The organism is Aeromonas sp. QDB31, from assembly GCF_027707605.1.
Classification (GTDB): Bacteria; Pseudomonadota; Gammaproteobacteria; order Enterobacterales; family Aeromonadaceae; genus Aeromonas; species Aeromonas media.
The window spans coordinates 1-56,931 of record NZ_JAPCIX010000011.1 but is presented as its reverse complement, the minus strand read 5'-3'; the positions used below and the strand labels follow the sequence as shown (position 1 = coordinate 56,931).

The 56,931-nt window shown below is 62.6% G+C and carries 49 protein-coding genes, 2 tRNA genes, 1 pseudogene and 1 riboswitch; of the genes and pseudogenes, 30 read left to right on the top strand and 22 right to left on the bottom strand.

Annotated features, from left to right (window positions below; translation table 11 throughout):
* Positions 1-54: 54 nt before the first annotated feature.
* From PG898_RS12915 to rsgA, 5 genes are read right to left on the bottom strand one after another with little or no spacing between them, the layout of a single operon-like run.
* On the bottom strand, positions 55-459 hold the full coding sequence (locus PG898_RS12915; RefSeq protein WP_043133697.1) for a hypothetical protein: 405 nt from the start codon (positions 457-459) through the stop codon (positions 55-57).
* Positions 460-461: 2 nt separating this feature from the next.
* Positions 462-725, bottom strand: a complete 264-nt coding sequence (locus tag PG898_RS12910; protein WP_005327324.1) for a DUF2960 domain-containing protein — start codon at positions 723-725, stop codon at positions 462-464.
* On the bottom strand, positions 715-987 hold the full coding sequence (locus PG898_RS12905; protein WP_005327326.1) for a VF530 family DNA-binding protein: 273 nt from the start codon (positions 985-987) through the stop codon (positions 715-717). The genes PG898_RS12910 and PG898_RS12905 overlap by 11 nt, the downstream gene beginning before the upstream one ends.
* Positions 984-1,856: an archaetidylserine decarboxylase gene (gene asd / locus PG898_RS12900; RefSeq protein ID WP_270824720.1), complete on the bottom strand. Its 873-nt coding sequence runs from the start codon at positions 1,854-1,856 to the stop codon at positions 984-986. Before asd ends, PG898_RS12905 begins: the two co-directional genes overlap by 4 nt.
* A gap of 42 nt (positions 1,857-1,898) precedes the next feature.
* Positions 1,899-2,933 (bottom strand): small ribosomal subunit biogenesis GTPase RsgA, encoded by a 1,035-nt coding sequence (gene rsgA / locus PG898_RS12895; protein ID WP_270824721.1) that lies wholly within the window; start codon positions 2,931-2,933, stop codon positions 1,899-1,901.
* Positions 2,934-3,024: 91 nt separating this feature from the next.
* Between rsgA and orn the strand changes: the two genes are divergently transcribed.
* Together orn and PG898_RS12885 are read left to right on the top strand one after the other, a co-directional pair.
* A complete protein-coding gene (gene orn / locus PG898_RS12890; protein ID WP_041205122.1) occupies positions 3,025-3,570 on the top strand; it encodes an oligoribonuclease in 546 nt (181 codons plus the stop codon).
* 177 nt (positions 3,571-3,747) lie between these two features.
* Positions 3,748-3,823 (top strand) — tRNA-Gly (locus PG898_RS12885).
* 238 nt (positions 3,824-4,061) lie between these two features.
* On the opposite strand, the gene PG898_RS12880 is transcribed toward PG898_RS12885, so the two are convergent.
* The 3 genes from PG898_RS12880 to PG898_RS12870 form a co-directional block, all read right to left on the bottom strand.
* Positions 4,062-4,271 carry a cold-shock protein gene (locus tag PG898_RS12880; RefSeq protein ID WP_005327092.1) on the bottom strand — a complete coding sequence of 70 codons (210 nt, stop codon included), beginning with the start codon at positions 4,269-4,271 and terminating at the stop codon, positions 4,062-4,064.
* 271 nt (positions 4,272-4,542) lie between these two features.
* Positions 4,543-5,211 carry a LysM-like peptidoglycan-binding domain-containing protein gene (locus PG898_RS12875; protein WP_041205123.1) on the bottom strand — a complete coding sequence of 223 codons (669 nt, stop codon included), beginning with the start codon at positions 5,209-5,211 and terminating at the stop codon, positions 4,543-4,545.
* Between the two features lie 99 nt (positions 5,212-5,310).
* A complete protein-coding gene (locus tag PG898_RS12870) occupies positions 5,311-7,413 on the bottom strand; it encodes a methyl-accepting chemotaxis protein (RefSeq protein WP_270824733.1) in 2,103 nt (700 codons plus the stop codon).
* A gap of 250 nt (positions 7,414-7,663) precedes the next feature.
* Here PG898_RS12870 and gltX point away from each other — a divergent pair, with 250 nt between their 5' ends.
* The 3 genes from gltX (at position 7,664) to PG898_RS12855 (ending at position 13,093) form a co-directional block, all read left to right on the top strand.
* On the top strand, positions 7,664-9,079 hold the full coding sequence (gene gltX, locus PG898_RS12865; protein WP_182787790.1) for a glutamate--tRNA ligase: 1,416 nt from the start codon (positions 7,664-7,666) through the stop codon (positions 9,077-9,079).
* Positions 9,080-9,315: 236 nt separating this feature from the next.
* Positions 9,316-9,391, top strand: a tRNA-Ala gene (locus PG898_RS12860).
* 467 nt (positions 9,392-9,858) lie between these two features.
* A riboswitch (cyclic di-GMP riboswitch) is annotated at positions 9,859-9,942 on the top strand.
* A gap of 112 nt (positions 9,943-10,054) precedes the next feature.
* Complete coding sequence (locus PG898_RS12855; protein ID WP_420885091.1) at positions 10,055-13,093, top strand: glycosyl hydrolase family 18 protein; 3,039 nt, start codon at positions 10,055-10,057, stop codon at positions 13,091-13,093.
* Positions 13,094-13,299: 206 nt separating this feature from the next.
* Here PG898_RS12855 and PG898_RS12850 read toward each other — a convergent pair whose 3' ends face one another.
* From PG898_RS12850 to PG898_RS12820, 7 genes are all read right to left on the bottom strand, one after another.
* Entirely contained in the window at positions 13,300-14,535 is a 1,236-nt protein-coding gene (locus PG898_RS12850; protein ID WP_270824732.1) for a tetratricopeptide repeat protein, read from the bottom strand.
* A gap of 11 nt (positions 14,536-14,546) precedes the next feature.
* Positions 14,547-15,182, bottom strand: coding sequence for an energy transducer TonB (locus tag PG898_RS12845; RefSeq protein WP_041205125.1), 636 nt, complete (start codon positions 15,180-15,182; stop codon positions 14,547-14,549).
* A gap of 16 nt (positions 15,183-15,198) precedes the next feature.
* Positions 15,199-15,606, bottom strand: coding sequence for an ExbD/TolR family protein (locus PG898_RS12840; protein ID WP_005327075.1), 408 nt, complete (start codon positions 15,604-15,606; stop codon positions 15,199-15,201).
* Positions 15,607-15,672: 66 nt separating this feature from the next.
* A complete protein-coding gene (locus PG898_RS12835; protein WP_005327072.1) occupies positions 15,673-16,200 on the bottom strand; it encodes a MotA/TolQ/ExbB proton channel family protein in 528 nt (175 codons plus the stop codon).
* Positions 16,201-16,210: 10 nt separating this feature from the next.
* The gene (locus PG898_RS12830; RefSeq protein ID WP_005327070.1) at positions 16,211-17,584 is read right to left on the bottom strand and encodes a MotA/TolQ/ExbB proton channel family protein; all 1,374 of its coding nucleotides are present in this window, start codon (positions 17,582-17,584) and stop codon (positions 16,211-16,213) included.
* Complete coding sequence (locus PG898_RS12825) at positions 17,581-18,345, bottom strand: DUF3450 domain-containing protein (RefSeq protein WP_005327067.1); 765 nt, start codon at positions 18,343-18,345, stop codon at positions 17,581-17,583. The genes PG898_RS12830 and PG898_RS12825 overlap by 4 nt, the downstream gene beginning before the upstream one ends.
* A gap of 103 nt (positions 18,346-18,448) precedes the next feature.
* On the bottom strand, positions 18,449-21,055 hold the full coding sequence (locus tag PG898_RS12820; protein ID WP_042649864.1) for a TonB-dependent receptor plug domain-containing protein: 2,607 nt from the start codon (positions 21,053-21,055) through the stop codon (positions 18,449-18,451).
* Between the two features lie 738 nt (positions 21,056-21,793).
* Here PG898_RS12820 and PG898_RS12815 point away from each other — a divergent pair.
* The 5 genes from PG898_RS12815 (at position 21,794) to PG898_RS12795 (ending at position 27,933) form a co-directional block, all read left to right on the top strand.
* Positions 21,794-22,819 (top strand): ABC transporter permease subunit, encoded by a 1,026-nt coding sequence (locus PG898_RS12815; protein WP_041205130.1) that lies wholly within the window; start codon positions 21,794-21,796, stop codon positions 22,817-22,819.
* Positions 22,820-22,821: 2 nt separating this feature from the next.
* Positions 22,822-23,865, top strand: a complete 1,044-nt coding sequence (locus tag PG898_RS12810) for an ABC transporter permease (protein WP_042649866.1) — start codon at positions 22,822-22,824, stop codon at positions 23,863-23,865.
* Between the two features lie 82 nt (positions 23,866-23,947).
* Positions 23,948-25,765 carry an extracellular solute-binding protein gene (locus tag PG898_RS12805; RefSeq protein ID WP_270824731.1) on the top strand — a complete coding sequence of 606 codons (1,818 nt, stop codon included), beginning with the start codon at positions 23,948-23,950 and terminating at the stop codon, positions 25,763-25,765.
* A 13-nt stretch (positions 25,766-25,778) separates the two neighbouring features.
* On the top strand, positions 25,779-26,837 hold the full coding sequence (locus PG898_RS12800) for an ABC transporter ATP-binding protein (RefSeq protein WP_171274330.1): 1,059 nt from the start codon (positions 25,779-25,781) through the stop codon (positions 26,835-26,837).
* A 94-nt stretch (positions 26,838-26,931) separates the two neighbouring features.
* Positions 26,932-27,933 carry an ABC transporter ATP-binding protein gene (locus tag PG898_RS12795; protein ID WP_226171675.1) on the top strand — a complete coding sequence of 334 codons (1,002 nt, stop codon included), beginning with the start codon at positions 26,932-26,934 and terminating at the stop codon, positions 27,931-27,933.
* 611 nt (positions 27,934-28,544) lie between these two features.
* On the opposite strand, the gene PG898_RS12790 is transcribed toward PG898_RS12795, so the two are convergent.
* Complete coding sequence (locus PG898_RS12790) at positions 28,545-29,996, bottom strand: aminoacyl-histidine dipeptidase (RefSeq protein WP_043130004.1); 1,452 nt, start codon at positions 29,994-29,996, stop codon at positions 28,545-28,547.
* Positions 29,997-30,934: 938 nt separating this feature from the next.
* Here PG898_RS12790 and gpt point away from each other — a divergent pair.
* The 6 genes from gpt (at position 30,935) to PG898_RS12760 (ending at position 36,667) form a co-directional block, all read left to right on the top strand.
* Positions 30,935-31,402, top strand: a complete 468-nt coding sequence (gene gpt / locus PG898_RS12785; protein ID WP_005325980.1) for a xanthine phosphoribosyltransferase — start codon at positions 30,935-30,937, stop codon at positions 31,400-31,402.
* Between the two features lie 172 nt (positions 31,403-31,574).
* On the top strand, positions 31,575-32,843 hold the full coding sequence (frsA, locus tag PG898_RS12780; RefSeq protein ID WP_043130003.1) for an esterase FrsA: 1,269 nt from the start codon (positions 31,575-31,577) through the stop codon (positions 32,841-32,843).
* Positions 32,844-32,905: 62 nt separating this feature from the next.
* On the top strand, positions 32,906-33,298 hold the full coding sequence (gene crl, locus PG898_RS12775) for a sigma factor-binding protein Crl (RefSeq protein ID WP_218409555.1): 393 nt from the start codon (positions 32,906-32,908) through the stop codon (positions 33,296-33,298).
* 133 nt (positions 33,299-33,431) lie between these two features.
* Entirely contained in the window at positions 33,432-34,535 is a 1,104-nt protein-coding gene (gene proB, locus PG898_RS12770; protein WP_005325991.1) for a glutamate 5-kinase, read from the top strand.
* 95 nt (positions 34,536-34,630) lie between these two features.
* Positions 34,631-35,884: a glutamate-5-semialdehyde dehydrogenase gene (locus PG898_RS12765; RefSeq protein WP_270824730.1), complete on the top strand. Its 1,254-nt coding sequence runs from the start codon at positions 34,631-34,633 to the stop codon at positions 35,882-35,884.
* 150 nt (positions 35,885-36,034) lie between these two features.
* The gene (locus PG898_RS12760) at positions 36,035-36,667 is read left to right on the top strand and encodes a murein L,D-transpeptidase catalytic domain family protein (protein ID WP_270824729.1); all 633 of its coding nucleotides are present in this window, start codon (positions 36,035-36,037) and stop codon (positions 36,665-36,667) included.
* Positions 36,668-36,740: 73 nt separating this feature from the next.
* Here the strand turns inward: PG898_RS12760 and PG898_RS12755 are convergent, their stop codons facing one another.
* Positions 36,741-37,172, bottom strand: a complete 432-nt coding sequence (locus PG898_RS12755) for a universal stress protein (protein WP_005325997.1) — start codon at positions 37,170-37,172, stop codon at positions 36,741-36,743.
* 202 nt (positions 37,173-37,374) lie between these two features.
* On the opposite strand from PG898_RS12755, the gene PG898_RS12750 reads away from it, so the two are divergent.
* Entirely contained in the window at positions 37,375-38,127 is a 753-nt protein-coding gene (locus tag PG898_RS12750; RefSeq protein WP_041205143.1) for a substrate-binding periplasmic protein, read from the top strand.
* A 101-nt stretch (positions 38,128-38,228) separates the two neighbouring features.
* Here the strand turns inward: PG898_RS12750 and PG898_RS12745 are convergent, their stop codons facing one another.
* On the bottom strand, positions 38,229-38,732 hold the full coding sequence (locus PG898_RS12745) for an RNA methyltransferase (RefSeq protein WP_005325999.1): 504 nt from the start codon (positions 38,730-38,732) through the stop codon (positions 38,229-38,231).
* Between the two features lie 317 nt (positions 38,733-39,049).
* Between PG898_RS12745 and PG898_RS12740 the strand changes: the two genes are divergently transcribed.
* The 10 genes from PG898_RS12740 to PG898_RS12695 all read left to right on the top strand — a co-directional run bounded on the left by PG898_RS12740 (position 39,050) and on the right by PG898_RS12695 (position 51,787).
* Positions 39,050-41,674, top strand: a complete 2,625-nt coding sequence (locus tag PG898_RS12740; protein ID WP_270824728.1) for a nitrate reductase — start codon at positions 39,050-39,052, stop codon at positions 41,672-41,674.
* A 29-nt stretch (positions 41,675-41,703) separates the two neighbouring features.
* Complete coding sequence (cobA, locus tag PG898_RS12735; RefSeq protein ID WP_081934461.1) at positions 41,704-42,462, top strand: uroporphyrinogen-III C-methyltransferase; 759 nt, start codon at positions 41,704-41,706, stop codon at positions 42,460-42,462.
* Between the two features lie 125 nt (positions 42,463-42,587).
* The gene (locus PG898_RS12730; protein ID WP_171273335.1) at positions 42,588-43,169 is read left to right on the top strand and encodes an ANTAR domain-containing response regulator; all 582 of its coding nucleotides are present in this window, start codon (positions 42,588-42,590) and stop codon (positions 43,167-43,169) included.
* A gap of 288 nt (positions 43,170-43,457) precedes the next feature.
* Complete coding sequence (locus PG898_RS12725; RefSeq protein WP_270824727.1) at positions 43,458-44,816, top strand: CmpA/NrtA family ABC transporter substrate-binding protein; 1,359 nt, start codon at positions 43,458-43,460, stop codon at positions 44,814-44,816.
* Between the two features lie 14 nt (positions 44,817-44,830).
* Positions 44,831-45,790: an ABC transporter permease gene (locus PG898_RS12720; protein ID WP_111912860.1), complete on the top strand. Its 960-nt coding sequence runs from the start codon at positions 44,831-44,833 to the stop codon at positions 45,788-45,790.
* A gap of 31 nt (positions 45,791-45,821) precedes the next feature.
* Positions 45,822-46,643: an ABC transporter ATP-binding protein gene (locus tag PG898_RS12715; RefSeq protein ID WP_171273337.1), complete on the top strand. Its 822-nt coding sequence runs from the start codon at positions 45,822-45,824 to the stop codon at positions 46,641-46,643.
* A gap of 26 nt (positions 46,644-46,669) precedes the next feature.
* Positions 46,670-49,243 (top strand): nitrite reductase large subunit NirB, encoded by a 2,574-nt coding sequence (nirB, locus tag PG898_RS12710; RefSeq protein WP_182787890.1) that lies wholly within the window; start codon positions 46,670-46,672, stop codon positions 49,241-49,243.
* A 47-nt stretch (positions 49,244-49,290) separates the two neighbouring features.
* The gene (nirD, locus tag PG898_RS12705; protein WP_182787892.1) at positions 49,291-49,650 is read left to right on the top strand and encodes a nitrite reductase small subunit NirD; all 360 of its coding nucleotides are present in this window, start codon (positions 49,291-49,293) and stop codon (positions 49,648-49,650) included.
* 143 nt (positions 49,651-49,793) lie between these two features.
* A complete protein-coding gene (locus tag PG898_RS12700; protein ID WP_111912854.1) occupies positions 49,794-50,885 on the top strand; it encodes a PfkB family carbohydrate kinase in 1,092 nt (363 codons plus the stop codon).
* Positions 50,879-51,787, top strand: a complete 909-nt coding sequence (locus tag PG898_RS12695) for a pseudouridine-5'-phosphate glycosidase (RefSeq protein WP_270824726.1) — start codon at positions 50,879-50,881, stop codon at positions 51,785-51,787. The genes PG898_RS12700 and PG898_RS12695 overlap by 7 nt, the downstream gene beginning before the upstream one ends.
* Before the next feature lie 72 nt (positions 51,788-51,859).
* Here PG898_RS12695 and PG898_RS12690 read toward each other — a convergent pair whose 3' ends face one another.
* The 4 genes from PG898_RS12690 to PG898_RS12675 all read right to left on the bottom strand — a co-directional run bounded on the left by PG898_RS12690 (position 51,860) and on the right by PG898_RS12675 (position 55,141).
* Positions 51,860-52,585 carry a carbonic anhydrase gene (locus PG898_RS12690; RefSeq protein ID WP_270824725.1) on the bottom strand — a complete coding sequence of 242 codons (726 nt, stop codon included), beginning with the start codon at positions 52,583-52,585 and terminating at the stop codon, positions 51,860-51,862.
* A gap of 733 nt (positions 52,586-53,318) precedes the next feature.
* On the bottom strand, positions 53,319-53,534 hold the full coding sequence (locus PG898_RS12685; RefSeq protein WP_042649423.1) for a hypothetical protein: 216 nt from the start codon (positions 53,532-53,534) through the stop codon (positions 53,319-53,321).
* 47 nt (positions 53,535-53,581) lie between these two features.
* Positions 53,582-54,658, bottom strand: a complete 1,077-nt coding sequence (locus PG898_RS12680) for a methyltransferase (protein WP_270824724.1) — start codon at positions 54,656-54,658, stop codon at positions 53,582-53,584.
* Between the two features lie 18 nt (positions 54,659-54,676).
* A complete protein-coding gene (locus PG898_RS12675) occupies positions 54,677-55,141 on the bottom strand; it encodes a hypothetical protein (RefSeq protein ID WP_111912846.1) in 465 nt (154 codons plus the stop codon).
* Positions 55,142-55,318: 177 nt separating this feature from the next.
* Between PG898_RS12675 and PG898_RS12670 the strand changes: the two genes are divergently transcribed.
* The 3 genes and pseudogenes from PG898_RS12670 to PG898_RS21250 form a co-directional block, all read left to right on the top strand.
* Positions 55,319-56,032 carry a beta-ketoacyl synthase chain length factor gene (locus tag PG898_RS12670; RefSeq protein WP_270824723.1) on the top strand — a complete coding sequence of 238 codons (714 nt, stop codon included), beginning with the start codon at positions 55,319-55,321 and terminating at the stop codon, positions 56,030-56,032.
* Complete coding sequence (locus tag PG898_RS12665; protein WP_111912842.1) at positions 56,017-56,775, top strand: lysophospholipid acyltransferase family protein; 759 nt, start codon at positions 56,017-56,019, stop codon at positions 56,773-56,775. Before PG898_RS12670 ends, PG898_RS12665 begins: the two co-directional genes overlap by 16 nt.
* Before the next feature lie 17 nt (positions 56,776-56,792).
* Positions 56,793-56,855, top strand: a pseudogene (locus PG898_RS21250) (acyl carrier protein); the annotation flags it as partial.
* Positions 56,856-56,931 lie beyond the last annotated feature (76 nt).

Here is a 56,931-nt window from a genome sequence, read left to right as displayed (position 1 = left end):
TTCCAAAAACAAAACCCCCGGCTGGGCCGGGGGTTGGATGCTTATCTCAGGGGATCAGGGCTGGAGTGCGCTGTCACCGTGAAACAGCGCCCGATCACCGGACTTGAGCACATAGCCCTTCCAGGGGAAGAGCTGGTAGGCCCCTCCCTGCCAGGACCAGTTTCCTTCCTCACCCTGGCGGTCAAGGGGGATCAGCTCGCCGCTTGGCAGGGTCAGCTCGGCCTTGCTCTGATCAGCGTTGAACAGCACGAAGGCGCTGCCGGTCTCGGTGGCCTCGAGGGATTGCAGGCGCACCGCCTGTTCGAACAGCCGCACACACTGGTTGGTCAATGCCGACCACTGGTAACCGGCGCTGGCACGGCAGCCGTGGGCATCCTGATCGTTGCCGACCAGCTGGGGAGTCTGGGTGCTGCAGGCCGCCAGCAGCAGGGAGGCGGCCATCAGAGTCAGGGTTCGCATCCTCACTCCTGCTTGTCTTCGAGATTGTCCCGTTCGATCACGACGTTGGAGAAGCCCAGCTCCTTGAAGTAGTTCTCTCTGTAGTCCTTCACGCTCTTCTTGTCGCGGCGGCACACCTGGGCCAACTGGGCCTCCATGGCGTGGAAGCTGGAGAGATCCAGCCCCTCGGCCGCGGCGATGGCGTCATAGATGCTGTTGAACTTGTCGTTGGCGTAGCCTATCTCTTTGGCCTGCTTCTTGTAGGTGTAGGTAATCTTAAACGCCACTGGGGTCTTCCTTCTGTTTGGCCTGTTTGCGCTGAACGTAGAGATAGAGGCTCTCTACCTTCTCTCGCGCCCAGGGGGTCTTGCGCAGGAACTTCAGGCTGGACTTGACGCTGGGATCGTCGGTGAAGCAGCGGATGTTGATCTGCTGCCCCAGTTGTTCCCAGCCGTAATGCTCGACCAGGGCGGTGACGATCGCCTCTAGGGTCAGCCCGTGCAGCGGGTTGTTTTTCTGCGAGGTAGCAGGCTTGGACTGGTCACTCATGCCTGCTCCGCCAGCTTGGCAAAGGGCTGACCCATGCGGGTGGTGACGCCGTTGGCCAGATGGGGTTCGAAACCGGTCAGCATGCCGGGGCCAAACAGGCAGACTACGGTGCTGCCGAGCTTGAACAGGCCCATCTCGGCGCCTTTTTGCAGGGTGATGGCCTCGTCGCCGGTGTAATCCCAGCGCACCACTTCCTTCTGTTTGGTCGGCGCTATGTTGCCGGCCCAGATGGTCTCAATGCTGGCGACGATAGTGGCGCCAACCAGTACCAGCGCCATGGGGCCGTGGGGGGTGCGGAAGGTGGCAACCACCCGCTCGTTGCGGGCAAAGAGGTTGGGCACCTTCTCGGCGGTGAGCGGGTTGACGGAGAAGAGATCCCCCGGCACGAACACCATGCTCTCCAGCACGCCGTCCAGCGGCATGTGGATGCGATGGTAATCCTTGGGCGCCAGATAGATGGTGGCAAAGTCCCCATCCTTGAACGGCGCCACCAGATCCTCGAAGCCGCCCAGCAGCTCGCGGGCACTGTAGTCGTGGCCCTTGGCCTGGATGATGCGGCCTTGGCTAATGGGGCCGAGCTGGCTGACGGTGCCGTCTACCGGCAGGGCCAGGGTCATGGCATCCTCGACCAACGGACGGGTCCCCGGCTTGAGCTCGCGGGTGAAGAAGGCGTTGAAGCTTGCGTAGTGGGCCGGATCTTCGTGCAGCGCTTCGCTCATGTCGACGCCGTACTGCTTGATAAAGGCCTCGATCACCCGGGTGGTGAGGTTGCCAGCCTCGGCGGCGGCAAGCTTGCCGACCAGGCGGGAGAGGGCGTGTTTGGGCAGGCAGTATTGACCGGCAATTTTCAGGTTGTCAGTGATGCTCATGATCTTCATCTGCTCTTTCTAAAAAGAGGGAGGTTGATTGGGTCACAGCCGGGCTTGTTGCCGACCGTGGCGGGCTTCCTGCATGGTTTCCAGGATGCGGTGATAGTTGTGGAAGCGGTCAGGGCTGATGGCGCCACTGCTGACCGCCGCCCGCAGAGCGCAGCCGGGATCATCCTTGTGGGTGCAGTCGCGGAACTTGCAACTGCCGAGGTAGTCGCGAAACTCCACGAAACACCAGGTGATGCGATCGGCTTCCAGGTGCCAGAGGGCGAACTCGCGGATCCCGGGGGAATCGATGAGATCGCCGCCGCTCGGGAAGTGATAGAGCCGCGCCGTGGTGGTGGTGTGGGTGCCCAGCCCCGAGTTTTCGGAGATCTCGCCGGTGAGCACGCCGAGCCCCGGCATCAGGGCGTTGGTCAGGGACGACTTGCCCACCCCGGACTGGCCGACGAAGATGCTGATCTTGTCGGTCAGGGCGGCCTTGAGCGCATCGAGCCCCTCGCCGCTCTCGCAGCTTACCAGGATCACCGGGTAGCCGAGCTTGCGGTAGGCGGCGAGCTGGCCTTCGACCCGGATGCGGGCCGCCTCGTCCAGCATGTCGACCTTGTTCAGCACGATGAGGGGGGCGATTTCCACATCCTCGGCGGCCACCAAGTAGCGGTCGACTATGTTGGTGGAGAACTCGGGCATCACCGCCGAGACGATGACTATCTGGTCGATGTTGGCGGCGATGGGTTTGACCCCGTCGTAGAAGTCCGGCCGGGTCAGCACGGAGTGACGGGGATGTACCGCCTCGATGACCCCGGCGGTCGCGGCATTGAGGCCGGGACGCCACACCACCTTGTCACCGCACACCAGGCTGTTGATGCTGCTGCGCCTCAGGTTGCTGCGGTGTATGGTGCCGTCGACGGCTTCCACGTCCGCATGCTGGCCGAAGCGGCTGATCACCACCCCTTCGATGGCCGGGCCAAACAGGGTGTCATCCACCACAGTGGTGTGATCTTTTTGCAGCCGCCGTTCGCGGTTGGCCTGAACGCGCCTCTGTTGACCCAGATTGAGTTTTGCTTTCTTTGCCACTCGATTCGCCAGTTTATGAACAGATCTAAAGCCAGTATGATACATGCAAATTGGCAAAATTCCGCCATTCCTCCCAATAGAGAGAGCAATCATGACAGTCAGCGCGCAGAACCTGGTATGGATCGACATGGAGATGACGGGCCTGGATCCCGAACAGAACGTGGTTCTGGAGATCGCTACCATCATCACCGACAAGGATCTGAACGTGCTGGCGCAAGGGCCCGTCATCGCCATTCACCAGAGCGATGAAGAGCTGGCCAAGATGGACGAGTGGAACGTCAACACCCACACCAAGAGCGGACTGGTGGCCCGGGTCAAGGCGAGCGAGCACGACGAGGCCCGCGCCGTGGCCGAGACCCTCGAGTTCATCCGCCAGTGGGTGCCGGAGCGCACCAGCCCTCTGTGTGGTAACAGCATCGGCCAGGATCGCCGCTTCATGGTCAAGCACATGGGCGAGCTGGAAGCCTTCTTCCACTACCGCAACGTCGACGTCAGCACCATCAAGGAGCTGGTGCGCCGTTGGCAGCCGGAGTTGCTGGAAAAGTTCACCAAGAGCGGTTCCCATCAGGCGCTGGACGACATTCGCGAGTCCATCGCCGAACTGCAGTTCTACCGCAGCCACGTCTTCAAAATCTGAGTCCCCGGCAAGGGGTTGCCGTCGTCCGGTTGCTAAAATCGGCAGTTCGGCCAGCTTTTGAGCGAACGGCTGCACAGTGACAAAAAAGCCCTTGCAATTGGAATGACTGCTCTTATAATTCGGCTCCCGTACAGTAGCGCAAGCAACCAAATGCTGTACGGCCGTTTTAAGGTAGTTGCGGGAATAGCTCAGTTGGTAGAGCACGACCTTGCCAAGGTCGGGGTCGCGAGTTCGAGTCTCGTTTCCCGCTCCAATCTCTCTTCGAAGTCCTCATCATCCATTTGAATTGTCCATCACATCGCGCAGCGATGATTTGTCGTATCCGGCATTCAGCCAGATCAGACCCATGTCTTCTGTAGCCGCTTTGTGCACAGGTTTGGGGGAGGGTTGTGGTTGCTGCGGACAGGCTTATGAGCGTGGCGGGGAAGGGGAAACGGCGGGCAAAAAAATAGGAGGGGCCTTGGCTCCTCCTGCGAGTTCACTAGTGCGGCTTAGAGCAGAGTCACGTTCTCAGCCTGGGGGCCTTTCTTGCCCTGGGTCACGGTGAACTGGACTTTTTGACCTTCAGCCAGGGTCTTGAAACCAGTGCTCTGGATGGAGGAGAAGTGAACGAAAACGTCCGGTCCCTGGGATTGCTCGATGAAGCCAAAACCCTTGGTTTCGTTGAACCATTTTACTTGGCCGGTGCGAATGTCAGACATGTGGTAAGTCCTATCTATAACAAAATGAAACTAACGCCTTGTTGGGCAGCATTTGCCTAGAATGCAGGGGCCTACCCATGACTGACTACGTCAATTTGTTCCAGTGGCATGCAGTACAATCCCTGTCTAAAGCACAATCGATTGTACTGGAGCCCGATCCCTTGTCAATTTGGCACTTTTCATTTTTTGAGCGAGCTAAAAGTATTGGGAAGTCAGCGGCTTGTTTCATGCTTCTGGTCAAAAAAACGGGAGGCCATGGCCTCCCGTTTTTTTATTCCTTGAGGGCGAACCCTTCACCCTGTCGGTCGTAGCGGTAGTTTGCCTGACCGAAGGAGCGGATCTCGACCCGCTGGATCCGGCGTCCTGTGTCCACCAGGATGAACACCGACTTGCCCGATTGCAGCCGGGTCAGCGGCCTGTCCGGCCCCTCGATGGCGATCAGGCGGCTCAGCTCGGCCCCGGGCAATTCAAACTTGCGCCAGATGGAGTAGAGGGTCTCGCCAGCCTGCACCTCGTGCTGCAGCCAGGTGCCGTCTACCTTCTCTTCGACCGGTTTGGCCGCGGCCGGCGCACTGCTTGCGGCTCCGTTGCCCACGGTCAGCGCTTGGGTGGGCACGGCCAATGGCACGGCGAGTGAACCGGAAGGCGCCGCCTTGGGGGCGGCGGGGGCGGGTTCCCAGGCGAGCAGCAACAGCCAGAGAGGCACCAGCACCAGCAGACCAATGGTGTGCTTGCGTGGCAGCGGGCTCGCCAGCTTGAATGAACTGGTTCTGGGTTCCTTGTTGCGTTGACCAAGGCCACTCATGCCCTGACCGAGGCGTTGACGCAGGGGCAGGGTCGCTGCATTGATACGATGGAGCAGGGTTCCTTGTGATTCGTCTTGGCGACGCTGCTGGGCTCGTCTGTTATGGCCACGTGGGCGACGGTCCGGGGTGGGCACGGCATTTACCTCTCACTACATTGCCTGCCATCAGGCAAATATAGCGCCTATGGTAAACGGACTCGCCCCCGAGGGGGAGAGCCCTGAGCATGAAAATTATCAGCTGAGACGAAATTGCCCCAGCAACTGCTGCAAACGCTCGGCCGCCTGGCGCAAGGCCTGGCTGGCTTTCGCCGTATTGGTCGCATCCTGGGCGATGTCGTTGGCCAGTGCGTTGGTTTTTGACAGGTTGCCTGAGACTGTCTCGGAAACCGAGCTCTGCTCCTCGGCGGCGGAGGCTATCTGATAGGTCATGTCGTTGATGGTGGCAATGGCCTGGAAGATGCTGTCGAGGGCCGCCTCTGCCAGATCGGCCTCGCCCACCGCCTGATGGGTCAACTGCTGGCTCTGCTGGATGGCGTTGACCGCATTGGCCGAGCTGTGGCGGATCTTCTCGATCAGCTCCTGAGTGTTCTGCACCGCCTGCTGGGTGTTGCCCGCCAGCTTGCGCACCTCGTCGGCCACCACCGCAAAGCCGCGTCCCTGCTCGCCAGCCCGGGCCGCTTCGATGGCGGCGTTGAGCGCCAGCAGGTTGGTCTGATCGGCGATGCCCTGAATGACGGTGAGTATGCTGGTGATCTGCTCGCTGTCGTGGGCCAGCCCCTCGACTACCTCGGCCCCCTTGCCCGCCTCGGCCGCCACCTTGTGCATGGACTGGATCACCTGCTGGAAGCGCACCTTGCCCTGATCCGCCGCGCCCTGTGCCTGCTTGGCGGAGTCGGCGGTGTTGTTGGCGTGGGTGGCCACCTCCTGGCTGACATAGGACATCTCTTGCACCGCAGTCAGCATCTGCTCCATCTCAGCCTGATGGTGCTGCAGGTTGGTGTCGGTCTGGCCGGCGATGCGGTCGGTATCCCCTGCGTGGCGATGGACCTCGCTTGCGGTTTTCTGCACATCCCCGAGCAGCACCTGCAACTTGTCGATGAAGCGGTTGATGCCGCGTGCCAGAGCTCCCAGCTCGTCCTGGGCTCGGGTGTTCAGGCGCTTGGTGAGATCCCCCTCTCCATCGGCGATGTCATCCACCAGGCTGACCATCTGGCGGATGGGGCCGGTGATGCTGCGGGCGATCGCCAGCATGGTAGCCAGGGCCAGCACCAGTACGATGAGGGCACCGATAAGCTGCTGGGTCATGGCGGCCCGGTTCATCTCGGTGAGCTGGCTCTCCAGCTGATCGGCACCTGCCAGCACCACCTGGTAGGGAAGGGTGACGATGATGGCCCAGTTGCGGGCCATGCCCGGCACCGCGATGGGCACAGAGATGCGAAACGCCTCGTCGAGCTCCTGGCGTTGCAGCTCGGGTTTGAGGTATTGCTGCCAGCCGTCGCCAAGCAGCTTGTCGGCGCGGCTGCCGAGCAGGCTGGGGTCCCCGCTGGTACCAGTGATGACGCCGGCGGCGCTGACGATCAGGGTCTCGCCCTTGCCGTCATAGATGTTGCTGTTGAGAGACTGGGCCTGGCGGCTGATGGAGTCTACCGCCAGATCCAGCGCGGCTATGCCCTTGAACTGGCCATTTACCATGATGGGGGTGGTGATGGTGCTCACCAGCACCTGCTGGCCGTTGATGTCCACCTTGAAGGGATCGACGAGGCAGGAGCGCCCCTCCCGTTTCGGGCAGGCGTAGTAGTCGTTGGCCGGATTGCCGAATTCGTCCGGGTCGCTCTTCTCGATGGAGAGCAGCAGATCCGAGCCAATGTTCTCCTTGTCGCGATAGAAGTAGGGGACGAAGCGTCCCTTGTCATTGCTGCCAAGGGCACTCTGGCCTGCGAAGGCGCTGTCCTGGCCGTCGAAGCCGTTCGGTTCGAAGCCCGCGAAGGCGCCGTAGAGTTGCGGCTCCAGGCCGAGCTGCGCCTTGAGCAAGTCCGTGGCCTGCTGGCGATCCAGCGGCAGCTTGCCCGCCTGTTGTTGGGCGAAGACGCTGGCCATCTGCTGGGTATAGGAGAGCCCCTTTTGCAGCAACTGGGTAATGGTGGCGGCCTCGGCGCGGGCGTTGGCACTCACCTTCTGCCACGCCTCCTGCTGCAGGGCCGCGCGGCTGGAACTGATGGTCAGCTGCTGGGTCTGCTTGCTCGAGTATTGGTTGAGCAGGATCAGGATGACCAGGGCCGTGGTCATGGCGACTCCCGCCAGTACCAGGATGCGATTCTGGATAGAGCGAAACTGCATCTCGTGTTCCTTGTGCGTAGAAAGTTGTATGAATTATCGGCATGGCGGGAGATTCCTCCAGCAATGTTGCCCAGCAAAGCGGAAAATGAGGGGAGGTTTTGCGATCCCTCTCAAAGAACGGTGCCACGACCGAATCAAGACCTGTTTAGGCCCCGGCTATTGCATGGTTTTCCCATCCGTGATTCTGAGTGCTAAAATGCGACGGTTTTTTTAACGCATTGGCCCAAGGCCCTCTACACAAGGCTTAAAGATGAAAGTCAAAACCCGTTTTGCTCCCAGCCCGACCGGCTTCTTGCATGTTGGCGGTGCCCGTACCGCACTCTATTCCTGGTTGTTTGCGAAGAGCCAGGGCGGTGAGTTCGTGCTGCGTATCGAGGATACCGATCTGGAACGTTCCACTCAGGAGGCGATCGACGCCATCATTGAGGGCATGGAATGGCTGGAGCTGAACTGGGATGAGGGCCCCTACTACCAGACCAAGCGTTTCGATCGCTATAACGGCATCATCGACGAGATGCTGGCCGACGGTCGTGCCTACAAGTGCTTCTGCTCCAAGGAGCGGCTGGAGGCGCTGCGCGAAGGCCAGATGGCCAATGGCGAGAAGCCCCGCTATGACGGCAAGTGCCGTGACCACGCCCACGATCACCCGGCCGATGCGCCCCACGTGATCCGCTTCCGCAACCCGACCGAAGGCTCCGTGGTGTTCGATGACCACGTGCGCGGTCGCATCGAGTTCGCCAACACCGAGCTCGACGATCTCATCATCCGCCGTACCGACGGCGCCCCCACCTACAACTTCTGCGTGGTGGTCGATGACTGGGACATGGAGATCACCCACGTGGTGCGTGGTGAAGACCACATCAACAACACCCCACGCCAGATCAACATCTACAAGGCGCTGAACGCGCCGGTGCCGGAGTTTGCCCACGTCTCCATGATCCTGGGTGACGACGGCGCCAAGCTCTCCAAGCGCCACGGTGCGGTCTCCGTGATGCAGTACCGCGACGACGGCTACCTGCCGGAAGCGCTGCTGAACTATCTGGTGCGTCTGGGCTGGTCCCACGGCGATCAGGAGATCTTCAGCCTGGATGAGATGATCAAGCTGTTCAGCCTGGATGCCATCTCCAAGTCTGCCTCCGCCTTCAACACCGACAAGCTGCTGTGGCTGAACAACCACTACATGCGTAGCCTGGATCCGGCCTATGTGGCCAAGCATCTGGCCTGGCACATGGCCGATCAGAAGATCGACACCAGCAAGGGCCCGTCATTGCCAGAGGTTGTGACTCTGCTGGCCGAGCGCTGCAACACCCTGGTGGAAGTGGCCGCCCAGAGCCGCTACCTGTTCGAAGAGTACGAGGCCATCGACGAAGCGGCTGCCAAGAAGCACCTGCGCGGCGTCGCTGCCGAGCCGCTGACCCTGGCCAAGGCCAAGCTGGCGGCGCTGGAGACCTGGACCACCGAAGCGCTGCACGAGCTGATTGAAGCCACTGCCGCCGAGCTGGGTCAGGGCATGGGCAAGGTCGGCATGCCGCTGCGCGTGGCCGTCACCGGTCTGGGCCAATCTCCTGCCATCGACGCCGTGATGGCGCTGGTGGGCAAGGAGCGGGTGCTCGCCCGCATCGATCGTGCCCTGGCCTATATCGAAGCGCGGATGGCAGCCGAGTAAGCCTCTGCCATTGCTTGAAAAGGGCTCCCGCAAGGGGGCCCTTTGCTTTTGTGCAGCGCTCAGATTCATGACATAAAACAGCGACATAGCGATGCAGTTGGCGGTAAAAACAGCTAACTGTCTGAATTTTGACTAAACGCTCGAGCCGGTGTTATTTTTGGGTTGACAGCAAAGCGGGTGATGCCTATCATGCGCCTCCGTTGCCAGAGATAACTTTGGTAGCGCCGAGGTGAGTTGGGGTTATAGCTCAGCTGGGAGAGCGCTTGCATGGCATGCAAGAGGTCCGCGGTTCGATCCCGCGTAGCTCCACCAAACATTAAAAGGCCACCGTTATCGCGGTGGCCTTTTTGTTTTTGCCTATTTTTCTCTCTGCCTTCTATGCACGACTGTCAAAAAGCCCGCATTGGCTGCGAGCTTGGGTGTTGTGGCAAGTCATCAACCGTGGCGACGGCGCCAGGCCAGCGGCAGCAGGGTAGGTCTTCCTTTCATGGTTTTTTTTTTATTTTTGGCCAGTGTTGCCATAGCCTTGGCGCGTTGGTCAAGGGCGCGCATTGTCACATTTCTGGCAGCTCTGACCAGTGAGGCAACGCACATTATGAGGAGACAAAGGAGCCCATTTGCCATTTTTTGACGTGGCTAACAGTTTGATATTGATGATCTATTTGTCATCAGGTGGGAGCGAAAAGTGTGAGGCGGCCAGCATTCACATATTTTCCTTCGAGAATAAAGATTGAGCAGTGGTCACTTGCTTCCTATACTCGAGCCGTTCCTCACGGAACCCAGGCAAAGGGCAAACCGGCAGTGATGCCGGGACGCAAAGCCTCCGATCTGTCCCATCCGGGCCAGACAGCGGGGTTACCCAGGGTGACTTGAGGGTTTGTGGCCCGTCCATGGCCTGTTGTCGCTCCCTTGTTCCCTGTTGCGATTGCGCTTTTCCCGGTATTGAAGCCAAGACAAAACAAGGAAGATAACAATATGCAACAGATCTTGAGGCCCAGCAGGCTTGCCATGCTGGTCGCCCTTGCGGCCGTCCCTGCCTGGGCGCAGGCCGCTTACCCCGCCTATCAGGCCGGTACCGCCTACAAGGCTGGCGACATCGTCAGCAACGCAGGCGCCCTCTATGAATGCAAGGAATTCCCTTACTCCGGTTGGTGCGGGGCTTCCCCCTACCACTACGAACCCGGGGTTGGTGCCGTCTGGGCCGATGCCTGGAAACTCTATGGCGGTGAGGTGCCGCCACCGGCCCTGGTGGTTGCCATCGGTTCCCCCGCCGTGGGCAGCAGCGTCAGCGAGGGGGCCAGCCTGGCCCTGGCGGTGACCCTGAGCGGCCCGGCCACGGCGCTGGCCAAGGTGGAATACCTGGTCGATGGCACCCTGGTCGCCACGGCCACGGCTTCCCCCTGGAGCGCCAGCTGGTCTGCCGCCGGTGTGGGCAATCACGCTCTCAAGGCACGGGCACTGGATAAAGACGGAAAGGTGCTGAGTGAGGCGGATTCCAGCTTCAAGGTTGCCGCCGTGGTGGCGCCAGAGGCGCCCAAGGTGAGCATCGCCAGCCCCGCAGCCGGTGCCAGGGTGACCCTGGGCCGCGCCCTCACCGTGACCGGCAATGTGACCGACGCCAATGACGACGTCGCCAAGCTCGAGCTCTTCGTGAATGGCCAGAAGGTGGGCGAAGACAGCAGCGCCCCCTGGCAACTGAGCTGGACGCCCCAGAACAAGGGGCTGACCGGCCTCAAGCTGGTGGCGACCGACAAGGCAAATCTCTCTGGCGAGTCCACCCAGGTGGATGTGCAGGTGGAAGAGGCGGCCCTGCCCCCCACCGGCGGCAACCTCTCCTGCGACGTGCGCCAGATCTACCGCGCCGATGGCAGCGAGTGCATGGGGGATGACCACGGTCGCCGCGTCATCGGGTATTTCACCTCCTGGCGCACCGGCAAGAACGGCCTGCCCTCCTACCTGGTGGGCGACATCCCCTGGGACAAGATCACCCACATCAACTACGCCTTCGCGGCGGTGGATGAACAGAGCCACCTGATCAAGGTGGATGACGCCGCCACCAAGATGACCTGGGACGGGGTGCCGGGCGCCGAGATGGATCCCGAGTTCGCCTATCAGGGTCACTTCAACCTGCTGTCGAAATACAAGAAGCAGTACCCGGACGTGAAGACCCTCATCTCGGTGGGGGGCTGGGCCGATACCCGCGGCTTCTACGCCGCCACCACCAAGGGCGACTGCTCGGTCAACACCGCTGGCATCAACGCCTTCGCCGACTCGGCGGTGGGCTTCATCCGCCAGTACGGTTTCGACGGGGTGGATGTGGATTACGAGTACCCCACCTCCATGAAGGATGCGGGCAACCCCAACGATTTCCCGCTCTCCAACCAGTGTCGCGGCAAGCTGTTTGCGAACTATGAAGTGCTGATGAAGACCCTGCGCAACAAGCTCGACAACGCCGGGACCGAGGACGGTCGCAAGTACATGCTGACCATAGCCTCGCCGGCCTCGGCCTACCTGCTGCGCGGCATGGAAAACTTCCAGGTCACCCAGTACCTCGACTACGTCAACCTGATGACCTATGACTTCCACGGTGCCTGGAACCACTTCGTCGGCCACAACTCCGCCCTGTTCGACAACAAGGCGGATCCCGAGCTGTCCCAGTGGGGTGTCTACACCCAGGCCCAGTTTGGCGGCATCGGTTATCTCAACTCCGCCTGGGCGGCCCACTACTTCCGTGGTGCCCTGGCGGCGGGCAAGATCAACATAGGGGTGCCTTACTACACCCGTGGCTGGCAGGGGGTCACCGGTGGCACCAACGGCCTGGGGGGCAAGGCGGCGCTGCCGAGCCAGAGCGATTGCCAGCCGGGGACCGGTGGCAGCACCATTCCGTGCGGCAACGGGGCGGTCGGCATCGACAACATCTGGCATGACCTTGACAAGAACGGTAAGGAGATTGGCGGTGGTGCCGTGCCCATGTGGCATGCCAAGAACCTGGAGCATGCGGCCAGCCTCGGCATCACCACACTGCCGAGCTACGGCCAGGCCTGGGGTCTGGATCCCAACAACCCGGCCCACGTGATGCAAGGCCAGTACGTGCGTTACTACGACGACAAGGCCCACGCGCCCTGGCTGTGGAACGAGCAGAAGAAGGTGTTCCTCTCCACCGAAGATGAAGAGTCCATGGGCCACAAGCTCGACTACATCGTCAGTCGCGGTCTGGGGGGCGTGATGTTCTGGGAGATGGCGGGGGACTATGACTTCGACGCCGCGAAGAACGAGTACGTGATGGGCAGCACCCTCACCAGCCTCGCCTACGACAAGTTCAGCAAGGCCGACAAGGCGGCCCTGAAGCAGAACGATCTGCCGGCACCGGCCGCCCAGCTCGACATAGGTGTGAGCCTCTCCGGCTTCAAGGAAGGGGACTCCAACTACCCGATCAACCCGACCCTTAAACTGACGAACAAGTCGACCCAGACCATACCGGGCGGCACCCGCATCGAGTTCCTGATGCCTACTTCCACCTCCGACACCATCACCGACCAGAGCGGGATGGGGTTGACCGTGGTGGAGAGCGGCGGCAACCAGAACTCCGACGGCATCGCCAATGAGAAAGACTTCCACAAGGTGGCCCTGACGCTGCCGGCCTGGAAGGCCTGGGCGCCGGGCACCGAGGTGGAAGTGGCCATGACCTACTATCTACCGGCGGCCGGTGTGCCGAGCGGCATGCGCCTGATTGCCGGCAGCCAGACCATAGGGCTGAAAGTCGACTTCCCGGCCCTGGCCGAGGCGGTGCTGGGGGGCAGCAGTGGGGGGGACGGCGGTAGCGGTGGCACCAGCTGCACCAGCCAGAACGTCAACCCGGCGGAGTACAATGCCTATCCGACCTGGCCACGCGGGGATCACGCCAACGGCAACGATCGCATGACCCACAACAAGGGGGTCTGGCAGGCGAACTGGTGGACCAGCAGCGAACCCAAGGCGGGCGATGGCAGCTGGAAGCTGGTATGCAATTACTGATGACAGGTTGAGGGGCCAACCCCGCCTCAACGCAATGACCCAATCCGGAGCCCAGGCTCCGGATTTTTTTGCTGCCTATATAAAGGAAGGGGATCATAAAAAAGACCGCTCCGAAGAGCGGCCAATTGCCACCAGGCAAGCTGCGGGGCTGACCCCCTGTGAATGGGCAGTCGCCATGGGCGGATTCTTGCCCATGGCGTGCCGGTTTATTGAGTGACGGCACCGCCCTGTTGCTCCTTCAGGAAGCTGATCCAGGGGGAGGCGCGGCCACTGACGTTGCCATTCTGGGCGGCCTGGGTGAAGGCGCTGAGCGCCTCCTTGGGTTTCTGCTGCTCGAAGTAGGCGACCCCGGTCAGGAACTTGAGATCGGCGCGCTGTTCGCCGCTGGCATTGGCGGCAGGCTTGGCGGCGAAGGCCACCAGATCCTGGTAGCGCTTGCTCTGGATCATCATGCGCGCCATCTTCAGTTGCAGATCGGCACTGGGGGCCAGCTTGTAGGACTTGGCCAGGGTATCGATGGCCGGGTCCAGCTCCTTGGCCTGGTGCCAGTAGTTGGCGAGCGTCTTGTAGTTGGCCGCATTGCTCTCGATGGTCCCTTCCTTCATCGCCTTTTCCATCACGCGGGCGGCGCGGTGGGGTATGCCGGCGAAGGCCAGGTAGTTGGCGAGCCGCAGCAACTCGGTCGACTCGGTCAGCATGCCGAGGTTGTAGGCACCTTCCAGCGCCGCCAGGGCCTTGGCATCGTTGCCCGCCTGCATGTGCATGGCCGAGAGCTGGGTCCAGTACTTCTTCTTCTCCGGGTACTTGTCCACCAGGGCGGTCAGCACCTCGGTGGCCGGCTTGTACTGTTTCAGCTCGTAGTGGGCCGCCATTTTCAGCAGATACCAGGACTCCGGCGCCTTGCCTGCCGAGAGCTTGATGGCCTGATCCACCGCCGGAATGGCCTCCCGATACTGCTTGAGCTGCACGTGGGCGTTGGCCAGGGTGATGTAGGCGTGCGGGGTCGGTTTCTCGTCCTTGCCCAGGCTCGCAAACCACTGGTTCATGGTGCTGATGGAGCCCTTGAAGTTCCCCTCCGCCATATAGAGCTGGGCCAGGTTGTAGCGCACCTGCTGGGCCACCGGCTGCGGCAGGCCGCCGGTGGCGATGGCATCGGCGAAGTATTTGGTCGCCTGGCCATATTTCTCCTGCTGGGCCGCCACGAAGCCCAGGGTCTGCAGGATGACCCCCTTGTCGTAGACCCGCTCGCCTGCGCCGGACAGCGCCTCCTGCAGCTTGGCATTCGCCTCGCCGTATTTCTTCTCGGTGATCAACGCCTGGGCCTTGTTGACCGCGCGGTAGGCGCGGTCAGACAGGGCGGGTTGCTCGGCGGCCCAGCCGGCGGTACTGAGCAGTACCGCCATGGCCACCGGGGCGAGGATCAGGGTATGTAACTTTTTCATCGCCACCTTCCTTAGTTGACCGCGAACTCGATCTCTTGCTGCATGCGGCTTGCCTGGGGCTTGCCGTCCACCATGGCCGGCTTGAAGGTCCACTTGGCAATCGTCTTGCGTGCCTCCTTGCCGAGGTCATAGCTGCGTGGCTCTTCCTTGACGATGCGGATGTTGCTGACGGTGCCGCGTTCGGTCACGGTGAACTCCACCAGTACCTTGCCTGTGGCGAGGCCAGCCAGCGCCGCCTTGCGGGGCATCATGGGCTCGAAGGTCGCCATGGGAATGGCGCCGTTGTTGCCCCCCATGCCGCCACCACCGCCGCCGGTGCTGTAGGCGCCGAGGGCGTTGCCACCGCCGATGTTGACCGGGATGTCGAGCTTGGGCATGTCCATGGGGGCGCTCTCCATCTTCGGCCTGTCGGTGCTCGCCACTTCCATCTCGGGTGGGGGAGGCGGGCGGTTCGGGGGGGGCGGCTTGGGCAGTTCCCGTTGTTTCTCTTGCAGGGTCTCCTGGGGCTTGAGGCGAATGAAGTCGGTCATGGTGACGTCTTCTCTCTCCGTCAGCTCCCGGTGATCCGGTGTGATGAGCTTGTTCATTCCCAGAAACAGGAAGAACACCACCACACAGGAGACCGCTATCGCTATCAGGTATCTCATGGTGCTCGCTCCGGCATCAGCTGCTCTTGCTCGCCGCGATGGAGATGTTCTGGACACCGGCCATGCGGATCTGATCCATGACCTGGACCACCAGACCGGAACGGGACTCGGTGTCGGCCTGGATCACCACGGCGCTCTCCGGATTCTCCGCTCGCAGCCGCTCGATGTTGGCACGCACGGCGCCCACTTCGACGACCCGTTTGTCGACCCAGACCTGGCCGTTTTCGCGGACCGCGACCATGATGTTCCCCTTCTTCACCGTCTCGGCCGTGCTGGCGCTCGGGCGGTTGATCTCCACGCCGGACTCCTTGACGAACGAGGTGGTGACGATGAAGAAGATCAGCATGATGAACACTATGTCCAGCATGGGGGTCAGATCGATGGCCGCCTCATCGGCACCGCTGTCGCTGTGACGTTTTCTCATGGCAAAAACTCCTTGCTTGTTCTGTGCCCCGGCGGGCAGTACCCGGCCGGGGGAGTGCATCCTGCATCAGCCGTGTTTCAGGTTGTCTTCCAGCTTCTGCACCGCCAACTTGGCCTTGTGATCGAGCTGGTTGACAAAAAACAGGCCGGAAAGGGCGGCAATCATGCCCGCCATGGTCGGTACCGTCGCCTTGGAGATCCCCGAGGCCATCGCCCTGGGGGAACCCGTGCCGGTGATGGCCAGGGTGTCAAACACCTGCACCATGCCCACTACGGTGCCGAGCAGCCCCATCAGCGGACAGAGGGCGATCAGCACCTTGATGACCGGCATCCCCTTGTCCACCGCCATGGCGACCCGGGAGACCAGCTCGCGCCGGATCTGCTTGGCAGACCAGGAGAGGTGATCGCTGCGGGCCATCCAGGTCGCCTTGGTCTGCTTCACCTGTTTGGGATAGACCGCCATGAAGTAGAACCAGCGCTCCAGCAGCAGGGCCCACATCATCAGGGTCAGGAAGAACAGGGCGACCAGCACGTCGCCCCCCAATCCCAGAAACCGGCGGACCGACTCGACTTCTTCAATCAACCAGAACCACATGGGTGACTCCTTAGGCTGCGGCTTTGGCGGCGTGCAGACGTTCCTGATAACGGGCGACGAAACCGGCGCTCTGCTCTTCCAGGACCTGGATGAGACGACGGCTCTGTGTCTGCACTATGGTGTAGAGGAACAGCATAGGCACGGCGACCACCAGGCCTTGCATGGTGGTGACCAGGGCCTCGGAGATGCCGCCCGCCATCAGCTTGGGATCCCCGGTACCGAACAGGGTGATGGCCTGGAAGGTGGCGATCATCCCGACCACTGTCCCCAGCAGACCCAGCAGCGGTGCGACCGAGGCGATCAGCTTGATGAGGCTGATGCCCTTCTCGAACTTGGGTACGTTGCGCAAGATGATCTCGTCGAGCTTGGATTCCAGATCCTCGATGTTGTCACCGCGGTGGGACTGATAAGCCCCCAGCATCTCGCCGATGGGGTTGCCCTTGATAACCTGATCTGATTTCAGCTGCTTGCGCATGGAGGTGCCGATCATCGACAGACGCAGGCCGCAGAAGATGGCCAGCAGGGTACCGATGACCCCCAGTGCCAGGATCACGTAACCCACGGAACCACCCTGATCGATACGCTCCTTCAGAGTTGGCGACTGCACCAGCAGGGAGAGGATCACCCCGCGGGACGGGTCGATGAAGATGGGCTCGACGGCGCCGTTGCCCTGTTCAAACTTGGCGACGGGCTCCAACACGGCATTCTCGGGCTGGCGGGAGAGCTGCTCGAACTTGCCGGTCTCCGGCACGAAGGTGAGGTACTTGCCCTCGGAAACGGTGTTGAACTCGCCGATCTGGGTCACCGTCTTCTCGGCCTGGTTGCCTTCTCCGTAGACCACGGTGGCCGGGATCTGGCTCACCTTGCCACCATCGACCATGCGGCTGAGGGTGGTGGTCCAGAAGGCGGTCAGGTCGTCGCTGGAGGGGAGTTCCTTGCTCTCCGCCAGGCGGGTCAGCAGGGCTGTCTGCTCCGGATGCTCGACCCGGCGGGCGGAGGCGTTGAAGATCCCCTTGAACTCGCCGGCGAACTGGCGCAACACGCCAAACATCTCACCCATGTTGCCGGCACGCTGGCGCAGGGTCTCGGTCAGCTCGGTGAGCTGCTTGTCGTTGGCATCGAAGGTGGCCTTGAGTGTTTCACCCTTGGCTATTTCGGCGGCGAGTTCCGCCTTGGCCTTGGCCAGCAGGGCCCCTTGTTCGTTCTTGTCAGCCAGGAAGCGGGCCTCCCGCTCCTTGTTGAGCTGGGATTCGCTGGTGCTGGCGGCCTTGACCTGGCTCAGCAGGGCGTTGAGATCCACTGGCTTCTCGGCGGCGGTCACCGGCAGGGTGATCAGGGTGGCTCCCGCGATCAGGGAGGCAATGGCAAGTTTGATTCCTTTCATGATGCTTTCTCCGCAGTTTGAACCGGCAGCTTGATGAGGGCGGGAGGCGCCTGCTTCTTGGCGATGCGAAGGCCCTGTTCCACTGCACTGCGATACTCCTGGGGCAGCTCTTCCCACTGGCGGGTCTGCTTGTTCCACATGCCTGTCTCGTTGCCGTCCGGGGACTGATAGAGCAGGGCAATGCGACCGACGCGCAGGAACTCGTAGGTCTTCTCGCCGCCGTCCTTGTCCAGGCTCGCCTTGTAGGACTCGATGGTGCGGCTGAAGCCCTCCTCGATCTGGTAGGCCTCGAGGATCTTGCGGTACTTCTCGGAGATGGTGACGTCGGCCCGGTTCATGAGGTCGGTCAGGGCCGCCACGCGGTCCTCCCGCTCGACCTTCTGGAACGGCAGATCCAGGGAGACGAACTGATCGAGGGAGTCGATCATCTTGAGCATCAAGGGCACCACTTCGGTGCTGGTCTGATCGATCTGGGCGATCTGGCGCTGCATCGAGGCCAGCTCGGTGGCCTGGGAGTCGACCATCTTGCCCACTTGCTCGTTGTAGGTGCGCAGGCTGTCGACCTGACGCAGGGCGGCCTTGTACTGCGCCAGGGCAGACTCGGCAGACTCGGCGTAGCTGTCGATCTTCTGCTGGGATACTTTGGAGGCATTGTCGGTGGCGGCTTGAGCGTCCACTGCCTGACCGGCAGAGGCGGCACTCAGATTGAAGCTGGTCAGCAGGGCAGCCGAAACCAGGCTGCCGAGGAGCGCTTTCTTCATTGTAATAGTCCTTGTTTTCATAGGATTACCCTATCTCCGTGACTTCCTTGGAACCTTGGGCAAAGCCGGCCCGAGTGGGCCGGCTTGTCACTTACTTGGTGGATTAGAACTTCTGGGCGTAGTCGAGGTAGTAGATGCGACCGTCGATGCTGTAGAGCTCGTCGTCATAGGTGAAGCCATCGCTCTCGAGGGACGGGCCCGCGTTGAACATGTTCTTCACCCCGACCTGGATCTTGCCGTTCCAGGGCGCATCCACCCCGACGTTCAGGTTCCAGGTGGTCTGGGACGCGATGTGGCCCACTTCCTCACCGGTGTCGGCGATGTAGTCCTGGCTCTGGGAGTCGATGTAGTTCGCGCTCAGATAGGTATCCATGTTCCACCATTGGGGCACGTTGACACCCACGCCGGAGCTGAAGCGCATCTGTGGCAGACCGTTCTGGCCGATCTTGTCGATGACGGGGCCACCGGCGTACAGGCCTTCCTTGTACTCCAGGATGTAGGTGCCGCCCAGGTCATAGCGGATGGTGGCGGAGTTCAGGTCGTAGCGGTAATCCAGCTTGAGATCCAGGCCGCTGGTGTTCAGGGTACCCAGGTTGACCATAGGTGCGATGGCACCGCTGATCTTGCCCTGGCTGTTGCGGGTGATGTTGCTGGAGCCGCCGTTGTTCAGCTCGTCATAGATGACGGACTGCAGGGAGTTCAGCTGGATCACGTCCTTGATCTTGATGGTGTAGTAGTCCAGGGAGAGGTTCAGGTCATCCACCGGGCTGTAGGCCACCCCGAAGTTCCAGGTGTCCGCGGTCTCTTCCTTCAGATCCTCGTTGGCGGTGCGGGTGGTGTCGTACTGGCGGTTCGGGCAGTCTGCTGCCGAGATGCCGTTGGCCTCGCAGTAGACATAGTCCTTGGCCCAGTCGGCCGAGAAGGAGTCAGCCGCATAGAGATCGCTCAGGCTGGGGGCGCGGAACGAGCGGGACCAGGAGGTACGCAGCATCAGGTTGTCGAGCGGCTGGTAACGCAGGCTCGCCTTGGGGGAGAAGGCGCTGCCGAAGTCGCTGTAATCATCGAAGCGACCGGCCAGGTTCAGCTCGACCTGCTCGGTGATGGGCACCAGTGACTCGACGTAGGCGGCGGTGACGTCGCGCACCCCGCCGGAGGAGTTGCCGGCGGAGCCGATGATGTTGCCAGCCTCGGACTGGGCATCGTACTTGTCGGTATAGACCCAGTCGTTGTACTCGGCACCGGCGTACCAGCTGACCGGACCGGCCGGCAGCTCACCCATGTCCCACTGGACACCGGCGTACCACTGGTAGAAGTCCATGGTGGAGCGGCGGCTGGTGTCGGCGGCCATGGCGGCCGTGCTCTTGGGATCGAATTCGCCACCGACGAACTTGCCGTCGGCGATGGCCTGTTGGGCGGCGGATTTGAGCACGTAACCGGTGCCGTTCTCCTTGTTGTCGGTCTTGGAATACATGTAACCGGCGTTCCACTGCATGTCACCGACGCTTTCGGTGGTGACGGTGCCCTCGAAGCCGAGGTTCAGGCTGCCGGTCATGTCGGTGACGTAGTTGTCACGGGGGCCGACGTTGCTGAAGCGGTAGTAGGCGTAAGCGGCTTCACCCAGACCCTGGGTGGCGGCGGCATCCAGGCCGTTGTCAGCGAAGAATTGCGCGTTTTTCGGGTTGGCCGGGTCTATGGCGAAGGCGCCGGCGGCGGGGGCGAAGCGACCGAAGCTCTCGACCCGGGAGCCGATGATTTGCGGCACGAAGTCCACGGTGTCGTTGATGTGGTAGCGACCGTTCACATACAGGGTGTCACGGCTGCGGGAGGCCGTGGTGGCCGCGACCTGGCCGTAGTTGAAGTTACAGCCGCCCTCGAACCCGACGAAGGGCTCCTTGCATGAGCCGTCTGCATTGGTGGCGCCGGCCAGGGGGCCGTATTTCCAGATGGGGTCGCCGTTGCCGTCCAGGCCGGTGATCCCTTCCACGTTGCGGCCATAGGGACTGGGAGCATCGTTGCCCTGCTTGGCAAGATAATCACGATCACGGCTGTAGATGACGTCCTTCTTGTCGTGCTCGTAGACCGCCATCAGCGAACCCTTCTCGCCGTTGACGCCTGCCACGACGGAGCCGCTCTTCTCGTCACCGCCCTCTTCGGTCGGGGAACCGAGGCGACCCTGGAAGGTCAGGCCTTCGTAGCCCTCTTTGAGCACCACGTTGATGACACCGCCGATGGCGTCGGAACCATAGATGGCCGAGCCGCCGTCCAGGTTGACTTCGACCCGCTCAACGGCGGCCATGGGGATGGTGTTCAGGTTGATGGAGGTGCCACCCATGGTGGGGGAACCCGCGACCCGCTTGCCGTTCAGCAAGACCAGGGTGCGCTCTGAACCCAGGCCGCGCAGGCCGACGGTGGATTGGGACTGGAAGGAGCTGCCGGAAGCCGGGGAGACGCCACCAAAGGAGTTGTAGGAGGCCTGTTTGAGGTAATCGGCGACGGTCTGTTGACCGGATTGCTCGATTTTTGCCTTGGTCACGGAGACGACCGGGGTGGAGCCTTCCACATCGACTCGGGAGATCCGCGAGCCGGTGACCTTGATTTTCTGCAGTTTTTCGACGTTCTGGCCCTCTTCGGCCAGGACAGGGGTGGCCACAACTGCCGCGCTCGCCAAGGCAAACGCTACGGCAGCAGAGAGTCTGCTTTTCCTAAGCATCGCTAGTATCCTTCCTGATTGTTTATTGTTTGCTTCCTTTACCGCCCTCGTTGGAGCGGTGCGTAAGGCTTATCAAGGTTTGATGATTGACGTCAAATGGAGCGGCCAGGATGGGGAAGAGATAGGGGATTAGAATACTATGTAGGATTTCGGCATATTTTTTGGCGTTTTATTCCGCAAGAAATGCGAACAATAATGTAAAGATGTTGTTAATTTTGTCTTTTGCCATTTTATTGATTATTTTTGAACTTATCGATAAGTCGCCTGTCGCAATGTTCTTCATATCGCGTAATGACATTTTCTCAGTATTTAAATCTGTATTTGGGTGTGAGGCAGTTTCTGTTCAGGTTTCGTTCTTGGGATATTTCCCTCTTCTTTTATGGATAAAATGAAAACAGGGTGTGATTGATTTTATCTTTTTGTTTTTATTGGTTTTTTGTGTTTTTGATGTGGGTGTTCAATTAATTTTTCAATAATTAAAAACAAGTTAAATGAGAATGCGTAGCAGTTTTTTATATGGAAGTTGGATTTTTTGGAAAAAAACATCAGTGAGTTATGCTGTTGACGTCACTGACCGTTGACCGGGTTAGTTCTACTTGATTTTTGTTGCAGAGCTTTTACAGTGACCGAGCGGGATTGACTGCCAATACCAGTCAATTCAGTGAGTAATGCCAGGAAGGACAGGTCGGTCACCGGATGTGACTGACCATAAAAGAACAACAAGGACGAGGTTCCACCATGCTGTCGTATTTCCTACGTCGGATGCTTTTGATCATCCCGACGTTTCTCGGTATCACCCTGCTCGTCTTCACCATCACCCGCTTCGTGCCGGGCGGCCCGGTCGAGCGCATGTTGTTGCAGGCGCAGGTATCACAGAACGAGACCGGCCGCTCCAGTGGCAGCAAGGGGGCGCAGGCGCTCTCCGATGAGCAGATCGAGGAGCTCAAGGCCTTTTACGGCCTCGACAAGCCCATGCTGATCGCCTACTGGGAGTGGCTGCAGAAGCTGGCGGTGCTGGATCTCGGGGAGTCGACCCGTTACTACGAGCCGGTGTGGGATCTCATCAAGGACAGGCTACCGGTGACCGCCTTCTTCGGGCTGGCGACTTTCCTGCTGAGTTATGCCGTCTCCATCCCGCTCGGGGTGGCCAAGGCCCTCAGGCACAACAGCCGCTTCGATTCCTTGAGCTCCATGCTCATCTACATGGCCTATGCGCTGCCCGCCTACGTGGTGGGGATCTTCCTCATTACCGTCTTCGCGTTTCATCTGGAGTGGCTGCCCATGGGGGGCTTCCCGGGGGACGACTTCGACTCGATGGAGAGCAGTTGGGATCAGATCCGTACCGTCTTCGCTCACGCCCTGCTGCCACTCATCGCCTATGCCATCGGGGATTTCGCCATCCTCACCATGACCATGAAGAACAGCCTGATGGAGAACCTGTCGGCGGATTACGTGCGTACCGCCGTGGCCAAGGGGCTGCCGTTTCGCAAGGCGGTCACCGACCACGCCATGCGCAACAGCCTGATCCCCATCGCGAGCCACCTGGGATCGGTGCTCACCGTCTTCTTCGGGGGCTCCTTCCTCATCGAGACCATCTTCAACATCGACGGCATCGGCCTGCTCGGCTATGAGGCCATCGTCGAGCGGGATTACCCCACCGTCATGGGCATCCTGGCCATCACCTCCATGCTGATGCTGGTGGGCAATATCGTCTCCGACATCTGCGTTGCCCTGGTCGATCCCCGCGTGCGGTTTGGAGACTGAGCATGAACCTGAATCCGGTAACCCTGAAAAAACTCAAGCGCTTCAAGTCGATCAAGCGCGGCTACTACTCCTTTGTCATCTTTTCGGTCCTGGTGGTCATCTCCCTGCTGGCGGAACTCCTGGTCAACAGCCGGGCCCTGGCGGTGAGCTATCAGGGAGAGATCTACTTTCCCACCTATGGCGACGTGATCCCGGGCCAGCACTTCGGGCTCGATTACGAGTACGAGACCAACTACCGCCAGTTGCAAGCCAAGCTTGCGCAAGAGGCCAAGGGGGACTGGGTGCTGCTGCCCCTGGTGCCCTGGAACCCCTATGAGCAGGACTTCAAGGAGGAGGCCTACCCGCCCTACGCCCCCAACCTGGCGGAGCGCCACTTCCTCGGCACCGACACCAGCGGTCGCGACGTGCTGGCGCGCCTGGTCTACGGCTTTCGCATCGCCATCGGCTTTGCCTTCATCACCCTGGTGGCGAGCTATGTCATCGGGGTCAGCATCGGTTGCATGATGGGCTTTCTCGGCGGCCGGTTTGACCTTGTGTTGCAGCGTTTTATCGAGATCTGGTCTCAGGTGCCGTTTCTCTACGTCATCATGATCCTGGTGTCGCTGGCCAAGCCGAACTTCGGCCTGTTCGTGGGCATCAACGTGCTGTTCGGCTGGATGGGGATCACCTGGTACATGCGCACCCTCACCTACAAGGAGCGGGCGCGGGACTATGTGATGGCGGCGCGGGCGCAAGGGGCGACCACCCGGCGCATCATCTTCAACCATATCCTGCCCAACACCCTGATGATGATCGTCACCCTGGCGCCGTTCGCCGTGGTGGGCAATATCTCCACCCTGACGGCGCTGGACTATCTGGGCTTCGGTCTGGCGCCGCCAACCCCGAGCTGGGGGGAATTGCTCTCCCAGGGGATCAACAACCTGGATGCCATCTGGATCGTGAGCTCCGTGGTGGTGGCGGTGAGCCTGGTGCTGATCATGGTCTCCTTCATCGGCGAGGCGATCCGCGAGGCGTTCGATCCGCGCAAATTTACCCGTTATCAGTGACCCTGGGCACGCCTCATTGCCCTGGGTATCCAACCCTTAATTGAGACGCCCCCGGTGCAGGGGCTAGACCTGGAAGTCAAACATGAAAAATAAAATCAAATGGATAGGTGCGCTTTTTCTGCTGGTGAACGGATCCTGGGTGTGGGCCGCCAGCCTGCCTGCGGATCTCAAGTGGGAGACCAACGACACCGACCCCACCTTCGCCTCCCCCAAGGCGCTGCCCGGTGGCACTCTCAACCTCTTCATCGACAGCTTTCCGCTGACGTTTCGCACCGTGGGGCCCGATTCCAACGGTTCGTTCCGCTCCTTCATCCAGGACAACCAGCTGAGGCTCATCAGTTTCCATCCCAACACCGGCAACCCGATCCCCTCGCTGGCGAGCGCCTGGGCTATCGCGCCGGACAGCCAGACCGTCTACTTCAAGCTGGACCCCCGTGCCAAATGGTCTGACGGCAAGCCGGTCACCGCCGACGACTACACCTTCGGCTACGAGATGATGCGCTCCAAGGACATCAAGGGCCCCTGGTTCAACAACTACTACACCACAGAGGTGGTGGCGGTGGAGAAGGTTGACGATCACACCATCCTGGTGAAGGCAGGCAGTCGCAAGGCCAGGCTGGACCTGCTCAACACCACGGAGCTGTGGCCCCAGCCGAAGCACTACTACAAGATGGGACCGAACTGGGTGAAGCAGTACAACTGGGCTATAGTCCCGACCACGGGCCCCTATGTGATGAGCGAGGTGAAGAAGGGCAAGTCCATCACCTTCAGCAAGCAGCAGAACTGGTGGGCCCAGAACGATCGTTACAACCAGCACAGATTCAATATCGACCGCATCAAGGTGCAGGTGATCCGCGACCACAACATCGCGTTTCGCCACTTCCTGAAAGGGGAGCTGGACACTTTCGAGATGATCCTGCCCAACTGGTGGCATGAAAAAGCGGTCACCCCGGAATACAAGAAGGGGTACGTGCAGAAGGTGATGGCGATGACCGACACCAAGCAGGGGGGGCAGGGGGTGCACCTCAATGTGGCCAATCACAAGCTGGCGGACGTGAATGTGCGCCTCGGCATCCAGCACGCCATGAACCTGGACAAGATGATAGCGACCGTGCTTCACGGCGACTACGACAGGGCCACCACCTTTGGTTCGGGCTTTGGCGAATTCACCGACATCAAGCTGCCGGAGCGGGCCTATGACATCACCAAGGCGCGGGAGTACTTCGCCAAGGGCGGCTACAACAAGCCGGGGCCGGACGGCATCTTGCAAAACGACAAGGGGGAGCGGTTGACCCTTGCCCTCACCTACACCAGCCAGGAGCACTCCAAGCGGCTGACCGTACTCAAGGAAGAGGCCAAGAAGGCGGGCCTGGATCTGGAGCTCAACCTGGTGGATGGCGCCACCGGCTTCAAGGTGATGCTGGAGAAGAAGCACGAGGCTGCCTGGCTCGGCTGGGGTGGCGGTGGTCTCTACCCGCAATATTGGGAGTCGTTCCACTCGGCCAACGCCAACAAGCCGCAGACCAACAATCTGTTCAATGTGGCCGACAAGGAGCTGGATGCCCTGATCGACGCCTACAACGTCGAGTTCGACATGACCAAGCGTGCCGAGATCTCCCGTCAGGTCCAGCAGCGCATCTATGATCTCGCCATCTTCGTGCCCGGGGTGCAGCTCAACTACGTGCGGGCCAGCAGCTGGCGTCATGTGATGCTGCCGGAGGTGCCCGCCACCCGTAACACACCGGATCTGCTCTATTGGCCCATGGATGGCTACCCCCACAGCAGTGGCGGCCTGCTCTGGCTCGATCCCAAGGTGCAGGAAGAGACCCGTAAGGCCAAGGACGCGGGTGAAGCGCTTGCGCCCATCACCCTGATCGACAAGACCTATGCGCATCATTGAGAAGGGGGAGGCGATGGCAGAGACACAGGCTCCCATCCTCGACGTTCGAGAGAATGGGGGGAAGTTCACCGCTGATGGCGGCCAGGGCATGGCCCCCATCCTGGAGGTCAGCGATCTCGAGGTGGAGTTCGCGGTCGATGACGGCAAGATAAAGGTGCTCGACGGGGTCAGCTTCAAGGTAGCCCCGGGCCAGACCCTGGGGATAGTCGGCGAGTCCGGCTGCGGCAAGAGCGTCACCTCGCTGGCCATCATGGGGCTGTTGCCGAGGCCCCACGGTCAGGTGGTGGCGGGTTCCATCCGCTTTCAGGGGGAGGAGCTGCTCACTCTGGCACCGGATCAGATGTACAAGGTGCGCGGCAACCGCATCTCGATGATCTTCCAGGAGCCGATGACGGCGCTCAACCCGGTGCAGACCGTGGGGGATCAGCTGATGGAGGTGTTCAGCCTGCACAGGCCCGATTTCAGCAAGGCCCAGCGCAAGGAGGCCGCCATCGCCATGCTGCAGAAGGTGGGGATCCCGGAGCCGGCCCAGCGTTTTGCCGTCTATCCCCACAACCTCTCCGGCGGCATGCGCCAGCGGGTGATGATCGCCATGGCGCTCGCCTGCGAGCCGGATTTGCTCATCTGCGACGAGCCGACCACGGCGCTGGATGTCACCATCCAGGCCCAGATCCTGGATCTGATGAAGGCGCTGCAGGCCCAGACCGGCATGGCCATCATCTTCATCACCCATGATCTCGGGGTGGTGGCCGAGCTGTGCGACGAGGTGGTGGTGATGTATGCGGGCCGCGCCGTGGAGCGGGCCGACATCTTCGAGCTGTTTGACCACCCGCGCCATCCCTATACTCATGGTCTGATGGCCTCGATCCCGCGCCTCGAAGATGTGCCCAAGAGCCTGCTCAAGACCATCAAGGGCCAGGTGCCCGCCCTGCACGAGATGCCAGCGGGCTGCCGCTTCTCCAACCGTTGCCCCCACGCCACCGAGATCTGCGTGAGCACCATACCGGCGACAGAACAGCTGAGCGATCGCCACGCAGTGGCCTGCCACCACTGGAAGGAGTTGAGCATATGAGCGTCTTGTTGTCGGTGCGGGAGTTGAAACAGCACTTCAGCAACAGGGAAGGGGCTATGTCGGCTCTTCACCAGGATGGACGGGAGTGGCGGCGATGAGCGTCTTGTTGTCGGTAAGGGACTTGAAGCAGCATTTCAAGATGGGTGGCGGTTTCTTGCGCAAACCCTACACCGTCTATGCGGTGGATGGCATCAGCTTTGACCTCAAGCAGGGGGAGACGCTGGGGCTGGTAGGGGAGTCCGGCTGTGGCAAGTCCACCCTGGGCCGTTCCCTGCTCAAGCTGTTTGAGCCCACGGCGGGGCAGATAAGTTTCGAGGGACGCGACATCACCCGGTTGTCACCCGGGGAGATGCGATCCCTGCGCCAGGAGATGCAGATCGTGTTTCAGGATCCTGCAGAGTCTCTCAATGGTCGTCACACCGTGGGTCAGATCCTGGAAGAGCCCTTCATCATCCACGGTAAAGGCAACACGGAGCAGCGACGGGGCTGGGTGCTGGAGCTGCTGGACAAGGTGGGCCTGCCGAAGAGTGCGGTAGATCGCTATCCTCACGAGTTTTCAGGCGGTCAGCGCCAGCGCATCGGCATTGCCCGTGCCATCGCCCTCAAACCCAGGCTGCTGGTGTGTGACGAGGCGGTATCGGCGCTGGATGTCTCGGTACAGTCCCAGATAGTGAACTTGCTGCTCACCCTGCAGCGGGAGATGAATCTGGCCATCATCTTCATCGCCCACGATCTGTCGGTGGTCAAGCACATCTCGGACCGGATAGCGGTGATGTACCTCGGGCGCATCGTCGAGTTGGCAGAGGCCCAGCAACTTTATCTGAGCCCGCGCCATCCCTACACCCAGGCGCTTATCTCGGCGATCCCGGTGCCGGATCCTCGCCGGCGCAACCAGCGCATCCTTCTGACCGGGGATGTGCCCTCACCCATCTCTCCCCCGAGCGGTTGTCATTTCCATCAACGTTGCCCCTATGCCACGGATCTGTGCCGCAGTACCTCGCCGAGTCTCGAGCCGTGTGGCACAGAGGCCCATCAGGTTGCCTGCCACTTCCCCTTGCCTGCCGTGGAGGCGGTGCCGTTGGGAAAGGCGGTCTGATGCCGGCGTCCGCTTCGCCACGGCCGGTATCACAGCAAGGCGGTGTCGAGGATGATCAATAAAAAATGGGGCCTGTGGGCCCCATCTTCATGGTTGGAGTTCAGGTTTGGCCGTGGAACATCTGGCCCGGGCAGGACAGCGCCCCGAGGGGGTGGCTGTTGTGTGGATTGCGTTATTTTGTAATTTTACTACTTTTGTTGCTTCGACATCCGAGCCGGCGACATCAGGCGCCATAGCGGAAGTAGTAGTTGCGAGTCGAAGGCGCATAAGTGTCTTTCTCTTGTGTGCCTTTCTTGCTGGATGCACCCTTCAGGTGGAACAGCACTGCCAGGTTCTCAAACATAGTCTTACCTCTTTGTTCTGTTGCTTATTGCTTCATGTGACCTTGGTCACACTTTGATGCTAGAGGCTTTTGTGATCTCGATCAACTTATTGTGTTGTAAATTTACATAAATCATGGAAAAGGTTTTCAAATCCAGGGTTGCTTATGGATACGATTTCAAGGGGGATCAGCAGGGCAATGAAGGGAGGCAATGCAGGGAAAGCAGGGGCGCAGCCCCAATGACATGCCCCGCACTGGGCGGGGCATGAAGCGGCAGGGGAGGCGGTGCTTACTTGGCCGGGATCTGCTCCAGCACGTGGACCAGCAGTTGCCAGAAGCGCTCGACCGCCGGGATGTGTACCTTCTCGCCCGGCGCGTGGGCGCCGCGGATGGTCGGGCCGAAGGAGACCATGTCCCAATCCGGGTAGGCGCTCTTGAACAGACCGCACTCGAGGCCGGCGTGGATCACCATGACGTTCGGCATCTCGCCGAACAGGGTCTGGTAGCTGCTGCGCACCAGGGCCATGACGGGGGAGTCCACGTTCGGTGCCCAGCCCGGGTAGGCGCCGGTGAACTCACAGCTGGCGCCTGCCAGGCTGAACAGGGAACGGGTCATCTGCTCGACGCTCTCGCGACCGGAGTCGATCAGGGAGCGGATCAGGCACTGCACATACACCTCGCCCTCCAGGGTCTTGATGACGCCGAGGTTGGTGGAGGTCTCGGTGACGCCCGGGATGGCGTCGCTCATGCGCATCACCCCGTTGGGGCAGGCCACCAGGGCGTCCAGCAGGCGGGTCTGGAGGGATTCGCTCATCAGCTTGGCGGGCGTGTCCCGGCCGTTTAGCAGCACGGTGAGGTTCGCCTCGGTGGCGGCCAGCTCGCTCTGGTAGATGCCGGCGTAGCGGTCAACCAGGGCCTTGAACTCACTGACGCTGGCGGTGGGCACCAGCAGGGTGGCGCGGGCTTCGCGGGGGATGGCGTTGCGCAGGGTACCGCCGCTTATCTCGGCCAGACGCACCCCCAGCGGCTCGGCGGCCTTGAGCAGGCGCACCAGCAGCTTGTTGGCGTTGCCACGACCGCGGTGAATGTCGACCCCGGAGTGACCGCCCCGCAGCCCCTTCACCTGCAGCTCGAAGCCTTCGCCTTCAGTTGCGGCGACTTGCTCCAGCGGGAAGCGGATATTGGCATCCACGCCGCCGGCGCAGCCCATGTAGACCTCGCCATCCTCTTCGGAGTCGGTGTTGAGCAGGATCTCGCCCTCCAGCCAGCCCGCTTCCAGGCCGAAGGCGCCTGTCATACCTGTCTCTTCATCCGTGGTCAGCAGCACTTCCAGCGGGCCGTGCTTGATGGTCTTGTCCGCCAGCACGGCCAGGCAGCCTGCCATGCCCATGCCGTTGTCGGCGCCCAGGGTGGTGCCACGGGCGGTGACCCATTCACCGTCGATATAGGCATCGATAGGGTCTTTGGTGAAGTCGTGCTGGGTGTCGGCATTGGCCTGGGGCACCATGTCGATGTGGGCCTGCAGCACCACAGCCTTGCGGTTTTCCATGCCCGGGGTGGCCGGCTTCTTGATGATGATGTTGCCCACGGCGTCTTGCTTGACCGCCAGGCCTTCTCCCTGGGCCCACTGCACTATCCAGGCGCTCAACTTGGCCTCGTGCTTGGAGGGGTGGGGAATGGAGCAGATCTGCTCGAAGAATTGCCAAATCAATTTGGGAGACAGAGAACTAAGCTGTGCCACGTCGGGACTCCTTACCAGCACGGAAATGGACAGGGCCCAGTGGGCCGCAGAAGAGGGTAACGATAATACAGTCAATCACACAAAAATGTGAGCGATCTGCGCAAATTGCGGTCTGCTTGTGCTGATAAAGGGAGCCTGAATGGCGAACATGACTGCCTTGCCCGTGTGTACCAGCAGAAGATGAAATTCGTGATGTGCATCACAAAAATATTGTCTTTTCGCCGCCGGGTGGTAAATTAGCCGCCGTGGGTCAACCACTTGTCAGGACGACAATCAATGCCTCCAGGGAACCGAAGCAAAGCAAGTGCGCCTCCACGGAACCGAGTGTCTGTTCAAGGATTTGAACCCGCATTAAAGGTACGTAACTTGTTAAGCAATCAGGAGTTCATTATGTCAGGCAGCAATTCAACCTATTGGTTTGCCCAGTCCCTCTATACCCAGGGTTTCAACTATCCGAACCCCTACGCAGGTCGCCGTTAAGCCGGGCAGTCAGCCAGGCTGACAGAGAAAGCAGAAAAGCAGCAGGTGTGTGAGGGTTCCATCCTCCCCCTGCTATTTTTTTACCCGAAATTCGAGGTTTGCTCTTCGAATGAGCACCCAGTTGATGAGGACTGAGCCCCGAGGGGAGGCGAGGCAGGCAGGAGATGACCGACTTTTCCTGTTTTTCGCATACGTTTGCCAGTCATTTTATCTGCAAAGGGTGCTATCATACCGGCCCAACAGCTGGCCTGAGGTCTGGGTTTCGATCGATATGGCCGCCAGCCATGCCCGTCCTGCTTTCAATGCATCTGCTTTTTGCTGCCGAGGGTTCACCCCTGAGGCCGCAAAAGTGCAAGCAAAATTCAGGAAACGGTGGCCAGAATTTACCGGATCCCGTGTGTCTGCCGGGACTCTTACGCCTTAAGTGATTGCCTTTATAACTCGTTGAGATCGATAGCATGCCAAAAAAGTTCTATGTGTCGTGGGATAACCTGCAACGTGAAGCGCGCCGTCTGGCCCGTCGTCAACTGCCCGTCAGCCAGTGGAAAGGGATCATCGCGGTCAGCCGTGGTGGCCTGGTGCCTGCCGCCCTGATGGCCCGCGAACTTGGCATTCGCAACGTCGAAACCCTCTGCATCTCCAGCTATGACCACAACAGCCAGCGTGAGCTGGTGGTCGTCAAGGCCGCCACCACCGCCGGTGACGGCGAAGGCTGGCTGGTAGTGGACGATCTGGTGGACACCGGTGGTACCGCCAAGGCGATCCGTGACCTCTATCCCAAGGCCAAGTTCATCACCATCTTCGCCAAGCCGATGGGTGAGCCGCTGGTGGATGACTTCGAGGTCGCCATCCCGCAGGACACCTGGATTGAGCAGCCCTGGGACATGGCGCTGGAGTTTGCCAACCCGATCTGCGACGAAGAGTAATTGCCGCTGCCTTGGCGCACCGCCCCTGACTGCTGCGGGGGCGGGTTGCTCGCGCCGATGGCAAGACGGTTTCATAAGGCCCCTGTTTGGGGCCTTATGTGTTTATGATGTGGCTGCCTGCGGTGAAAAGTGGTTAAGATGGGCCATTGTTTGAGACAGAAGAGTCACCATCTTGGAACCAAACGACGATACCAACCTGACGGAAAAGCTGTTCACCCGGGTCAAAAAGGTATTGGAAACCTCCGAAATATCCAACTCCAGCCCGGTCGAAGAGCAGGACAGCTCCCTGGCCGAGAGTTTCATCGACGGCGCCCTGTCGCCCCATTGGTATCGCCTGCTGCGCCGGCCGACCTGGGCCTGGCAGGGGGCGGATCCGGTGGAGGTGGAGCAGACCCTGGCCCGCATCGCCATGGGGCAGGGGGAACGCAGCCATGAGCGCTATCTGGATACCATCAAGGGCTATGTGCCCGGCAACTGGGTCTATGAGTGGAGCCAGCTGGCTGGCCGCTACTTCAATGCCGGGCGCGAGCTGGTGAGCCAGGGCGATAGCGCCGGAGCGCTGAAGAATCTGCTCAAGGCGGTGCGCTACTACTCCATCGCGAGCTACCCCCACCTCAAGAATGACGAGCTGGCGGACCAGGCCCAGTTGCTCTGCAACATGGCCTACCGCGAGGCGGGCAGGCTGTTCAAGGTGCCCCTCAAGGAGCTGCAGGTCCCGTTCCGGGGCAAGACCATTCAGGGTTATCTGCACCTGCCCACCACCGACAAGCCTGTGCCTCTGGTCATCGTCAGTGGCGGCATCGACGCCCTCCAGGTCGACTTCCTCAACTTCTACTTCAAGTGCCTCGAGCCCCACGGCATCGGCATGCTGTCGCTGGATATGCCGGGAACCGGCTATGCGGAGCACTGGCCGCTGGTGCAGGACACCAGTCGCCTGCACCAGGCGGTGCTCAACCACCTCTCCGAGGTGGCCTGGGTCGATCATCAGCGCATCGCCATGGTGGGATTCCGCCTCGCCGGCAATGTGGCAGCACGCCTCGCGTTCATCGAGCCCTTCAAGCTCAGGACTGTGGTCTGCATCGGGGCCGGCATCAATCAGGTGTTTACCAATCAGGAGATGTTTGCCCGTTGTCCGCGCATGATGCGGGACGGGCTGGCGAATCGCCTGGGGGCCGATGCCGCCCAGTGGGATCTGCTGCGTACCAAGTGCCAGGTCTTCTCCCTCAAGACTCAGGGGTTGCTGGGGAGTCGCACCTCTGTGCCCATCCTGAGCATTGGCCACAAGCGTGACTTCATTTGTCCCGAGCCGGATGTCCGGGCCCTGGCCTCCGCCAGCCGCAATGGCAAGGCGGTGGTGTTTGACAAACAGCCTCTGCTCGAGGTGTATGACGAGGCGCTCAAAGAGACGGTAGATTGGCTAAAGAAACACTTATGTACATGATATAGAACTAAAAATGTAACATCACCATGTGATGGTATGGCTTGTTCAACAGGGAGGTTAGCATGTCAGAAAGAGTGACCTACAAGCGATTGCTGAGGCAATTCGCGGCCATTGGCCCCTATCTGCGCGAGGATCTGTGCGAGGAGGGACGCTACCGCTTCGACTGCCTTTCCGTCTGTGTCAGTGCCAAACCGGCGCCGGACAAGCGGGAGTTCTGGGGCTGGTGGCTGGTGCTGGAGCAGGAGGACCACAGCTTCAGCTATCACTATCAGGTCGGGTTCTACAATGCGGACGGGGTGTGGCTCGACAAGCCGCTGCCCAAGAAGCACCAGGCCGAGGTCGAACGAACCCTCAACCACTTCTACAAACTCATCAGCGGCAAGCTGACCCTGTTGGAGTGCACCTTGTCTCCCGCGAAGCAGGTCACCAACGAGCTGAACGTGACGGCGGCCTGATCTGCCTGGGCCCTGTGGTCATCGATCCGCGGGGCCCCCTCTTTGCCATGACAGCTGTGAGGCTTAATTGCCTTGCAGGGCAACAGGGCCGTGGGTATAAAGGGATTCCTTACTTTTCTGACCTTTTGTTCCCATGGAAAACAGAACCATAGTCGTCAAATTGGGCACCAGCGTGCTCACCGGGGGATCTGCCCATCTCAATCGTGCCCACATGGTGGAGCTGGTCAGGCAGTGTGCCGCCCTGCATCGACACGGGCACCGTGTCGTGCTGGTGACCTCTGGCGCCATCGCCGCTGGACGTGAGCATCTGGGACACCCTCCGCTGGCGCCGACCCTGCCCAACAAGCAGATGCTGGCGGCAGTCGGTCAGACCCAGTTGATCCGGGTTTGGCAGGACCTGTTCAACCTCTATGGTCTGCACATCGGCCAGATGTTGCTGACCCGCGCCGATCTGGAGGACAGGGAACGTTACCTCAATGCCCGTGACACCCTGCGCACCCTGCTCGATCACCGCATCATCCCCGTCATCAACGAGAACGACGCCGTGGCCACCGCCGAGATCAAGGTAGGGGACAACGACAACCTCTCCGCCCGCGCCGCCATCCTGGCCGATGCGGATCTGCTGATCCTGCTGACCGACCAGAAGGGGCTCTTCACCGCGGACCCTCGCACCAACCCGGATGCCCAGCTCATCGAAGAGGTGCAGACCATAGACGACACCCTGCGATCCCTCGCCGGTGACAGCGTCAGCGGTCTGGGCACCGGCGGCATGGCCACCAAGCTGCAAGCCGCCGACGTGGCGCGCCGCGCCGGGGTCAACGTGGTGATCGCCACCGGCCAGATCCCGGAAGTGATCGGTCGCCTTGCCGCTGGCGAGCGGGTGGGCACCCTGTTCCCGGCACTGGCCTCGCCGCTGGAAGGGCGCAAGAGCTGGATCCTGGCAGGGCCGCCCCCTCACGGCGAAGTCCAGGTGGATCAGGGGGCCGTGGCCGCCATGCAGGAGAAGGGCTCCAGCCTGCTGCCCAAGGGCATAGTCGCGGTCAAGGGAGACTTCGTCCGTGGCGACGTGGTGCGGATCCTGGGCCCCCAGGGGGGTGAGCTGGCCCGTGGCATCTGCCGTTACGATCATCTGGAGCTTGAGAAGCTGCGGGGCGTACACTCGGATCAGATAGAGGCCGTGCTGGGTTACGGCTATGGCGCCGTTGCCATCCACCGGGATGATATGGTGCTGTTGTGATGCACCGGCCCAGAGCCTGAAGTCACGGGACCATGGGCCATTCATAGAGATGACATGGTGCTGCCGTAAGGCGGCACTCAGAAAGGAACCACATTATGAGTCTGGAGAAAATGGGGCAGGCGGCCCGCGAGGCCGCCTATCAGCTGGCGACCATCAGCACGGCGCAGAAAAACCGCGCGCTGGCCGCCATCGCCGATGAACTGGAGGCGCACAGTGCGCAGATCCTGGCTGCCAACGAGAAGGATATCGCGGCAGGCCGCGATGCCGGCTTGTCGGAAGCCATGCTGGATCGCCTGCTGCTCAACCCCGCCCGCCTCGCCGGCATAGTGGCGGATGTGCGCAAGGTGATCTCCCTTGACGATCCGGTCGGCGCCGAAATCGACAGCCGGGTGCTGGAGAACGGCCTTCGCCTCTCCCGCCGCCGGGTACCCATCGGGGTCATCGGCGTCATCTACGAGGCGCGCCCCAACGTCACCATCGACATCGCCAGCCTCTGCCTCAAGACCGGCAACGCCAGCATCTTGCGCGGTGGGCGCGAGACCTTCCACTCCAACCTGGAGCTGGTGCGGGTGATCCAGCGCGCGCTGGCGGCCTCGGGCTTGCCTGGTGATGCGGTGCAGTACATCGACAACCCTGACCGGGCCCTGGTGGGCGAGCTGCTGCGCCTCGATCGCTATGTGGACATGATCATCCCCCGCGGCGGCGCCGGGCTGCACAAGATGTGCAAGGAGAACAGCTCCATCCCCGTCATCATCGGCGGCTTTGGCATCAGCCACATCTTCGTGGACGAGAGCGCCGATCTGGAACGTTCCCTCGCGGTCATCGACAACGCCAAGGTGCAGCGCCCCTCCGCCTGCAACGCCCTCGATACCCTGCTGGTCCACGAGAAGATCGCCGCCCGCTTCCTGCCGCAGCTGGTCTCCCTGATGAACGAGCGCCAGGTGACCCTGGTGGCCGCACCCAGCGCCATGCCACTGCTGGCCAGTGCCGACAACCTGTGCGAGGCGGGAGCGGAAGATTTCGACACCGAATGGCTGGGGCTGACTCTGGGGATCAAGCTGGTGGCGGATGTGAACGAGGCGCTGGCCCACATGCGCGAGCACAACGCCGGCCACTCCGACGCCATCCTGACCAACGATCTGGCCAATGCGGAGCGCTTCGTCAACGGTGCCGGTTCGGCGGCGGTCTACGTCAACGCCTCCACCCGCTTCACCGATGGCGGCCAGTTTGGCCTGGGGGCCGAAGTCGCGGTCTCGACCCAGATGCTGCACGCCCGCGGCCCCATGGGGCTGACCGAGCTGACCAGTTACAAGTGGGTCGGCCAGGCGGACTATCTGATCCGTGCCTGAGCAAGGCGATCAACATCTTGCCGTCAATGCCGACTCTGGTCGGCATTTTTGTGGTTTTTTATTGCGCACTATCAGTGGCTTGCATATAACTATCCAGCGAGAGATGGCGTCATTCAGGGCGCAAGATCAGGAAGGGGAGCGACTTCAAGGATGAAGCGACAGCATTGGATTACGCGGCTGACTCGCCTCTGGCTGGGGCTGCCGCTGCTGGTGGCGCTCTGCTTCAGCAGCCAGGGCCACGCCAGCTGGGATCAGGATCTCTACCGTCAGCTGGGTCTGGCGGGCAAGCTCGATAAACAGGTGTTCCGCAAGGCCCTGCTGGGCTATCAAGATGTGCGCCACAAGCGCAAACCCATCCTCACCATCATCGATTACAGCAAGCCCTCGACCATGCGCCGGCTGTTCGTCATCGACGTGAAGCGGCACAAGCTGCTCTACCACACCTGGGTCAGCCACGGTCGCAATTCGGGGGAGCTGGCGGCGCGCCAGTTCTCCAACCAGATGAATTCCCGGCAGAGTTCCCTCGGGGTCTATCGCACCGCCGAAACCTATCAGGGCAAGCACGGCTACTCCCTGCGCCTCGACGGACTGAGTCCGGGCAAGAACAGCAATGCCCGCAAGCGCGCCATCGTCGTGCACGGTGCTGACTATACGAGCCCGAGGCATCTGCAAAAATATGACAAGCTGGGCCGCAGCTGGGGTTGCCCCGCGCTGCCGCGAGAGCAGTCGAGGGCCATCATCGACATCATCAAGGGGGGGAGTGTCATCTATGCCCACGGCTGAGGCGGGTACCCCGAGCAATACAGGGCAAGAAGGCCAGCAAATGCTGGCCTTCGGTTGTCAGATGGAAGGGGGATTATTTGCGCACCACCAGCACCGGGCAGGGGGCGTGACGCACCACGGATTCCGCCACGCTGCCCACCAGCAGATGGCTGAGGCCGGAGCGACCGTGGCTGCCCATGACCAGCAGATCCACCTTGTCTTCCTTCGCCTGGAGGACGATCTCGTCGGCGGCGCGGCCGAAGCGCACCTCGAACTTGGCCGGGATGGGCAGGCTGGCGACCAGCTCCTTGAGCTGGCTCTTGGCCTGACGCTCCATCTCGTGGGTGATCTCGATGGCGGTCATGTGCAGGATCTTGTAGCTGTCGAAGCCGTGCAACTGGTCCACCACGTGCACCAGCTTGAGCTCGGCCTGGTGGCTCTGGGCCATGAAGACGGCGTAGTCGAGCACGGCCTTGGACATATCGGAAAAATCGACGGGACAGAGCAGGGATTTGATGGTTGGCATGAGAAAGCTCCCCTCAAGTTAGGTCACTAATGAATCTTATGATTCATGATACGGAACGATGGGGCAATAACCCTCGACCCGCTCGCAAAATCAGGAAAAATATGAACGGGCACGACGGCTTTCTATGCTATCTGTATGCCTGAATGTGCCGCCTGGCTGTGAGCGCCTGCTGACGGCAACATCTTAGAGGAAACACTGGTACATGGTTCGTCCGCTCCTGTTGTGCTGCTTGCTGCTCGTCTTGCCTGTTCGGGCCGACACCCTGCACGTTTATTGTGATGACTGGCCCGGCTTCTGCCAAAGGGATGGCAAAGGGGTCTATCTGGACCTTGTTCGCGCCATCTATGAACCCGAAGGGTATGTGGTAAAGCCTCACCTGGTGCCCTACAAGCGGGCGCTGGCGGTGGTGGCGCAGAAGGGGGGCGACATGGCGATGGGGGTCTATCGGGGGGAGGTGGCAGGCGTTCATCAGCCGGATTACCCCGACTCGGCCGACTACGTAACTGTGGTGATGCAGAAGCGCTGGTTGCCGCAATGGACCGGGGAGGCCAGCCTGAAGGAGCAGGAGGTGCTCTGGCTGCGGGGCTGGGCCTTCGACAAGTACATCCCGGTGACCATGCGCTGGTACGAGATAGACAACCACACCACGGCACTGCAATTGCTGCTCAAGGGGCGTTACCGTTACTACCTGACCGATGGCGCCCTCTACCCCAAGGGCGCCCTCCCGCCCGAGCTGGCTCAGGTCTTCCTGCGCTGGATCCCGACCTACCCCATCTTCGCCGATAACGAGAAGGGCAGGCAGCTGCATGGGCTCTGGGATCCCGGCATGCGCACCCTGATCAGGCAGGGAAGGTTGGCGGAGATCTATCGGAAAAACAGGCTCTACCACGACTACCGGGACTTTATCAGGGAGCAGGAGGCGAGGGCGCGCACGCTGGCACCATCACCGGATTGATGCGGCCTTGTGTCTGGCTGTCTGGATCACCTTCTTGCTCAGCCTTCAGCCTTCAGCCTTCAGCCTTCAGCCTTCAGCCTTCAGCCTTCAGCCTTCAGCCTTCAGCCTTCAGCCCTCAGCTTCTTGGCCAGCCGGTCGTAGAGGATCACGTTGACCGAGGCGGCCAGGTTCATGCAACCCTGAGTCGGTACGTAGATCACCTCCTTCACCGCAGCGAAGCGGGCGGGATCCAGCGTGCCATCCTCCGGCCCGAAGATGTAGAAGGCCCGCGCCGGGTGCACATAGTCCGGCAGCGAGGTGGCCCCCTCGATGAGATCCACCAGCACAGGGGTGCAGCCCTCGGGGACGAACGCCAGCAGATCCTCGACCCCGAGCAGGGGGATCTTCTCCACCATCTGCTTGGTGTCGGTGGCAAAGCGGCGCGCCAGCTCGAAGCGCTGCCCCGTGTAGTAGACCTCTTCTGCCCCGTAACAGCCGGCGGCCCGCATCACGGCTCCCACGTTCTCCGGTGACTTGGGATTGACCAGCCCGATGGCGCAATAATCGGGAGCCGCATCCGGCTGCACATCGACCCGCTGTGCGGCGCAGTAACCTGACTCTTTCATCTCGTTCTCCTCTGTGGCGGCGCATTATACCCTCGGCGCGCCCCTTGCCCAGCCTGTGGCGCCGACTCCCGTCCGGCGGGCCCAACAAGGGAGCAGTTGCACCGCTCTGGCGCAGCCCCGCGCCCTTGGCGCCCAGTGGCGACGCATCCTGCATCCTGGCGCGGGGTTTGCAGTCATTTCCTCATACAAGATGACTGAGGCTCATCCGGACAAAGGCGTCCGTCCCCGCAGGGGGGCGGACGCTTTTTTTATGGGCCCGTCATCCAACAGGACAAGGAGGCGGCCCCCGGGGGCCGCCGGCGACAAGGAGCGAGGGAATGAAGACCACCTGTGCCTATTGTGGAGTGGGGTGTGGCATCCGGTTGAGCCGGGAGGGCGACAACTGGCAGTTGCAGGGGGATGAACAGCATCCGGCCAATGGCGGCGCCCTGTGCGTCAAGGGGGCCAGCCTGCTGGAGAGCCTGGCCTTCCCCGATCGCCTGCTCTACCCGCGCTGGCTGGGGCAGCGCATCGGCTGGGATGAGGCGCTGGACACCCTGGCGCAGCGCCTTGCCGCCATCCTGGCCGAGTCCGGGCCCGAGGCCATCGGCATCTATCTGTCGGGCCAGCTCACCACTGAGGACTACTACGTCGCCAACAAGCTGATGAAGGGGTATCTGGGCAGTGCCAACGTGGACACCAACTCCCGGCTCTGCATGTCGTCGGCGGTGGTGGCCCACCAACGCGCCTTCGGGGAGGATCTGGTGCCCGCCTGCTACCAGGATCTGGAGCTAGCGGATCTGGTGGTGCTCACCGGTGCCAACACCGCCTGGACCCACCCCGTGCTGTTTCGCCGTCTGCAGCAGGCGCGGGCGCGCCGTCCCGAGCTCAAGGTGGTGGTGCTGGATCCCCGTCGCACCATGACGGCGGAGCAGGGGGATCTGCACCTGGCCCTCAAGCCCGGCAGCGACGTGGCGCTGTGGAACGGCCTGTGCCGCTACCTGCTCGACAGCGACGGCTGGGACAAGGCCTATGTGGCGCAACATGTGAGCGGCTTCGAGGCGCTGGCGGCGGCGCTGGACGACCCCGCCTGGCAACTGGACGAGGTGGCCCGCTGCTGCGGCCTCTCCCGCAGCGATCTGCTCGGCTTCTACCAGCTGTTTGCCCGCACCCCCAAGACGGTCACCCTGTTCTGCCAGGGGATCAACCAGTCCAACCAGGGGGTGGACAAGGCCAACGCCATCATCAACGCCCACCTGATGTGCGGCCGCATTGGCAAGCCGGGGGCGGCCCCCTTCTCCATGACGGGGCAACCGAACGCCATGGGGGGGCGCGAAGTGGGGGGGCTCGCGACCCAGCTTGCCGCCCACATGGGCTTTGGCGAGGAAGAGTGCGATCGGGTGCAGCGCTTCTGGCAGAGTCCGACCATGGTGCGCGGGCCCGGGCGCAAGGCCGTCGAGCTGTTCGAGGCGGTGCACCGAGGGGAGATCCGCGCCCTCTGGGTGCTCGGCACCAACCCGGCGGTCTCCCTGCCGGACGGCAACCGGGTGCGTGAAGCCCTGAGCCGCTGCGAGCTGCTGGTGGTCTCCGAGGTGACGGCCAACACCGACACGGCGCGCCTCGCCCATCTGCTGCTGCCCGCCGCCGCCTGGGGGGAGAAGAGCGGCACCGTCACCAACTCCGAGCGCACCATCAGTCGCCAACGCGCCTTTCTGCCCCTGCCGGGGGAGGCCAGGCCAGACTGGTGGGCGCTGACCCAGCTCGCCCGCCGGCTCGGTTTTGGCGAGGGGTTCGCCTATGAGCACGAGCACGAGATCTTCTGCGAGCACGCCGCCCTCTCCGGCTTCGAGAACCAGGGGCGCCGCCAGTTTGACATATCGGGGCTGGCGGGTCTGAGCCGAGCCGAGTTCGAGGCGCTGGAACCCCTGAGCTGGCCCGTCAATGCCGACTGGCCCCAGGGGAGGGCCCGATTGTTCGAGGATGGGCGCTTTGCCACCCCGGATGGCCGGGCCCGTCTGCTGCCCCTGGCCCAGCACTTCCCCCCCCAGCATGATGCCGCCCCCCGAGGGGAGGATCTCCCCCTGCTCCTCAACAGCGGCCGACTGCGGGATCAGTGGCACACCATGACCCGCACCGGTCACGTGCCCAGGTTGCAGGAGGCCGAGCCCTGGCCCAGGGTGCGGGTGGGTGCCGCCAGCCTGCTGGCGCTCGGTGCCAAGGAGGGGGACCTGGTGCGCCTTCACAACGAGCTCGGGGAGGCCCTGCTGCTGGTGGGGCTGGACGAGGGGCTCAGGGAAGGGGAAGCCTTCCTGCCCATGCACTGGACCGACAGCCAGTGCAGCCAGGGGGCGGTCAACCGCCTCATCGCCGCCGTGGTGGATCCCCTCTCCGGCCAGCCCATGTTCAAGCAGGGGCGGGTGCAGGCCAGGGCGCAAGCCACCCGTTGGCAGGGACTCTGGTGCGGCCGCCGGGACTGGCGCGAGCCGGTGGACTGGTGGGCCAGACGCCCTCTGCCCGAGGGCAACTGCACCCTGCTGGCCTCCTGGTCAGAGGCCCCCGAACTCCTGTGGCAGCGGCTGGCAACCCAGGGGCGCTGGCTGCGGCTCCCCCTGAAGGAGGGCTGGCTCGCCCTGGCCCTGGCCGGGGATCGCATAGAGGGCATCTTGCTGGTGGGGGAGCGGCGACCGGACATCAAGGTCGATCTGCTGGCCAGCCTGCTCGGCACGCCGCTGCAGGCGGGGGCCCTGAGCCAGACCCTGAGCCAGGCCCTGGCCGGTGAGAGCCGGCTGGTCTGCTCCTGCCTGCGGGTGTCGGAGCAGCGCATCGTCGATGCCATCACCCGGCAGGGGGTGAGCGAGCTGGCGGGGCTGCAGGCCCTGCTCGGCTGCGGCAGCAACTGCGGCACCTGCCTGCCCGAGATCGACAAGCTGTTGATCAAGCATGTCTATATCGCCCAGGCCTGAGGCCTGGGCAGCAACACAAGGAGTGTGCGATGAGCCAAATCAGTCTGGTAGGAGCGGGCCCCGGGCCCCTCGAATTGTTGACCCTGCGCGCCCTGCACCGCATCGAGGCGGCAGAAGTGGTGGTCTATGACCGCCTGGTGGGGAGCGAGATCCTGGCCAGGATCCCCCAGGGGGCGGCCCGCTTCGACGTGGGCAAGCGCTGCGGCGAGCCGAGCCCGACCCAGGAGGAGATCAATGCCCTGCTGCTGGCGCTGGCCCGCACCGGCAAGCGGGTGGTGCGGCTCAAGGGGGGGGATCCCCTGGTGTTCGGCCGGGGCGGGGAGGAGGCGCTGCACCTGGCCCGCCACGGCATCGAGGCCGAGTTGGTGCCTGGTATCACGGCGGCCCTGGGCTGCGCCGCCAGCACTCTTATTCCCCTGACCCACAGAGGGCTGGCCCGCTCCCTGACCCTGGTGACGGGTCATTTGATGGACGAGGGGGACTATCGGGGCTGGCAGGGGTTGACCCGGGCCGGCCATACCCTGGTGTTCTACATGGGGCTGGAGCGGGCGGCCCAGATCCGGCAAGGGTTGCTGGCGGCGGGGGCCTCGGGTGATCTGCCGGTGGCGCTGGTGGTGGCCGGGTGCAGTGCGCGCCAGCAGGTCCATCACGCCCGGCTGGAGGGACTGGAGCAGGCCGCCCGTGCCCTGCTCGGCCAGAGCCCCGTGCTGATGATCATGGGGGAGGTGGTGAACCTTGGCGCCGAGCTGCAGGCCCTGCTGAACCAGACCATGGAGCGGGTAGCCTGAGCCGGGTTTCCCCCTCTACCCCCACTACCTCCTGATGGATAAAAAGGAGGTAGATTCAAATAGTTGGCCTTCATGTTGCGGCATTGGCAGCAGACACGTTGCGATAGCCGTTGGCAAGGAGCGCCATGACTACTCTTCCCCGGGGCCAGGATGGCCCCCCCTCCCGCCTGCTGATCCACGCCGATGATCCGGGCCAGGCCAATCGCCTGGCCCTGCTGGTCAGCCACTACGGTCATCAGCCCAGGATACTCGACACCCGCCAGCTGCTGACTCCGATGGAGCAGGGGGAGGCCCTGTTGGTCAGCTGCCGCCAGTTCGGCGCCGAGGTGCGCCTCGGCCTCTCCCTCTGGCCCGACATGCCGCGCCTCTTGTTCTGCGAGCGGCTCGGGGGCGATACCCAGCTCGCCCTGCTGCAGCAGGGGGTGTTGCTGGTGCCCCACCCCTGCGGCGAGCGGGAGCCGGTGGAGCAGTGGTTGCGGCTCGCCCGCAGCCAGCTCGCCATGGTGCAGACCCTGATGCAGACCGAGAGCGAGCTGCGCCAGAAGCTGGTGGAGCGGCGGCTCATCGAGCAGGCCAAGGGGCGCCTGATGCGTCATCAGGGGCTGGACGAGGAGCAGGCCTATCGCCTGATGCGCAGCACCGCCATGAGCCGCCACCTGAGCCTGGGGGAGCTGGCGCGGCAACTGCTGCAGGCATTGCCCGCCTGAGCGCCCCGCTGGCAAACCGTTTTGGTGCAATTGCGCCTAATTGAGGCAAACAGGGGGGAAAAGGAGGGAAGAAAAAGCCGGGAAAGGCCGTCCGATGCGGCTTGGCCAATCTGGCACGAAAAGTGAATTACCCAACATACAAGGAGTGATGGCGCCCAGGGCCCGTCACTCGCAACAGGGCAAAGAGGCCTCACCGATCCCGGATCGGTGGGGCTTTTTTTTGGTCGCCATCCTGCAACGAGGCAGGAGGGTGACAGCCCGGAACAGGGAACCGAGCGAGGGACTGGAATGAAAAGACGACAAGGATGTGCGGGGATGCTGCTGGCGGTGCTGTCGCTGCCGGTGCTGGCCGCGGTGGGTGCCCCCGAGCAGGAGGAGCTCAGACTCGGCTTCATCAAGCTGACCGACATGGCGCCGCTGGCGGTGGCCTACGAGCGGGGCTATTTCGAGGACGAGGGGCTCTACGTGACCCTGGAGGCCCAGGCGAACTGGAAGATCCTGCTGGATCGGGTGATCGACGGCGAGCTGGACGGCGCCCAGATGCTGGCGGGTCAACCCCTGGCCGCCCACATCGGCATCGGCACCCAGGCCGAGCTGGTGACGGCGTTCGCCATGGATCTCAACGGTAACGCCATCACGGTGGCCAACAGTGTCTGGGCGGCCATGGCAACCCAACTACCCAAGCCGGTCGCAGGAGAGGTGCCACCGCCGGTGAGCGCTGCCGCCCTCAAGCCCGTGGTGGCGGAGTACCGCCAGGGGGGCAAGCCGTTCAACATGGGGATGGTGTTCCCCGTCTCCCCCCACAACTACGAGCTCAGGTACTGGCTGGCGGCGGGCGGCCTGCATCCCGGCTTCTATGCGCCCAAGCTCGGCGACAACTCGGGCCAGCGCCAGGCGGACGTGCTGCTGTCGGTGACGCCGCCGCCGCAGATGCCCGCCACCCTGGAGGCGGGCACCATCGCCGGCTACAGCGTGGGGGAGCCCTGGAACCAGCAGGCGGTCGCGAAGGGCATAGGGGTGCCCGTCATCACGGATCAGGAGATCTGGCGCAACAACCCGGAGAAGGTGTTCGGCGTCACCCGGGAGTGGGCCGAGCGTCACCCCAACACCCATGTCCGGCTGGTGAAGGCGCTGCTGCGGGCGGCCTGGTGGCTGGATGCAGAGCAGAACGGCAACCGGCGCGAGGCGGCCAGGATGCTGGCCAAGCCCGAATACGTGGGGGCTGACGAGCAGGTGATCGCCAGCTCCATGACCGGCACCTTCGAGTATGCCAAGGGGGACAAGCGGCAGGTGCCTGACTTCAACGTCTTCTTCCGCCACCACGCCACCTATCCCTACTACTCCGACGCCATCTGGTATCTGACCCAGATGCGGCGCTGGGGCCAGATCCCCGAGGCCAGGCCGGACGCCTGGTTCGAGCAGGTGGCCAAGGCGGTGTATCAACCGGGCGTCTATCGCCAGGCTGCCGAGGCGCTGATCGCCGAGGGCAAGCTCAAGGCGCAGGACTTCCCCGACTTTGCCAGCGAGCAGGGCTATCGCGGCCCCCAGGATGGCTTCATCGACGGTCTCATCTATGACGGCCGCCACCCCAACGCCTATCTGCAGCAGTTCGCCATCGGCCTCAAGGGCGATGAGCGGGTGCAATGAGCGAGGAGAACGCAATGAAACGACACAAGTGGCCACTCATCAATTGGAGAGCCATCAATCTGAAAACCCTGGTGCAGCCCCTGCTCGGCGTGCTGCTGTTCCTCGGCCTCTGGCAGTGGGGGGCGAGTCAGGTGCAGACCAGTCTGGGCACCCTGCCCGGGCCGCTCGCCACCGCCAGCCAGTTCTGGTCCCTCGGCCAGGATCACCTGGCGGAGCGGGAGAAGGCGAGCGCCTTCCTCGAGCGCCAGCAGGTTCGCAACGCCGAGCGGCTGGCGGCGGATCCGGCGGCCGAGGTGAAGCTGCGCCCCTACACCGGGCGCCCCACCTTCTTCGATCAGATAGCCACCAGCCTGTTCACCGTGCTGTGCGGATTCGGGCTCGCGACCCTGATCGCCATCCCGTGCGGGGTGCTGCTCGGCATGAATCAGGGGCTCTATCGCGCCGCCAACCCGGTGATCCAGCTGCTCAAGCCGGTCTCCCCCCTGGCCTGGCTGCCGCTCATCACGCTGGTGGTGAGCGCTCTCTACGCAAACCCGAGTCCCTGGCTCGCCAAGTCCTTCCTCACCTCGGCGCTGACGGTGACCCTATGCTCCCTCTGGCCGACCCTGATCAACACCGCAGTCGGGGTGGCGGGGTTGGACAGCGACCTGCACAACGTCAGCCGGGTGTTGCGCCTCTCCTTTGTGACCCACGTGCGCCGCATCGTGCTGCCCGGCGCCCTGCCCATGATCTTCACCGGGCTGCGGCTCTCCCTGGGGGTGGCCTGGATGGTGCTGATCGCGGCGGAGATGCTGGCCCAGAACCCGGGGCTCGGCAAGTTCGTGTGGGACGAGTTCCAGAGCGGCGGCTCGGCCTCCCTGGCCCGCATCATGGTGGCGGTGATCACCATAGGCCTCATCGGCTGCGCCCTGGACAGGGGCATGCTGGCCCTGCAGCAGTGGTTGTCCTGGGACAAGCGCCAGGTGCTGCGTTAATCACATTTCTATTCAGGCAGGAGAAGAGCCAATGAAGAGTTATCTGGAGATAAGCGACGTCGGCATCTCGTTCGAGACGGAGCAGGGCAGCTTCGAGGCCCTCAGCCGGGTCAACCTGCGCATCGAGAAGGGGGAGTTCGTCTCTCTCATCGGTCACTCGGGTTGCGGCAAGAGCACGGTGCTCAACCTGGTGGCCGGGCTGCTGGAGCCGACCCTGGGCGGCATCATCCTCGATGGCCGCGAGGTGGCGGGGCCGGGGCCCGAGCGGGCCATGGTGTTCCAGAACCACGCCCTGCTGCCCTGGCTCAGCGTCCAGCAGAACGTGGCGCTGGCGGTGGGCCAGGTGGAGCCTGACAAGCGGGCGGTGGCGGAGCGGGTGGACTACTACCTCTCCCTGGTGCAGATGGATCACGCCAGCCAAAAGATGCCCCACGAGCTGTCGGGGGGCATGAAACAGCGGGTCGGCATCGCGCGGGCCCTGTCGCTCTCCCCCAAGGTGCTGCTGATGGATGAGCCGTTCGGTGCCCTCGACGCCCTGACCCGGGCCCATCTGCAGGATGCGCTGATGGCGATCCAGGCGGAGCTTGGCAACACCGTCATCATGATCACCCACGACGTGGACGAGGCGGTGCTGCTCTCCGATCGCATCGTCATGATGACCAACGGCCCCAGTGCCACCGTCGGGGAGATCCTGACCGTGGATCTGCCAAGGCCCAGAGACAGGGTCGCCCTGGCGGATGACCCCCACTACCACAAGCTGCGCCAGCAGGTACTGCGCTTCCTCTACGAGAAGCAGCGCAAGGTGACCCCCCTCAAGGCAGCCGGGCAAGTGCGCAGCAAGCTGCGCGCCTGAGCCCACCGGATTCAAGGAAGAGAGATATGACTGACAAAGAGCAACAGTGGGTGATCGGCGACGGCGTGGACCTGATCGATCGCCAGAGCGCCGGATCCGCCGAAAAGCAACGCCTGCTGGTGGTGGGCAACGGCATGGTGGGTCATCACTTCGTCGAACAGCTGGTGGCGGCCGGTGGCCTCGACCGGTTCGAGGTGACGGTGTTCGGGGCCGAGCCTGACTCCGCCTACGACAGGGTGCACCTCTCCGAGGTATTCGGCGGCAAGGCCCCGGAGGCGCTGCGCATGGCGGATCCCGCCTGGTATGAAGAGAGCGGCATTGCGCTGCGGCTGGGGGCCGAGGTGGAGGTGCTCGACCGGGCCGCCCGCACCCTGACGCTCGCCAACGGCGAGCAGTTCCCTTACGACCGTCTGGTGCTGGCGACCGGCTCTGTGCCCTTTGTGCCCCCCATCCCCGGCCATCAGCGGGAGGGCTGTTTCGTCTACCGCACCCTGGGGGATCTTGCCGCCATCCGCGATGCCTGCGCCCAGGCCCGCAGCGGCGTGGTCATCGGCGGCGGCCTGCTGGGGCTGGAGGCGGCCAACGCCCTGCGCCTGCTCGGGCTCAAGACTCAGGTGGTGGAGTTTGCCCCCAGGCTGATGCCGGTGCAGCTCGACGAGAGCGGCGGCGCCGTGTTGCGAGACAAGATTCAGGCGCTCGGGGTCGAGGTGCTGGTGGAGAAGGCCACCGAGTGCATCGAGCAGGGGGAGCAGGCCCGTCACCGGCTGCGCTTCAAGGACGGCTCTCATCTTGAGACCGATGTCCTGCTGTTCTCGGCAGGCATCCGCCCCGCCGACGCCCTGGCCCGCCAATCCGGGCTGAACGTCGGGGAGCGCGGCGGCATCTGCATCGACGACGGCTGCCACAGCTCGGATCCCGCCATCCTCGCCATCGGCGAGTGTGCGCTCTGGCAGGGGCGCATCTTCGGCCTGGTGGCACCCGGCTACCAGATGGCCCGCACCGCCGTGGCCAGCCTGTGCGGCGGCGAGACCCGCTTCGTCGGGGCCGACATGTCCACCAAGCTCAAGCTGATGGGGGTGGACGTGGGCTCTATCGGCGACGCCCACGCCAGCACTGCCGGGGCCCAGGAGCTGCTGTTGCTGGACAGGGTCAACGGCATCTACAAGAAGCTGGTGACAGACGGCGAGGGCAATCGCCTGCTCGGCGCCATCCTGGTGGGGGACGGAACCGATTATGAGCGGCTGCTGCAGTACTACCAGAACGGGGTGGCGCTGCCCCAGCCGCCGCTCTCCCTGCTGGTGGGAGAGGCGGGCGCGGCCCCCGCGCCCCTGGTGCTGCCGGACAGCGCCATCCTCTGCTCCTGCCACAACGTCAGCAAAGGGGACGTGGTGGCCGCCGTCAGGGCGGGCAATCACGAGCTTTCTGCGGTGAAGAGCTGCACCAAAGCGGGCACCGGCTGCGGCGGCTGCAGCAACCTGCTCAAACAGGTGGTGGAGCAGACCCTGGCGGATCTTGGGGTCGAGGCGGACAAGGGGTTGTGCGAGCACTTCGCCTACGGGCGCCAGGAGCTCTATCACCTGGCCCGGGTCGGCGAGCTGAAGAGCTTCGAGGCGCTGCGAGACAAGCATGGCCAGGGTCTGGGCTGTGACATCTGCCGGCCGACGGTCGCCTCTATTCTGGCGTCGCTCTGGAACGAGCACGTGCTGGAGAAGCCCCACCGCGCCCTGCAGGACACCAACGACGCCTTCCTTGCCAACCTGCAAAAGGACGGCACCTACTCGGTGGTGCCGCGCATCCCGGGGGGGGAGATCACCCCGGAGGGCCTCATCACCATAGGGGAGGTGGCGCGCAAGTACGGCCTCTACACCAAGATCACCGGCGGTCAGCGCATCGATCTGTTTGGTGCCCGGGTCGATCAGCTGCCCGCCATCTGGGGCGAGCTGGTGGCGGCGGGCTTCGAGACGGGTCAGGCCTACGGCAAGTCGGTGCGCACCGTGAAGTCTTGCGTGGGTTCGACCTGGTGCCGCTACGGGGTGCAGGACTCCATGACCCTGACCCAGACCCTGGAGCACCGCTACAAGGGACTGCGAGCCCCCCACAAGCTGAAGTTCGCGGTCTCTGGCTGCACCCGGGAGTGCGCCGAGGCCCAGAGCAAGGACATCGGCGTCATCGCCACCGAGCGGGGCTGGAACCTCTATGTGTGCGGTAACGGCGGCATGCGGCCGCGCCACGCAGACCTGTTTGCCACCGATCTCGACGAGCAGACCCTGATCCGCTACATCGACCGGCTGCTGATGTTCTATGTGCGCACCGGGGACAGGCTGCAGCGCACCTCGGTCTGGATGGAGAACATGGAAGGGGGGCTCGACTACCTCAAGTCGGTGATCATCGAGGACAGGCTCGGCATCGGTGCCGAGCTGGAGGCCATGATGGGGGAGATAGTCGGCACCTGGCAGTGCGAATGGAAGAGTACCCTGGCGGACCCGGACAAGCTGAAGCTGTTCGAGGCCTTCGTCAACCGGCCCGAAGACGAGACACCGCCGCGCCGTGAGGAGCGGGGGCAGTGGGTGCCGGATATCTCTATCAAGGAGGTGGTATGAGCGGGGCCAGCGGGTTGCACGCCCGCCATCAGCATCAAGGAGGTGATATGAAGGATTTCAAGGAGGGCACAGTGCGCCCTGAGCATGGGCAGTGGCATCGGGTGTGCGAGCTGGCGGCCCTGCCGGAGCAGGCCGGGCGCAGCGCCTGGCTTGAGGGGCGGGTGCTGGCGCTGTTTCGCCTCGGGGAGCGAGTCTATGCCCTGGACGGGGTGGATCCCCTGGCCGGAGTGGCGGTGCTCGGGCGTGGCCTGGTGGGGGATGCCGGGGGCGAACCCGTGGTCGCCTCACCGCTCTACAAGCAGCGCTACGCCCTGATGGACGGCCGCTGCCTGGATGATCCGGCCCTGAGTGTCGCCTGCTGGCCGGTGCGACTGGAAGGCGGCGCTGTCTGGGTGCAACTGGGCTGAGCGGGCTGTGTAGATTGTCATCAAGGATCACCGGGCTTGCCCGGTGATTTTTTGTGCGCAAGCCGACAATTTTTGCACGAGGCGATGGCGGGTAAACGTTTTTCGGAAATAATGGACAAACGTTTGTAACTGGATGTTTGTCTATGACGGAACGTGAGCAAGAGATCCTCGCCCTGCTGCGCCAGGATCCCATGATTGCCCAGCAGGAGCTGGCGGACAGGCTTGGCATCAGCCGCTCGGCGCTGGCGAGCCATATCTCCAGCCTGATGCGCCAGGGCTATGTGCAAGGCCGCGGCTATGTGCTGCGTGAAGGCCCCTACGCCGTGGTGATCGGCGGCGCCAACATGGATATCTGTGGTTGCAGCCACGACAACCTGCGCATCGGTGACTCCAACCCGGGCCGGGTACGTACCTCGGCTGGCGGGGTGGGGCGCAACATCGCCGAGAACCTGGCGCGGCTCGGCACCGATACCCGGCTGCTGACCGCGGTGGGCAACGATCAGTACGGCCATCACCTGCTGGAAGTGAGCCAGCGTGCCGGCGTCGACGTGCGCCAGGTGCTGGTGCTGGATGGGCAGGCGACCTCCTGCTACCTCAGCCTGCACGACGGCAGCGGCGAGATGAGCTGCGCCGTCAACGACATGGGGATCATCGACGAGCTGACTCCGGCCAGGCTCGCTCCCTTGAGCGGCTTCCTCGGCGCGGCGCGGCTTTGGGTGCTCGACACCAACCTCGCCACTCACACCCTGGACTGGCTGTTCGAGCGCCAGGGTGAACACATCATCTTCGTCGACACCGTCTCGGTGGCCAAGGTGGAGAAGATCCGCCCCTGGCTGCACCGGATCCACACCCTCAAGCCGAACCGCACCGAGGCGGAGCAGCTGTGCGGCTTCACCATCGCCGGGCCCGACACCTGGCCCATGGCGGCGGCCTGGTTCCACCGCGCCGGGGTGCAGCGGCTGTTCCTGAGCCTCGGCGATCAAGGCATCTTCTATAGCGATGGGGAGCAGCAGGGCCATCTGCCCGTGCTCGGCAGCCCTGTCGTCAATGTGACCGGCGGCGGCGATGCCTTTATGGCAGGGCTGGCCCACGCCTGGTTGCTGGAGCAGGGCATCATGGAGGCGACCCGATTCGCCCTCGGCTGCGCGGCCCTCACCGTCAATTGTTCCGATACCGTCTTTTCCGGCCTATCCAAGGCCGCCGTTGAACGCATGCTGGAGGAGTACCCATGTTGAACGCTTACCTCGATATCCAACCGGTCGTCGCAGAAGCCCTGGCCGCCGGCAAGCCGGTGGTGGCTCTGGAATCCACCATCATCTCCCACGGCATGCCCTATCCGCAGAACGTGGAGACGGCGCGTCAGGTCGAACAGGTGGTGCGTGACAACGGCGCCGTGCCGGCCACCATCGCCATCATCGACGGTCGCCTCAAGGTGGGTCTGGACGAGGGGGCTCTGGAGGCGCTGGGCAAGGCCGGCCACACCGCCACCAAGTGCAGCCGGCGGGACATTCCCTTCGTGCTGGCGAACAAGGGGCTGGGCGCGACGACTGTCGCTTCCACCATGATCATTGCCGCCATGGCGGGGATCCGGGTGTTCGCCACCGGCGGCATCGGCGGCGTGCACCGCGGCGCCCAGGAGACCTTCGACATTTCGGCGGATCTGCAGGAGTTCGCCCAGACCCCGGTGGCCGTGGTCTGCGCCGGTGCCAAGTCGATCCTCGACATCGGCCTGACCCTGGAATACCTGGAGACCCAGGGGGTGCCCGTTATCGGTTATCAGACCGAGGAGCTGCCCGCCTTCTACACCCGGGAGAGCGGCTTCAAGGTGGATTACCGCCTCGACACTCCGGCGGCCATCGCCGAGGCGCTGCGTCTGAAGTGGGAGCTGGGGCTTGCCGGTGGCGCCGTGGTCACCAACCCGATCCCGACCGAGTTTGCCATGCCCAAGGCCGACATCGATGCCGCGATCAAACAGGCGCTGCGGGAGGCGGGCGAGCAGGGGGTCAAGGGCAAGGAGTCCACTCCCTTCCTGCTGGCCCGGGTGTGCGAGCTGACCGGCGGCAACTCCCTGGCGGCGAACATCCAGCTGGTGCTGAACAATGCCGCCCTGGGTGCAAAGATTGCCGCCAGCCTGTAACGGCAGGTGAATGAATGCAAAAGAGGGCCTGTTGGCCCTCTTTCTTATTGTGCAAATCGGTTACATAAAACCTTATTGCAGCACCAGTCGACCGTTGAGGGGTTGCACGGGTCTGTTGTTGGGGTGGTGCATCACGGCCTTGAAGGCATCGATCTGGGCCTGGCTCACCTGCACCGGTTGCTTCATCACCAGCCAGCGCACCCCTTCCGAGCAGGGCGGCGTGGTCAGCGACCCGCTGAAGCGGTAGTAGTCGCGCCTGGCGGGCAGCAGTGACTCGGCCGAGATCGGGTCCTTGAAGGCGTGGATCTCCCCCGCCTTGGCTGGCAGGGTTTGCCAGGCCTGACTCAGGGCCCCATTGGCCTGGCCTGGCTCGAACATCACGGCGACCACTGCCAGCTCCCCCTTGTCATTGGCGTGCACCAGGTGTCCCTCCAGGGGGTAGGACCTGCCCTCGATGAGGTTTTCGCTGGGAGCGTGGAAGTGGAACTGCTTGAGCTCGAAGCGCATGCCGTCGAGCTCAAGGCTGCTGCCCGGGGCATAGTTGACCTGCACCGTGTGACCGTTGTTGACCAGGGTCTTGCCGCCCGGCAGGTAGTGGAACTGCAGTGGTGCCAGCTCGGCTTCCACCAGACCTGCGAGGTTGACCGGCGACTGGTTGCTGCCCGCGCACTGGCCAAATTCCGGGGTCAGGCTGGCCCATTTCGCCGGGCCGGCCTCACCGCTGTATTCCCAGTGCGGAGCTGCGGCGAAGGCGGTGGGGCACAACAACAGAGAGCAGGCCAACAGGGACTTTCTCATCATGCATCCTTATCTTGATTGAAAAGCGCGGCCATCCGTTTCCCCACTCGGTGAGGGAACAGCAGATGGCATTCTCTGGAATGCGGGATACAGAATGTCAGACCGGATATTTATTATTGAGGATCATTGCAGGCGATATTTATGATGCATTTAATATGAATCTAAATAATCTTAGGCCACTCCTTAATATTGAGTGGTGGCTCTTTAAAATGAAAGCAATCTAATTAATTGGCTGGTATCAAGGATGAATTCTTTCATGTTCCTCTCATCGAGGTCAGGCTTTTTTACCTCGCAAGCCTTCGCTTCAAGTCCACCAAAAAATCACAATTCATTGTTTTTTATTGTCATTTTTCATTCCTGTTTTGAACTTGAACAAATGATAGACAGTTGCTCCCGGGCAGGCTGACGCTGCGATTGTTCGCAAACTCAAGAGAGAGAGTAAATATTGTCTGCTGGCGCTGGCGCTGGCGCTGGCCTTGCCCGGAACGGGTAATAGGGCCGATATAACTGGTCAGCCCGGTCAACTGCTGTACCGGGAGGGCTATGCCTCAGGACAACAAGTCGGCCAGCCGGCTTGCGGACTACGCAGTAAAGGTGGATGAGGTGAAGCAGCAGAGCGGGCTCGACTTCTGCGCCGAGCGACCTGATGAGCCGGAAGAGGCCATGGAGTTCAGGCTGATGGCCATATGGGCAGTGGCTCTCCCTCATGACAACAGGGGCCTCGGCCCCGTTGTCATTTGCTTATCTCATCCCCCACCTGCTTGACCGCATCCCGGGTACCGTGGCCGATCTCGCGGGTCACGTCACGGGTGGTGTGGCCAATCTCGCGGGTCACGTCCCGGGTGGTGTGACCCACGGTGCGGCCCGCCTCCTTGATGTCGGCGCAGCCGCCGAGCAGGCTGCCCAGGGCCAGGCCGAGTGCCATCAGTGCCATGCAGTCATGCCTCATGCCGTGCTCCTTTTCGTTTCATCATCATCTTCATGTCGATGTCGGCATTATGGCCTCGTGTGCAGCGGCCGGACAACCAGCAGGGTGTGGCCCGGTCCCGGGATCTCGTGCTCGGCCTCCACATGGAAATGAGCCTCGCGCAGGCACTGGTACAGCTGTTTGGAGTGATAGAAGCGGCTGTTGCCGTTGGCCAGGCAGGTGAAGTAGAGGGAGGTGGCGTTGAGACTGAAACTGGCGGCTTCGAAAGTCTGCCTGTCCCAGAACAGCTCCAGGATGCAGACCCGGGCGTCCGGTTTCATGACCAGTCGGACCCGGTTCAGGATGGCGACGATCTGCGCGTGGCTGAAGCAGTCGAGAAACTGGCTCATCCACCAGATGTCGGCCTCGCCGGGCAGGGGGCCTGGTTGCAGCAGATCCACCGGGTGGCCCTGCACCCGCTCCGCCAGTCCGGCCTCCTCGATGTTGAGGTGGGCCAATGCCAGCTGCTCGGGCAAATCCAGGATGGTGACCCGCAGAGCGGGATCCCGTTTGGCACAGGCGATGGCCCACTTGCCGGTGTTGCCGCCCAGATCGTAGAGGTGGCGCGGCGCATAGCCGAACACCTTGTCCTGCGCTTGCTGGAATGCCCAGTCGGAGTAGAAGTGATCGAACGCAAACCAGCTGCGGCGGGCCGGTTCGGGCAGCTCGTTCAGGTGCGGGTAGAGGGTCTGCCAGGGACCGAACTCCTGCAAGCCGGCTGGCGAGCCCTGACGGATGGCGTCGAGTAGATGGGCGAGAGGCTGATAGCAGACATGCTGGGTAAAATCGAGATTGACCCGGCTCATGGCGTCGTGCAGCAGGTATTTGCCGACCCGGCCCAGCACATAGTGCTCGTCTGTCAGGTAGCAGAGCCCGCCACCGAGCCCCATGTCCAGCAGCACGCCGGCACCGTATTCGCTCAGCTCGCATGCCAGGGCGATCTCGGCCAGCGAGGCCCCCCGCGAGCCGCGGGTCTCGAGAAACGCCAGCACCCCGGTTTCACGCAGGCACCAGCTGGCCTGAAACAGCATGGGCCCGAAGGCGATTTTCTGGGCCTCGCTGATGGCTTCCAGCGCGTTGTATGGGTCTGCCTGATAGTGGTTCACGGGGTGACTCCTGCCGGTTTATTGGTTCTGTGTGCGGGAGAGTTCGGTCTGGATGGCCTGATTCAGACCCAGCACCCAACGGTTATAACTGCGATGTATGCTGCCCTTGCCCTTGTCATCAAGGTTGATGCTGCTCACATAATTAATGGAGTAATCGCGAGCGCTGTAGGGAATATCGATTACCGCCTGATGTTGACGCACATTGACCTGGCCACGAATAAGCCCTGGTCGTTCTTTCCTCATCACCCAGCTCTTGCCTATGCCCGCCGTAATAATGGCCTTGGCCACCTGTTCTTCGGTCAGATTGAAGGGCACCGGATTGACCGCCATATTACGGATGGGCTGGCTGGTGGAGCAAGCGGCCAACAAGGCACAGGTCAGTATCAGGGATATTTTATTAATGAGTTTCATAATATTTCCTTCGGGGAGGATATTCATCAATTCGGGCGAGGCAATGAGACAACACAAATTGTTTATTTTCAATCGCCAAGGCAGTGGATAATCTGCGCCAGCTATTATTTTTGATGAATAATGGTATTATCCGACCGGTATTAACCTGATGACGCCATTCCATACCGTGGAGCAGGCACTACCCGTCGGATGAGTGCCTTTTATCGTCTTCGCTCCCACCCACCGTTTTAAGGACAGGTTGCCTGAAATATGCTCTCTTTCTCGCTGCTGGATAGCCAGGCACTGTCTCCGGGTCTGGCCGATGAGGCCGCCTGGCAGGCGTGGGCGCAGCAGGGCCGCTGGCCCGTCGACCCGCCGTTTCCCGCTACCCCCTTGCTGCCCATGATGATGGCGCGCCGTCTGAGCCAGGGCTCCCGGCTGGCGGTGCAGGTGGGGCTGAGCCTGCTGGCTCTCCATGTCATTGATTACGCCATCTTCGTCAGCCGTCATGGCGAGCTGGCCCGCTCTGTGACACTGCTGCAGGCGCTGGCGGACGGACAGGCGTTGTCGCCCACGGATTTCTCCATGTCGGTGCACAACACCGCCGCCGGACTCTGCTCCATTCAGGGCAAGGCCGCCATTCCCATGACCTCGTTGGCCGCGGGAGAGAACGGCCTGATGGCGGGCCTGACCGAAGCGGTCTGCGCCCTGCAGGCCGGTGCCCGCCGGGTGCTGCTGGTGGCATTCGAAGGACCTGTGCCCGAGTTTCACCGTCCCTGGCTGGCGGACGAGGCGCCGCCCCACGCGTTGGGGTTGGTGCTTGAGGCTGGCGACCAGTGGCGCTGCGAGGGGGCGCGCCGCACAGTCGAACCCCATGCCCGCCCGCTGCCGCAGAGTCTGGCCTGCTGGCGTGCCCTGTTGCGGCATGAGTCGACCCTGGCCCTTTGCGATGGCCGCCAGGAGTGGGCATGGCAGCGTTGCTGAACCGGGGTTGGCGGCTGATCGGCACGGCCCTTGGCTTCACCCTGTTCGGGGTGGGCGGCCTGCTGCTCTCCCTGTTCTGGTTTCCGCTGCTGGCGCTCTGTCTGCGCGGCGAGCGGCGCCGTACCCTGGCCCAGCTCACCATCCGCCACAGCTTTCGGCTGTTTCTCGGCGTGCTGCGTGGCTGGGGGGTGCTCGATTACAGCGTGAGCGGCATGCCCGCCCACTTGCGTGGCGCCCTGGTGGTGGCCAATCACCCCAGCCTGCTCGACTACGTCATGCTGGCCGCCGAGATGCCGGTGTGCGACTGCATCGTCAAGCAGTCCCTCTGGCGCAACCCCTTCATCGGTGGCGTGGTGCGGGCGGCCGACTATCTGCCCAACGTGGCAGGCGAGGATCTACTGGCCCTGTGCCAGTCGCGGATCCGGGCCGGCGGCCTGCTGCTGATCTTCCCGGAGGGAACCCGCACCACCCCGGGCGAACCCATCAAGCTGCAGCGCGGCGCGGCCCAGCTTGCGGTGCGCAGCCAGGTGCCGCTGCAACTGGTGCGGATCCACTGCAGCACCCGATTTCTCACCAAGCAGGACAAATGGTTCAAGATCCCGGAAAATAAGCCGACTTTCACCATAGAATTCCTGCAACAGGTGGCGGCGGACGAGGTGGTCTCCACCGGCCAGAGCAGTGCGCTGGCCGCCCGCCAGCTGACCCGCTTTCTCACCCGGGCCCTGCAACCGGGGCCCCAATGACAGCATATGGAACAGTTATGCAAGACCTGCATCTAGAGATAAAACAACTCATCATCGACAGCCTCAACCTCGAGGGGCTGTAACCGTTCACCGGGACGGTGTTGACAGCACCAACTCCTCCGGGAACGGGTAGTCGGTTTTCTCGATGCAGGACCT

Excerpts from the sequence above, each read along its gene's own strand:
- PG898_RS12915 (WP_043133697.1), bottom strand. The coding sequence starts at position 459 with ATGCGAACCCTGACTCTGATGGCCGCCTCCCTGCTGCTGGCGGCCTGC.
- PG898_RS12905 (WP_005327326.1), bottom strand. The coding sequence starts at position 987 with ATGAGTGACCAGTCCAAGCCTGCTACCTCGCAGAAAAACAACCCGCTG.
- asd (WP_270824720.1), bottom strand. The coding sequence starts at position 1,856 with ATGAGCATCACTGACAACCTGAAAATTGCCGGTCAATACTGCCTGCCC.
- orn (WP_041205122.1), top strand. The coding sequence starts at position 3,025 with ATGACAGTCAGCGCGCAGAACCTGGTATGGATCGACATGGAGATGACG.
- PG898_RS12880 (WP_005327092.1), bottom strand. The coding sequence starts at position 4,271 with ATGTCTGACATTCGCACCGGCCAAGTAAAATGGTTCAACGAAACCAAG.
- PG898_RS12870 (WP_270824733.1), bottom strand. The coding sequence starts at position 7,413 with ATGCAGTTTCGCTCTATCCAGAATCGCATCCTGGTACTGGCGGGAGTC.
- gltX (WP_182787790.1), top strand. The coding sequence starts at position 7,664 with ATGAAAGTCAAAACCCGTTTTGCTCCCAGCCCGACCGGCTTCTTGCAT.
- PG898_RS12855 (WP_420885091.1), top strand. The coding sequence starts at position 10,055 with ATGCAACAGATCTTGAGGCCCAGCAGGCTTGCCATGCTGGTCGCCCTT.
- PG898_RS12850 (WP_270824732.1), bottom strand. The coding sequence starts at position 14,535 with ATGAAAAAGTTACATACCCTGATCCTCGCCCCGGTGGCCATGGCGGTA.
- PG898_RS12845 (WP_041205125.1), bottom strand. The coding sequence starts at position 15,182 with ATGAGATACCTGATAGCGATAGCGGTCTCCTGTGTGGTGGTGTTCTTC.
- PG898_RS12840 (WP_005327075.1), bottom strand. The coding sequence starts at position 15,606 with ATGAGAAAACGTCACAGCGACAGCGGTGCCGATGAGGCGGCCATCGAT.
- PG898_RS12835 (WP_005327072.1), bottom strand. The coding sequence starts at position 16,200 with ATGTGGTTCTGGTTGATTGAAGAAGTCGAGTCGGTCCGCCGGTTTCTG.
- PG898_RS12830 (WP_005327070.1), bottom strand. The coding sequence starts at position 17,584 with ATGAAAGGAATCAAACTTGCCATTGCCTCCCTGATCGCGGGAGCCACC.
- PG898_RS12825 (WP_005327067.1), bottom strand. The coding sequence starts at position 18,345 with ATGAAGAAAGCGCTCCTCGGCAGCCTGGTTTCGGCTGCCCTGCTGACC.
- PG898_RS12820 (WP_042649864.1), bottom strand. The coding sequence starts at position 21,055 with ATGCTTAGGAAAAGCAGACTCTCTGCTGCCGTAGCGTTTGCCTTGGCG.
- PG898_RS12815 (WP_041205130.1), top strand. The coding sequence starts at position 21,794 with ATGCTGTCGTATTTCCTACGTCGGATGCTTTTGATCATCCCGACGTTT.
- PG898_RS12810 (WP_042649866.1), top strand. The coding sequence starts at position 22,822 with ATGAACCTGAATCCGGTAACCCTGAAAAAACTCAAGCGCTTCAAGTCG.
- PG898_RS12805 (WP_270824731.1), top strand. The coding sequence starts at position 23,948 with ATGAAAAATAAAATCAAATGGATAGGTGCGCTTTTTCTGCTGGTGAAC.
- PG898_RS12800 (WP_171274330.1), top strand. The coding sequence starts at position 25,779 with ATGGCAGAGACACAGGCTCCCATCCTCGACGTTCGAGAGAATGGGGGG.
- PG898_RS12795 (WP_226171675.1), top strand. The coding sequence starts at position 26,932 with ATGAGCGTCTTGTTGTCGGTAAGGGACTTGAAGCAGCATTTCAAGATG.
- gpt (WP_005325980.1), top strand. The coding sequence starts at position 30,935 with ATGCCAAAAAAGTTCTATGTGTCGTGGGATAACCTGCAACGTGAAGCG.
- crl (WP_218409555.1), top strand. The coding sequence starts at position 32,906 with ATGTCAGAAAGAGTGACCTACAAGCGATTGCTGAGGCAATTCGCGGCC.
- proB (WP_005325991.1), top strand. The coding sequence starts at position 33,432 with ATGGAAAACAGAACCATAGTCGTCAAATTGGGCACCAGCGTGCTCACC.
- PG898_RS12765 (WP_270824730.1), top strand. The coding sequence starts at position 34,631 with ATGAGTCTGGAGAAAATGGGGCAGGCGGCCCGCGAGGCCGCCTATCAG.
- PG898_RS12760 (WP_270824729.1), top strand. The coding sequence starts at position 36,035 with ATGAAGCGACAGCATTGGATTACGCGGCTGACTCGCCTCTGGCTGGGG.
- PG898_RS12755 (WP_005325997.1), bottom strand. The coding sequence starts at position 37,172 with ATGCCAACCATCAAATCCCTGCTCTGTCCCGTCGATTTTTCCGATATG.
- PG898_RS12750 (WP_041205143.1), top strand. The coding sequence starts at position 37,375 with ATGGTTCGTCCGCTCCTGTTGTGCTGCTTGCTGCTCGTCTTGCCTGTT.
- PG898_RS12745 (WP_005325999.1), bottom strand. The coding sequence starts at position 38,732 with ATGAAAGAGTCAGGTTACTGCGCCGCACAGCGGGTCGATGTGCAGCCG.
- PG898_RS12740 (WP_270824728.1), top strand. The coding sequence starts at position 39,050 with ATGAAGACCACCTGTGCCTATTGTGGAGTGGGGTGTGGCATCCGGTTG.
- cobA (WP_081934461.1), top strand. The coding sequence starts at position 41,704 with ATGAGCCAAATCAGTCTGGTAGGAGCGGGCCCCGGGCCCCTCGAATTG.
- PG898_RS12730 (WP_171273335.1), top strand. The coding sequence starts at position 42,588 with ATGACTACTCTTCCCCGGGGCCAGGATGGCCCCCCCTCCCGCCTGCTG.
- PG898_RS12725 (WP_270824727.1), top strand. The coding sequence starts at position 43,458 with ATGAAAAGACGACAAGGATGTGCGGGGATGCTGCTGGCGGTGCTGTCG.
- PG898_RS12720 (WP_111912860.1), top strand. The coding sequence starts at position 44,831 with ATGAAACGACACAAGTGGCCACTCATCAATTGGAGAGCCATCAATCTG.
- PG898_RS12715 (WP_171273337.1), top strand. The coding sequence starts at position 45,822 with ATGAAGAGTTATCTGGAGATAAGCGACGTCGGCATCTCGTTCGAGACG.
- nirB (WP_182787890.1), top strand. The coding sequence starts at position 46,670 with ATGACTGACAAAGAGCAACAGTGGGTGATCGGCGACGGCGTGGACCTG.
- nirD (WP_182787892.1), top strand. The coding sequence starts at position 49,291 with ATGAAGGATTTCAAGGAGGGCACAGTGCGCCCTGAGCATGGGCAGTGG.
- PG898_RS12700 (WP_111912854.1), top strand. The coding sequence starts at position 49,794 with ATGACGGAACGTGAGCAAGAGATCCTCGCCCTGCTGCGCCAGGATCCC.
- PG898_RS12695 (WP_270824726.1), top strand. The coding sequence starts at position 50,879 with ATGTTGAACGCTTACCTCGATATCCAACCGGTCGTCGCAGAAGCCCTG.
- PG898_RS12690 (WP_270824725.1), bottom strand. The coding sequence starts at position 52,585 with ATGAGAAAGTCCCTGTTGGCCTGCTCTCTGTTGTTGTGCCCCACCGCC.
- PG898_RS12685 (WP_042649423.1), bottom strand. The coding sequence starts at position 53,534 with ATGAGGCATGACTGCATGGCACTGATGGCACTCGGCCTGGCCCTGGGC.
- PG898_RS12670 (WP_270824723.1), top strand. The coding sequence starts at position 55,319 with ATGCTCTCTTTCTCGCTGCTGGATAGCCAGGCACTGTCTCCGGGTCTG.
- PG898_RS12665 (WP_111912842.1), top strand. The coding sequence starts at position 56,017 with ATGGCAGCGTTGCTGAACCGGGGTTGGCGGCTGATCGGCACGGCCCTT.